The sequence below is a fragment of the Paenibacillus sp. NPDC058898 genome, from assembly GCF_049316025.1.
Taxonomy (GTDB): Bacteria; Bacillota; Bacilli; order Paenibacillales; family Paenibacillaceae; genus Paenibacillus_AQ.
The window spans coordinates 576,087-633,757 of record NZ_JBMOSM010000003.1; the positions used below are offsets into that span (position 1 = coordinate 576,087).

At 50.2% G+C, this 57,671-nt stretch carries 60 protein-coding genes and 1 pseudogene (2 of these 61 cut by a window edge); 14 read left to right on the forward strand and 47 right to left on the reverse strand.

Going from position 1 to position 57,671, the window contains the following annotated elements; all coding sequences use genetic code 11:
• On the reverse strand, window positions 1-421 hold the beginning of the coding sequence (locus ACOZB4_RS11055; protein WP_379404716.1) for an ABC transporter permease. It extends 497 nt beyond the left edge of the window; only the first 421 of its 918 coding nucleotides appear in the window; the start codon lies at window positions 419-421; its stop codon lies off the left edge, out of view.
• Between the two features lie 141 nt (window positions 422-562).
• Window positions 563-2,098: an extracellular solute-binding protein gene (locus ACOZB4_RS11060; protein WP_379404718.1), complete on the reverse strand. Its 1,536-nt coding sequence runs from the start codon at window positions 2,096-2,098 to the stop codon at window positions 563-565.
• A 374-nt stretch (window positions 2,099-2,472) separates the two neighbouring features.
• On the opposite strand from ACOZB4_RS11060, the gene ACOZB4_RS11065 reads away from it, so the two are divergent.
• Window positions 2,473-4,083 carry a YifB family Mg chelatase-like AAA ATPase gene (locus ACOZB4_RS11065; protein WP_379404719.1) on the forward strand — a complete coding sequence of 537 codons (1,611 nt, stop codon included), beginning with the start codon at window positions 2,473-2,475 and terminating at the stop codon, window positions 4,081-4,083.
• A gap of 152 nt (window positions 4,084-4,235) precedes the next feature.
• Here ACOZB4_RS11065 and ACOZB4_RS11070 read toward each other — a convergent pair whose 3' ends face one another.
• The 17 genes and pseudogenes from ACOZB4_RS11070 to wecB all read right to left on the reverse strand — a co-directional run bounded on the left by ACOZB4_RS11070 (window position 4,236) and on the right by wecB (window position 18,530).
• A complete protein-coding gene (locus tag ACOZB4_RS11070) occupies window positions 4,236-4,619 on the reverse strand; it encodes a YraN family protein (protein WP_076325009.1) in 384 nt (127 codons plus the stop codon).
• Complete coding sequence (locus tag ACOZB4_RS11075; RefSeq protein ID WP_076325010.1) at window positions 4,619-4,930, reverse strand: EscU/YscU/HrcU family type III secretion system export apparatus switch protein; 312 nt, start codon at window positions 4,928-4,930, stop codon at window positions 4,619-4,621. Before ACOZB4_RS11075 ends, ACOZB4_RS11070 begins: the two co-directional genes overlap by 1 nt.
• Window positions 4,927-6,903, reverse strand: coding sequence for a hypothetical protein (locus tag ACOZB4_RS11080; RefSeq protein ID WP_379404722.1), 1,977 nt, complete (start codon window positions 6,901-6,903; stop codon window positions 4,927-4,929). The genes ACOZB4_RS11075 and ACOZB4_RS11080 overlap by 4 nt, the downstream gene beginning before the upstream one ends.
• Window positions 6,904-6,983: 80 nt before the next feature.
• Complete coding sequence (locus ACOZB4_RS11085; RefSeq protein WP_076325012.1) at window positions 6,984-7,601, reverse strand: ribonuclease HII; 618 nt, start codon at window positions 7,599-7,601, stop codon at window positions 6,984-6,986.
• Between the two features lie 355 nt (window positions 7,602-7,956).
• The gene (ylqF, locus tag ACOZB4_RS11090; RefSeq protein ID WP_379404724.1) at window positions 7,957-8,823 is read right to left on the reverse strand and encodes a ribosome biogenesis GTPase YlqF; all 867 of its coding nucleotides are present in this window, start codon (window positions 8,821-8,823) and stop codon (window positions 7,957-7,959) included.
• 55 nt (window positions 8,824-8,878) lie between these two features.
• Window positions 8,879-9,493 (reverse strand): signal peptidase I, encoded by a 615-nt coding sequence (lepB, locus tag ACOZB4_RS11095; RefSeq protein WP_076325014.1) that lies wholly within the window; start codon window positions 9,491-9,493, stop codon window positions 8,879-8,881.
• Between the two features lie 102 nt (window positions 9,494-9,595).
• The gene (gene rplS, locus ACOZB4_RS11100) at window positions 9,596-9,940 is read right to left on the reverse strand and encodes a 50S ribosomal protein L19 (protein WP_015736355.1); all 345 of its coding nucleotides are present in this window, start codon (window positions 9,938-9,940) and stop codon (window positions 9,596-9,598) included.
• A gap of 239 nt (window positions 9,941-10,179) precedes the next feature.
• Window positions 10,180-10,323 carry a hypothetical protein gene (locus ACOZB4_RS11105; RefSeq protein WP_179090702.1) on the reverse strand — a complete coding sequence of 48 codons (144 nt, stop codon included), beginning with the start codon at window positions 10,321-10,323 and terminating at the stop codon, window positions 10,180-10,182.
• Between the two features lie 111 nt (window positions 10,324-10,434).
• The gene (locus ACOZB4_RS11110; RefSeq protein ID WP_422759538.1) at window positions 10,435-12,627 is read right to left on the reverse strand and encodes a collagen-like repeat preface domain-containing protein; all 2,193 of its coding nucleotides are present in this window, start codon (window positions 12,625-12,627) and stop codon (window positions 10,435-10,437) included.
• Between the two features lie 188 nt (window positions 12,628-12,815).
• A complete protein-coding gene (gene trmD, locus ACOZB4_RS11115) occupies window positions 12,816-13,631 on the reverse strand; it encodes a tRNA (guanosine(37)-N1)-methyltransferase TrmD (RefSeq protein WP_379404729.1) in 816 nt (271 codons plus the stop codon).
• A 3-nt stretch (window positions 13,632-13,634) separates the two neighbouring features.
• Window positions 13,635-14,156 carry a ribosome maturation factor RimM gene (gene rimM, locus ACOZB4_RS11120; protein WP_076325016.1) on the reverse strand — a complete coding sequence of 174 codons (522 nt, stop codon included), beginning with the start codon at window positions 14,154-14,156 and terminating at the stop codon, window positions 13,635-13,637.
• 112 nt (window positions 14,157-14,268) lie between these two features.
• Complete coding sequence (locus ACOZB4_RS11125; protein ID WP_006211360.1) at window positions 14,269-14,499, reverse strand: KH domain-containing protein; 231 nt, start codon at window positions 14,497-14,499, stop codon at window positions 14,269-14,271.
• A 21-nt stretch (window positions 14,500-14,520) separates the two neighbouring features.
• The gene (rpsP, locus tag ACOZB4_RS11130) at window positions 14,521-14,793 is read right to left on the reverse strand and encodes a 30S ribosomal protein S16 (RefSeq protein ID WP_006211361.1); all 273 of its coding nucleotides are present in this window, start codon (window positions 14,791-14,793) and stop codon (window positions 14,521-14,523) included.
• A gap of 48 nt (window positions 14,794-14,841) precedes the next feature.
• Complete coding sequence (gene ffh / locus ACOZB4_RS11135; protein ID WP_076325017.1) at window positions 14,842-16,224, reverse strand: signal recognition particle protein; 1,383 nt, start codon at window positions 16,222-16,224, stop codon at window positions 14,842-14,844.
• A 21-nt stretch (window positions 16,225-16,245) separates the two neighbouring features.
• The gene (locus ACOZB4_RS11140) at window positions 16,246-16,602 is read right to left on the reverse strand and encodes a putative DNA-binding protein (protein WP_076325018.1); all 357 of its coding nucleotides are present in this window, start codon (window positions 16,600-16,602) and stop codon (window positions 16,246-16,248) included.
• Window positions 16,603-16,740: 138 nt separating this feature from the next.
• On the reverse strand, window positions 16,741-17,388 hold the full coding sequence (gene trhA, locus ACOZB4_RS11145) for a PAQR family membrane homeostasis protein TrhA (protein WP_076325253.1): 648 nt from the start codon (window positions 17,386-17,388) through the stop codon (window positions 16,741-16,743).
• A 78-nt stretch (window positions 17,389-17,466) separates the two neighbouring features.
• Window positions 17,467-18,530, reverse strand: a pseudogene (gene wecB / locus ACOZB4_RS11150) (non-hydrolyzing UDP-N-acetylglucosamine 2-epimerase).
• A 259-nt stretch (window positions 18,531-18,789) separates the two neighbouring features.
• On the opposite strand from wecB, the gene ACOZB4_RS11155 reads away from it, so the two are divergent.
• From ACOZB4_RS11155 to ACOZB4_RS11175, 5 genes are all read left to right on the forward strand, one after another.
• Window positions 18,790-19,818 carry a glycosyltransferase gene (locus ACOZB4_RS11155; RefSeq protein ID WP_379404733.1) on the forward strand — a complete coding sequence of 343 codons (1,029 nt, stop codon included), beginning with the start codon at window positions 18,790-18,792 and terminating at the stop codon, window positions 19,816-19,818.
• Complete coding sequence (locus ACOZB4_RS11160) at window positions 19,815-20,987, forward strand: glycosyltransferase family 2 protein (protein ID WP_379404735.1); 1,173 nt, start codon at window positions 19,815-19,817, stop codon at window positions 20,985-20,987. The genes ACOZB4_RS11155 and ACOZB4_RS11160 overlap by 4 nt, the downstream gene beginning before the upstream one ends.
• Window positions 20,988-21,016: 29 nt before the next feature.
• Window positions 21,017-22,027: a polysaccharide pyruvyl transferase family protein gene (locus ACOZB4_RS11165; RefSeq protein WP_379404737.1), complete on the forward strand. Its 1,011-nt coding sequence runs from the start codon at window positions 21,017-21,019 to the stop codon at window positions 22,025-22,027.
• A gap of 64 nt (window positions 22,028-22,091) precedes the next feature.
• The gene (locus ACOZB4_RS11170; RefSeq protein WP_379404739.1) at window positions 22,092-22,367 is read left to right on the forward strand and encodes a hypothetical protein; all 276 of its coding nucleotides are present in this window, start codon (window positions 22,092-22,094) and stop codon (window positions 22,365-22,367) included.
• Between the two features lie 63 nt (window positions 22,368-22,430).
• Window positions 22,431-22,634, forward strand: coding sequence for a hypothetical protein (locus ACOZB4_RS11175; RefSeq protein WP_379404741.1), 204 nt, complete (start codon window positions 22,431-22,433; stop codon window positions 22,632-22,634).
• Between the two features lie 92 nt (window positions 22,635-22,726).
• Here the strand turns inward: ACOZB4_RS11175 and ftsY are convergent, their stop codons facing one another.
• From ftsY to ACOZB4_RS11235, 12 genes are all read right to left on the reverse strand, one after another.
• On the reverse strand, window positions 22,727-23,728 hold the full coding sequence (gene ftsY, locus ACOZB4_RS11180; RefSeq protein WP_098747111.1) for a signal recognition particle-docking protein FtsY: 1,002 nt from the start codon (window positions 23,726-23,728) through the stop codon (window positions 22,727-22,729).
• A gap of 27 nt (window positions 23,729-23,755) precedes the next feature.
• Window positions 23,756-27,325 (reverse strand): chromosome segregation protein SMC, encoded by a 3,570-nt coding sequence (gene smc / locus ACOZB4_RS11185; RefSeq protein ID WP_098747114.1) that lies wholly within the window; start codon window positions 27,323-27,325, stop codon window positions 23,756-23,758.
• A gap of 203 nt (window positions 27,326-27,528) precedes the next feature.
• Window positions 27,529-28,227 (reverse strand): ribonuclease III, encoded by a 699-nt coding sequence (rnc, locus tag ACOZB4_RS11190; RefSeq protein ID WP_071220044.1) that lies wholly within the window; start codon window positions 28,225-28,227, stop codon window positions 27,529-27,531.
• A gap of 12 nt (window positions 28,228-28,239) precedes the next feature.
• Window positions 28,240-29,478, reverse strand: a complete 1,239-nt coding sequence (gene fabF, locus ACOZB4_RS11195) for a beta-ketoacyl-ACP synthase II (protein WP_076325026.1) — start codon at window positions 29,476-29,478, stop codon at window positions 28,240-28,242.
• Window positions 29,479-29,639: 161 nt separating this feature from the next.
• Window positions 29,640-29,873 (reverse strand): acyl carrier protein, encoded by a 234-nt coding sequence (gene acpP, locus ACOZB4_RS11200; RefSeq protein WP_006211375.1) that lies wholly within the window; start codon window positions 29,871-29,873, stop codon window positions 29,640-29,642.
• A gap of 109 nt (window positions 29,874-29,982) precedes the next feature.
• Entirely contained in the window at window positions 29,983-30,732 is a 750-nt protein-coding gene (gene fabG / locus ACOZB4_RS11205; protein ID WP_379404745.1) for a 3-oxoacyl-[acyl-carrier-protein] reductase, read from the reverse strand.
• Between the two features lie 46 nt (window positions 30,733-30,778).
• Window positions 30,779-31,711: an ACP S-malonyltransferase gene (gene fabD, locus ACOZB4_RS11210; RefSeq protein ID WP_339266273.1), complete on the reverse strand. Its 933-nt coding sequence runs from the start codon at window positions 31,709-31,711 to the stop codon at window positions 30,779-30,781.
• A gap of 49 nt (window positions 31,712-31,760) precedes the next feature.
• Window positions 31,761-32,750 carry a beta-ketoacyl-ACP synthase III gene (locus tag ACOZB4_RS11215; RefSeq protein ID WP_339266275.1) on the reverse strand — a complete coding sequence of 330 codons (990 nt, stop codon included), beginning with the start codon at window positions 32,748-32,750 and terminating at the stop codon, window positions 31,761-31,763.
• 8 nt (window positions 32,751-32,758) lie between these two features.
• Window positions 32,759-33,745: a phosphate acyltransferase PlsX gene (gene plsX, locus ACOZB4_RS11220; RefSeq protein WP_215156350.1), complete on the reverse strand. Its 987-nt coding sequence runs from the start codon at window positions 33,743-33,745 to the stop codon at window positions 32,759-32,761.
• Window positions 33,746-33,769: 24 nt separating this feature from the next.
• Window positions 33,770-34,381: a transcription factor FapR gene (fapR, locus tag ACOZB4_RS11225; RefSeq protein WP_179090709.1), complete on the reverse strand. Its 612-nt coding sequence runs from the start codon at window positions 34,379-34,381 to the stop codon at window positions 33,770-33,772.
• A gap of 142 nt (window positions 34,382-34,523) precedes the next feature.
• Window positions 34,524-34,697, reverse strand: a complete 174-nt coding sequence (gene rpmF, locus ACOZB4_RS11230) for a 50S ribosomal protein L32 (RefSeq protein ID WP_006211382.1) — start codon at window positions 34,695-34,697, stop codon at window positions 34,524-34,526.
• Window positions 34,698-34,750: 53 nt separating this feature from the next.
• Entirely contained in the window at window positions 34,751-35,260 is a 510-nt protein-coding gene (locus tag ACOZB4_RS11235; protein ID WP_379404750.1) for a YceD family protein, read from the reverse strand.
• A gap of 198 nt (window positions 35,261-35,458) precedes the next feature.
• Between ACOZB4_RS11235 and ACOZB4_RS11240 the strand changes: the two genes are divergently transcribed.
• Entirely contained in the window at window positions 35,459-36,694 is a 1,236-nt protein-coding gene (locus ACOZB4_RS11240; protein ID WP_379404752.1) for a nucleotidyltransferase, read from the forward strand.
• Here ACOZB4_RS11240 and ACOZB4_RS11245 read toward each other — a convergent pair.
• Complete coding sequence (locus ACOZB4_RS11245; RefSeq protein ID WP_076325033.1) at window positions 36,684-37,724, reverse strand: SepM family pheromone-processing serine protease; 1,041 nt, start codon at window positions 37,722-37,724, stop codon at window positions 36,684-36,686. The genes ACOZB4_RS11240 and ACOZB4_RS11245 overlap by 11 nt on opposite strands.
• Before the next feature lie 113 nt (window positions 37,725-37,837).
• Here ACOZB4_RS11245 and ACOZB4_RS11250 point away from each other — a divergent pair, with 113 nt between their 5' ends.
• Entirely contained in the window at window positions 37,838-39,070 is a 1,233-nt protein-coding gene (locus ACOZB4_RS11250; protein WP_379404755.1) for a nucleoside recognition domain-containing protein, read from the forward strand.
• Here ACOZB4_RS11250 and coaD read toward each other — a convergent pair.
• Together coaD and rsmD are read right to left on the reverse strand one after the other, a co-directional pair.
• Window positions 39,048-39,563: a pantetheine-phosphate adenylyltransferase gene (gene coaD / locus ACOZB4_RS11255; RefSeq protein ID WP_076325035.1), complete on the reverse strand. Its 516-nt coding sequence runs from the start codon at window positions 39,561-39,563 to the stop codon at window positions 39,048-39,050. The two genes, ACOZB4_RS11250 and coaD, sit on opposite strands and share 23 nt — an antisense overlap.
• Entirely contained in the window at window positions 39,553-40,158 is a 606-nt protein-coding gene (rsmD, locus tag ACOZB4_RS11260) for a 16S rRNA (guanine(966)-N(2))-methyltransferase RsmD (RefSeq protein WP_076325254.1), read from the reverse strand. The genes coaD and rsmD overlap by 11 nt, the downstream gene beginning before the upstream one ends.
• 454 nt (window positions 40,159-40,612) lie before the next feature.
• Here rsmD and ACOZB4_RS11265 point away from each other — a divergent pair, with 454 nt between their 5' ends.
• The gene (locus tag ACOZB4_RS11265) at window positions 40,613-40,819 is read left to right on the forward strand and encodes a DUF5316 family protein (protein WP_379404758.1); all 207 of its coding nucleotides are present in this window, start codon (window positions 40,613-40,615) and stop codon (window positions 40,817-40,819) included.
• Window positions 40,820-41,212: 393 nt separating this feature from the next.
• A complete protein-coding gene (locus ACOZB4_RS11270) occupies window positions 41,213-43,186 on the forward strand; it encodes a stalk domain-containing protein (protein WP_379404760.1) in 1,974 nt (657 codons plus the stop codon).
• A gap of 276 nt (window positions 43,187-43,462) precedes the next feature.
• Here the strand turns inward: ACOZB4_RS11270 and ACOZB4_RS11275 are convergent, their stop codons facing one another.
• Window positions 43,463-43,570 carry a YjcZ family sporulation protein gene (locus tag ACOZB4_RS11275; protein ID WP_006211394.1) on the reverse strand — a complete coding sequence of 36 codons (108 nt, stop codon included), beginning with the start codon at window positions 43,568-43,570 and terminating at the stop codon, window positions 43,463-43,465.
• Between the two features lie 205 nt (window positions 43,571-43,775).
• Window positions 43,776-44,030 (reverse strand): helix-turn-helix domain-containing protein, encoded by a 255-nt coding sequence (locus ACOZB4_RS11280; protein ID WP_076325039.1) that lies wholly within the window; start codon window positions 44,028-44,030, stop codon window positions 43,776-43,778.
• Between the two features lie 178 nt (window positions 44,031-44,208).
• On the opposite strand from ACOZB4_RS11280, the gene ACOZB4_RS11285 reads away from it, so the two are divergent.
• Window positions 44,209-44,880: a tetratricopeptide repeat protein gene (locus tag ACOZB4_RS11285; protein WP_379404763.1), complete on the forward strand. Its 672-nt coding sequence runs from the start codon at window positions 44,209-44,211 to the stop codon at window positions 44,878-44,880.
• Between the two features lie 83 nt (window positions 44,881-44,963).
• Here ACOZB4_RS11285 and ACOZB4_RS11290 read toward each other — a convergent pair whose 3' ends face one another.
• The 7 genes from ACOZB4_RS11290 to ACOZB4_RS11320 all read right to left on the reverse strand — a co-directional run bounded on the left by ACOZB4_RS11290 (window position 44,964) and on the right by ACOZB4_RS11320 (window position 49,561).
• On the reverse strand, window positions 44,964-45,599 hold the full coding sequence (locus ACOZB4_RS11290) for a GDSL-type esterase/lipase family protein (protein ID WP_076325041.1): 636 nt from the start codon (window positions 45,597-45,599) through the stop codon (window positions 44,964-44,966).
• A gap of 128 nt (window positions 45,600-45,727) precedes the next feature.
• A complete protein-coding gene (locus tag ACOZB4_RS11295) occupies window positions 45,728-46,159 on the reverse strand; it encodes a GNAT family N-acetyltransferase (RefSeq protein ID WP_339266296.1) in 432 nt (143 codons plus the stop codon).
• 30 nt (window positions 46,160-46,189) lie between these two features.
• Window positions 46,190-46,639, reverse strand: a complete 450-nt coding sequence (locus tag ACOZB4_RS11300; protein ID WP_076325043.1) for a MarR family winged helix-turn-helix transcriptional regulator — start codon at window positions 46,637-46,639, stop codon at window positions 46,190-46,192.
• 49 nt (window positions 46,640-46,688) lie between these two features.
• Window positions 46,689-47,405, reverse strand: a complete 717-nt coding sequence (gene rpiA, locus ACOZB4_RS11305) for a ribose-5-phosphate isomerase RpiA (RefSeq protein WP_379404767.1) — start codon at window positions 47,403-47,405, stop codon at window positions 46,689-46,691.
• Between the two features lie 399 nt (window positions 47,406-47,804).
• On the reverse strand, window positions 47,805-48,380 hold the full coding sequence (locus ACOZB4_RS11310) for a macro domain-containing protein (protein ID WP_076325045.1): 576 nt from the start codon (window positions 48,378-48,380) through the stop codon (window positions 47,805-47,807).
• 69 nt (window positions 48,381-48,449) lie between these two features.
• The gene (locus tag ACOZB4_RS11315) at window positions 48,450-48,881 is read right to left on the reverse strand and encodes a hypothetical protein (RefSeq protein ID WP_379404772.1); all 432 of its coding nucleotides are present in this window, start codon (window positions 48,879-48,881) and stop codon (window positions 48,450-48,452) included.
• Window positions 48,882-48,937: 56 nt separating this feature from the next.
• A complete protein-coding gene (locus ACOZB4_RS11320; RefSeq protein ID WP_379404774.1) occupies window positions 48,938-49,561 on the reverse strand; it encodes a TraX family protein in 624 nt (207 codons plus the stop codon).
• Between the two features lie 219 nt (window positions 49,562-49,780).
• Here ACOZB4_RS11320 and ACOZB4_RS11325 point away from each other — a divergent pair, with 219 nt between their 5' ends.
• Window positions 49,781-49,954, forward strand: coding sequence for a hypothetical protein (locus ACOZB4_RS11325; RefSeq protein ID WP_379404775.1), 174 nt, complete (start codon window positions 49,781-49,783; stop codon window positions 49,952-49,954).
• Window positions 49,955-50,025: 71 nt separating this feature from the next.
• On the opposite strand, the gene ACOZB4_RS11330 is transcribed toward ACOZB4_RS11325, so the two are convergent.
• From ACOZB4_RS11330 to ACOZB4_RS11345, 4 genes are all read right to left on the reverse strand, one after another.
• The gene (locus ACOZB4_RS11330) at window positions 50,026-53,250 is read right to left on the reverse strand and encodes a cellobiose phosphorylase (RefSeq protein ID WP_379404777.1); all 3,225 of its coding nucleotides are present in this window, start codon (window positions 53,248-53,250) and stop codon (window positions 50,026-50,028) included.
• Between the two features lie 106 nt (window positions 53,251-53,356).
• The gene (locus ACOZB4_RS11335) at window positions 53,357-54,367 is read right to left on the reverse strand and encodes a LacI family DNA-binding transcriptional regulator (RefSeq protein WP_076325049.1); all 1,011 of its coding nucleotides are present in this window, start codon (window positions 54,365-54,367) and stop codon (window positions 53,357-53,359) included.
• A gap of 153 nt (window positions 54,368-54,520) precedes the next feature.
• Window positions 54,521-55,729, reverse strand: coding sequence for an SLC45 family MFS transporter (locus ACOZB4_RS11340; protein WP_379404779.1), 1,209 nt, complete (start codon window positions 55,727-55,729; stop codon window positions 54,521-54,523).
• Between the two features lie 4 nt (window positions 55,730-55,733).
• Window positions 55,734-56,471, reverse strand: a complete 738-nt coding sequence (locus ACOZB4_RS11345) for a glycerophosphodiester phosphodiesterase (protein ID WP_379404781.1) — start codon at window positions 56,469-56,471, stop codon at window positions 55,734-55,736.
• Between the two features lie 224 nt (window positions 56,472-56,695).
• Between ACOZB4_RS11345 and ACOZB4_RS11350 the strand changes: the two genes are divergently transcribed.
• The gene (locus ACOZB4_RS11350) at window positions 56,696-57,160 is read left to right on the forward strand and encodes a MarR family winged helix-turn-helix transcriptional regulator (RefSeq protein WP_379404783.1); all 465 of its coding nucleotides are present in this window, start codon (window positions 56,696-56,698) and stop codon (window positions 57,158-57,160) included.
• Window positions 57,153-57,671, forward strand: the 5' portion of a protein-coding gene (locus ACOZB4_RS11355) for an MFS transporter (RefSeq protein WP_379404785.1). It continues 720 nt past the right edge of the window; only the first 519 of its 1,239 coding nucleotides appear in the window; it begins with the start codon at window positions 57,153-57,155; the stop codon falls past the right edge of the window. Before ACOZB4_RS11350 ends, ACOZB4_RS11355 begins: the two co-directional genes overlap by 8 nt.

Genomic DNA, 57,671 nt, shown 5'->3' on the forward strand with positions numbered 1-57,671 from the left:
CTGTCGGGGACAGAAACATGACCGCGATTCCTGCTACAATCACGTTGGATATGAAATGCGGAAGATAACTGACCGTCTGGACAAACCGCTTCAAAAAGGATTTGCTCACCTCATTGATGAGTAACGCAAGAATAATAGGAGCCGGAAAACCGAAAATCAGCTTATATAACCCCAATAGAAATGTATTTCTGAAAACAGGCCAGAAGTCAGGCGTATTAAAAAACATGCTGAAATATTTGAACCCCACCCAGTCGCTCTCCGTGATCCCCTTAAATAAGTTGTAGTCCATAAAGGCGATCGAAATGCCGAATATGGGAACATACTTAAAAATGATGTAATACAGAGCACAGGGAAGAAGAAGCAGCAGCAGGTATTTGTCCCGCTTCACTTTCGTCAAGAAACTCGAATTCTGTGCTTGCAAAAAACGTACCCTCCTTAGCGAAATCAAAACTGACCTACAGGCCCCTTCCCATAAGGACCGGGACCAGCCTATACTTCCGAAAGCCGGTCCGGGAAAGGAAAGCAGTGCGCTCATCTGGCAACATCCGTGCAGGTATAATTTTTACTTGGCTTCGTTTAGGAACTTTTGCGTCCGCTCATAAGCGCCCCTATGAACATCCAGCACCTGCTGCACGCCAAGCTTGTTCACTTCGTTCACGTAAGCATCCCAATCATCCATCGGTTTCTGTCCTAGAATGAACTTGGCAATCTGCTCCTCATGGAACTTTTTCACGGTTTCGCCGACCATGCTCAGCACTTCATTTTCTTCATTTGTATAGGCGAGCCTTGGCTGCGGCTTCGTTTCATGGTCAGGCGCGATTTTCATCGCTTCCCGCATTTTTGGAGAATACATGGACTCATAAGCCGTCATATCCAATACCGTATGTGCCCCGATTGTTGCGATGCCCGTCTTGGTTCTCAAGCCGCCGAACTCTTTGTAATCCACGTTGAATTTGCGAGCCCCGTTCTCGGTTGTGAATGTCTCCCCTTCCCTACCCCAAGTTGCCAATTCAATTCCTTCGGGGGAGAACAAGAAATCGAGGTACTGAAGAAGCCGATCCCGCTCCTTGGAATTTGCCGCCACCGCAAAGCCGTCGGACTGCAATCCGGCGAATACATTGTGGGACTTGCCATCCGGAGTTCCAACAGGAGGAACCATATAATCGAGACTGAACTCGGATGCCTTATCCCCAAGCATTAACGGAAGTTCATCCATGATGCCGATATAGTCGCTGGCGATAAACGATTTGTTCTGAAGCAGCAGATCGTTAAATTGCTTGCGTTTATGCGCCATAAAGTCAGGTGCTACCAATCCTTCCGCATAAAACTTATTCATGTACTCAACCATTTTCTTGTAATTGTCCTCTGTTGGGCCGTAGCGCCATTCGTCCTTCTCATCATCGTAATAATAGCTGCTATTGGTGTTAAACGCCGGTGCCATATTAACCAGAGGACTCAAACCGTTAAACACGGCAATCGGAAAGCTGTCCGGATATATTTCCTTCAATCTTTTCGCAACCGTGTACAATTCGTTGTAGGTGGTCGGCGGCGTCAGATTGTGTTTCTCGAATACGTCGTCCCGGTAAAGCCATGACCGCCTGGATTGCTGCTCAAGTCCATACAACGGCATAAAATAGTTCTTCCCCTCGGGAGACAGAATAGCTGCCTTTACTTCCGGATGGTCCTCGAGAAACTTCCTGTAGTTCGGCATCTGATCCAAGTGCTCGAAATAGTCGACAAACGCTCCGCTTGCCCCGTGCGTGTTGGCGGCATTCAGGCTGTTGACCATCATAAGATCCGGTATCTCGCCCGAGGATATCGCCAGGTTCATCGTTGTGGTGTAGTCACTCATCACAGGTTGTACCTTGAAGGAGATGCCGGTTTCTTCTTTCAAGTACTTATAAATCGGCCAATTTTCCTTATACGGCCAGTTCGTATGAGAAAAAGTCATCATCTCTAGTGTGACTTCCTTACCTAAGGCGACGTTTTCATGATTCTCCTCCTTTACCGCGTTTTCTTTTGAGCATCCGCTCAATAACGTGCCGGTTATAATGGCAGCTAATGCCAGCAACCCGAGCTTTCGGTTCCAAATTTTCACGCGAGCCCTCTCCCTTATGTATGATGATGTAACGCCAGCCGCTCTTAAGGCAGCATGTCGTTTATGATTTTGATTCTACTTGCGAACCCGTGCGTTGACTATTGACATTCCTTCCCGTTATTGCCTGTAGCTACGATTCTGAAAAAGTGGCAACTTTCTGAACTACGGTACATTCACCGCTCAGATCCCGCACCACGGATGGGCCCTTGCCTATTGAATGGAGTTTCTTGCATAGTGCGAATTGACAGTCGGGAAGGAAAATTTTACAATACGGACTAGAGTCACACAGCGAAAATGAGGAAGCACCCTTTTCGAATCTTGGATGTTCTATTGCGATTCAATCCACTGATATCAGAAATGAGGTGCTTTCATTTATGTACGGAAAACTTCATAGCGCTTGCTTGCACGGCATTGACGGCGTTGTCATCCAGGTGGAGGTGGACCTGGCGAACGGGCTGCCCCAAACTTCTATCATCGGTCTGCCTGATTCCTCCATTCGCGAATCTATTGAGCGGGTTCGGGCATCGATTAAAAACTGCGGTTTTACCTATCCCTTAAAACGGATAACCGTCAATCTTGCACCGGCAGATCTGCGCAAAGAGGGCTCTTCCTTCGATCTGGCGATCGCCGTCGGCATATTGCTAACAAGCGAGCAATGGACCTTTTCGAATGCCGGGCAAATGTTGATCCTGGGCGAACTTGCACTGGATGGTACACTTAGGCCCATCACAGGGGTATTGCCGATGGTAGAGCAAGCGAAAAAGGAAGGGTATGCCGGGGTTATTCTCCCGCGCGAAAATGCTCCGGAAGCTGCATTGATCGGGGGGATCGAGGTCTATGGGCTCCAGCATTTAAAGGAGCTTATCCAGGAAGAGCCCGATGAGAACATCCTTGATAGTGAAACTGGGGGAACTACAAGCTTTACCGTTTCGCTGTCAAAGCTCAGATATGATCGGTCGACGCATACAAGCAGAACCCATGTGAACGGCCTGCAGGACAAGCAGCTGGAAGACTATCGAGATGTGATCGGTCAGCAGCATATCAAACGTGCCCTGACCATTGCTGCCGCAGGCATGCACAATATTCTGCTCATTGGGCCCCCGGGTACTGGAAAAACGATGCTCATGAAACGCCTCCCCACCATACTGCCGCCGCTGGCGGACCAAGAAGCGTTGACTACAACGAAAATCTTCAGCGCTGCCGGAAAGCTAAAGCCATCCGACGGGTTGATGACAAGACGCCCCTTTCGGTCCCCTCACCATACCATCTCGGCTGGCGGGCTCATCGGAGGCGGCACCATTCCGAAGCCGGGGGAAGTCAGTCTGGCCCATAAAGGCATTCTCTTCCTGGATGAGCTTCCCGAGTTCTCGAGGCATGTGCTGGAGGTGCTGCGACAGCCCCTGGAGGATCGCGAAGTAACCATCAGCCGGGCACGAGCGGTATTTACCTTCCCTGCGCACTTCATGCTCGCTTGTTCGATGAATCCCTGTCCGTGCGGTTATTACGGCAGTGATCACCCCCATCAACGCTGCACGTGCAGCGTTACCCGAATCGCTACATACCGCGCTAGAATATCGGGGCCCTTGATGGATCGGATCGACCTTCAAGTAGACGTGCCTCGGCCTAAGGAATGGCCGGGAAGCACAATACCTATATCATCCGAGCAAATGCGGGATCAAGTCTATGCGGCACAAACGATTCAATTGGAACGCTATAAACAGCTCCCGTTCAGCTGGAACAGCGAACTGTTCGGCAGCTTCCTGAGGAAACATGCGGTGCTGGACAAGGACTCGGCAGAGCTCCTGCAAGCGACAATCGATACGCTGGGCCTGAGCATGCGCGCTTATGACCGAATCCTGAAGCTAGCCAGAACCATTGCCGATCTGGAGGCATCCGATGCAATCCAAAGCCAACATATCGCTGAAGCGATTCAATACCGTCAGCTGGATCGACAATATATCACTGCCGAAGAAACAACTCGTTGATGAAAGACAATAGCCCATGGTCATCAGGCCGATGACTCATGAAGACTGGAAGTTTGCTCCTATTGCATAAAATAAACCTGTCATACGCAAAGAAGGTGATGGAGCTCAGCTCCTATCACCTTCTTTGTTATGGCTGCTTCGGCTCGTACCCATCAAAATGCATTCTCGATATGATCCATCGAGACAGACGTCAGATCCGCGCGAAGCATAACGGAGATAACATCAAAACGGATTGGCCGGTCATAATAACGCTTATGATGAACGTACTGCTGGGCCGTGTTTCGGACCTGCATCACTTTGCGAGCATTCACGGACTCGGCAGGCGTGCCGAAGCTATTCGTTCCGCTTCGGCTTCTGACCTCAATTACCACAAGGGTCTCCCCTGTTTCAGCGACGATGTCCAGTTCTCCAAAGCGGCAGCGCCAATTGCGGTCCAAAATCCGGTATCCTTTTTCAATCAGGGAAGCGGCCGCCAGCTCTTCGGCAGCGGCTCCTTTTTGCTTGCGGCTGTCCTTTTTACCGGATGGCGAGTTCATTAGGGCATCATCCCTCCATCCTTCGCTTCACGATCCGCACGATAAACATATGTTAACACTTCCGCTACAAGCTGGTATAGCACCTCTGGAATCTGCTGATCCAGATCCAGCTTAGAGAGAATCTCCACCAAAGCTGCATCTTCTTGGACAGGGACGCCATGCTCTTTGGCTTTGTCTAATATAGACTCCGCCAATTTCCCTTGCCCTTTGGCAACCACAATCGGTGCTTCACTCTCGCCAGGCGTATATTTAAGGGCGACCGCCTTTTTCATGGCCGTTATTTGTCCTTGCTCTTTCTCTTCCTTGCTCATATCCGCATATCCACCCCTTTATAGGTTTGCGGGGTGTATTCTGCCGCCGTTCCCTGCACGGACGCGTCTGAAGTAAGCGGTGCAACTAAGGGTAGCGGTTCTGTTTTTACGCTAAGCAATTGATAGCCGATAGACGAAACAGCCTGAGCCAACTCTTGCTTTTTCCCCTCAAACAGCTCCGCGGCGTAACTCTGATCATTCCGAAAGCTGAGGCTGACAATCCGGTCAACGACCTGCACATCGATCAAGGTCGGGCCTAGAAATTTCATGTCCAAGTCGAACAACAGCCTGCAGTTGGTTGCATCCAGCTCGCCTTTTCGGCCTCTGCGGGATTGAATATGTACGGATGCCGTCTGTTCCCCGTCGACCCCATGCAGAGGTATGAACATGGTAACCTGTGCGAAAGGTGCTGTTCGATCGGTGTTTAGCAAGAGCTGCTGGCCCGTTAAATGCTGAACGACTTGCTGTGCCGCTTCCTTTAGCGCAGGCGGCGCATCCTGGCTGGACAACACCTGGAGCAACACTCCCTTCAGTGTGTCTTGCAGGGCAAGCGCCGATTCACCCGATGGCGTTGAGGCCATAACGGCTTGCTGTACGCCTTGGGCGATATTCTGCTGCCCGGATGTCACAACTGGCTGCGTCGAGCCCTGTTGATTCACAGCGCCGGCCTGAGCATTCGCAGCAGCTTGCTGGCTCGCATTCGCCGCATTCCCTGGCATGCCAAGAGCCCCAGGTGTAATCGCTGCTGCGCCACTGCTGCTAGGGGCCGGTGCTGATGGCTGGGAAGCTGCTTGTCCGCCTGCTTGGCCTGCCGCGGCAGCGCTTGGCTCAGCTGCGGCGGGCAGCGGTGCAGCAGCACTCGCAGCTGGAGCAGGAGTGTGTGCTGGCACGGCCGCATTCGCTCCTGGAGCCGCGCCCGCGGCCGTGTTGCTGCCGGGCTGCGCGGCTGCCTGCTGCCCGGCAGGTGGTGCGGCGCTACCCGTGCGCGCCGCTTCGCCCGCGGGGCCCGTACCGGCCCCGCGCAGGGCTTGCTGCTCGTGCTCCGCACCGAGCAGCTTCAAGAGCCGCCCCACCCACGGCTCCGCGCTGGGGGTGGGCGGCTTTGGCGAAGGGCCTGCGGCACCTTCGCCTGGAGCTGCCGCCGGGCCCATGGCCACGGTGGCGGGTTGACCGGCGGCAGGCGTTGCCGTGCCGCCGCTGGCCCATGGCTGCGCGAGCTCGCCGCGCAGCTGCTGCAGCAGGCCTTGCAGCTTGGTCAGCAGCGCTTGCTGACCTGAGCCGGCCTGCGTGACACTGCCAGCGGAAGCCTCACCGCCAACCGTGGGAGGTGCTCCGGATGCTGCTTGTTTCCCCGCATCCACCAAACCTCCACTACCTGCGCTTAAAGCAGACGCCAGCTGCTGCTCCAACGACTGCAGTAGTTGATGCAGTTGGGGCCCGAATACCGCTTGATGCAGTCCCTTCACGCTTTCGGGGGTAATCGGCAGTCCGCGGTGAAACGCAATCGCAGCCGACTCCGCCCATTCCGCCGCGGGAATCTGCGGAGGCTTCACGGTCAATGCCTCGCGGAACATGGCGATATTGTCCTTCGTTAGCGGAACTCCCGCGTTCTGCATACCCCGGATCATTTCGCGGTTTTCCTTCGTATCCGGAAGACCGGCAAAATCCAGCACCTCAGCCATGGAAGACGGGGACAGCGGTTGTCCCGGCGTTTGACTAAGCGGCTTGAGAACGGCCGTCCCTCCCTCTCCCGGCGGCTGAACTTGCAGAAGGGCAGTTTCCCCGGCTCGAAGCGGCGTTTCCAGCTTCGCCTTCACTTGAACGCCCTGGATCTGCACCACGGCTTCTTGTCCGTCTTCCGATACGTTCATAACAACACCGCGAACGACCTGACCCGGTTTTAATTCCAACATCTTGGCGTCTCCCGGCTTTTGCTCTCCCAGGAGGCCACGAATCAACGATCCGATGTTCACGATAGTTCCTCCCACACCTTCTGTTTACCTTATATATCGGCAGCAGCCCGCCTTTTGACGAGGGCGGGCTGCATTGAAATCTAGAATAAGGACAATTGCTCAATCTCCATATTTTTCAGAAAGCTTCTTCTATGCATAGCGGTAGGTCCGTGCAGCTGCAGCTGTTCACGGTGAAACTTGGTAGCGTAGCCTTTATGTACGGCGATTCCGTATTCCGGATAACGCGTCTCCCATTCCCCTTCGCACAATCTGTCGCGAGTGACCTTGGCAATAATGGAGGCGGCAGCAATGGACTGGCTGTTAGCGTCGCCTTTAATGATGGCACGCTGGGGAATATCGCAATCCACCTTCTCGGCATCAACAAGCAGAAACTGGGGAGTAACAGCCAATTGCTCCATAGCCATCTTCATGGCAAGCCTTGCGGCTTGTTTGATGTTAATTCGGTCAATCGTTTCCGCATCCACCAAACCAACGCCAACCGCCAGCGCCTGTTCCATAATGAGATCATAGAGGGTTTCCCGCTTCTTGGCACTGAGTTTCTTCGAATCATTGATCCCTTCAATCACTAACCCCTCCGGCAAAACAACCGCCGCAGCGACCACATCGCCGAACAAACAGCCGCGGCCTACTTCGTCAATACCTGCAATATGTATATAACGGCTCCAGTACTCACGCTCGTACATTAATAAATCTGTCATAGGTTTAACCCCTTTGGTCCCGAATTACCGCTTGTTTGATGTCTGTACATACGGTGTTTCAAACACGTTCTATCAATCTAGTAACTCTTCTAGATTATCACACTCGCCACAGAGCGTCACCCTTTAACCTCCCTTTCCTGCTGGAGCTGATGCGAAAATGCCGGTCCAAACAAGTCACGCACATCCAAACGAAGTCGATCTTCAGAGTATCTACCGAGTTAAACTAGATAGAATCAATGCAGTCTAATCTCCTCCTGATCTGATCCATAAAAAATAACCATTCCGCCGTTAACCGGCAGAATGGTTATTTTTTGGTTTAAACTAGTGGAGGATAGCTCTCGTTCACCCTATTGAATCAATAAGGGGATTCCATCGAATAACGCCCAAGCTTGCCTGCGCGTAGTTCACGTAGGAAAATGCTCGAGGCTTTTTCCAGATCGACTCTTCCTCCGCTGACGATGCAGCCTCGTTTTCTTCCGATCGCTTCCATTATCGCCACAATTTCATCCGGGTTATCCAGATCTATTGGGCGCTCCTTAAGATCAAAACGTTCGCTCATCGATTCCCAATAATAGTTGGAGAAATATTTGATCGCAAAAAAGGCAATATCCTCTACGTTCAATATTTCCTCTTTGATGGCGCCGGTTACCGCAAGACGATACCCTACATTCTGATCTTCGAATTTTGGCCACAGGATGCCGGGTGTATCCAGCAATTCCATCTCACCACCAGCAACCTTAATCCACTGCTGTCCTTTCGTGACACCCGGACGGTCTCCCGTCTCCGCAATGTTACGACCAGCAAGACGGTTAATCAGCGTGGATTTGCCTACATTCGGTATACCTACAATCAACACACGCATAGCTCGCGGGTTCATGCCCTTGGCTATTTGTTTATCGATCTTCTCTTTCAGCAGCAGCTTAATCTGGTTCGGAATATCCTTAACACCTGTCCCTGTGGATGCATCTACAGGAAAGGCGGTTAGGCCATTTTCCTTGAAGTGGGCTTGCCATTGCCTTGTGACCTCAGGATCTGCCAAATCGGCTTTATTCATAATAATGAGCCGCGGCTTGCCCTGCAAAATCTCGTCAATCATCGGATTTCGGCTTGAGAGCGGAAGCCTCGCATCGGTCAGTTCAATTACAGCATCGATCAGCTTCAGCTTCTCCTGAATTTGGCGGCGCGCTTTGGTCATATGTCCGGGAAACCATTGTATTGTCAAACGTCGTCACCTCTACTTTGCACTGCAAACTTTCATCGTTTCTTTAGCGCCTTGGCTAATGGTTGATGAGCCCTATGTCTTTAATCGGCCAGAAGATCAAGTCTGCTCGCCCGATAATATCCCCCAAAGGAACATATCCTATCATACGGCTGTCCGTGCTGTTGGAGCGGTTATCTCCCATCACAAACACATGACCATCTGGCACAACACCATCCTGAACGAACGAGTTCGGGAAATCTGTGTTATTGTATAATCTGTTTTCAGCATGGGCTTGATCAATCGCTTCCTGTATGTAGGTTTCATTCACAGGCTCCCCATTGACAAGCACTTTATCGCCTTCAACTTTAACCGTATCACCAGCAACTGCGATCACGCGTTTAATGAAATCCCTGCCCTCATCAGGAACATGGAATACGATAACTTCTCCACGCTCGGGTTTACGGATATCATATAAAATCTCATTGACGATCAGCTTCTGATTGGATACAAAGTTAGGTTCCATGGATGGACCCTGCACAATAAACGGTTTAAAGAGAAGCCAGCGAATGAGAACGACGAGAACCAGAGCAATGAGAAGAGCCTTCAGCCATTCTACAAGCTCGTTCTTAGCCTTTTTGGCCGGTTTCCCCACGTTGGTTTCAATTGCCTCCTGGTGTTGATCTTTCTCCATAACCCACCGTCCTTCTCTATAGATCGCTTTCGCATTATAGCGATTTTTGGATATACAAAAGGGGCTTGTATATACGCACAAGCCCCTTTTACCGCCTTGTAATTAACGACGAATTTCTTTAATTCTCGCTGCTTTACCGCGCAGTTCACGAAGATAATAAAGCTTCGCACGACGCACTTTACCACGGCGAGCCACTTCGATTTTATCGATTTTAGGCGAGTTGATTGGGAAAGTTCTTTCCACACCAACACCGTAAGAAATTTTACGAACGGTAAAAGTCTCACTGATTCCGCCACCGCGACGTTTAATTACTACACCTTCAAACAACTGGATACGCTCACGAGTTCCCTCGATAACCTTAACGTGTACTTTTAAAGTATCACCAGGACGAAAGCTCGGAATATCTTTACGAAGTTGTTCTTGAGTAATCGCTTGAACGATATTCATCTATGACTCCCTCCTCTCACACAGGTGTTCTTGCATCTTCCGGAAACTCTATGTATTTCCTTCATTATCCGCAGCGGACCACCGTATTCACAACAAAAGAAATGATAACATATTTTGTAGACCGAATCAAGTGTTTTATCTTTACACCCTCATGCAGAAACCAGCTTTTCCTCCTAGCTCTGGTCCATAAAAAACCACTTCCAGCATGAAAAATCATGCCGAAAGCGGTTAGCCTCACCTTAATTTACGGTTTCTTTCGAGTCGTGCATGCCCTTATGACGCTTGCCATAGTATTCAAGGATGTCATCTACCGTTTGAAATTGAACTTCTGTATTTGTTGTTTCTTCTATTTTCGCTTCATGTTGTTGTCGATGTTCTGCCATGACAAGATGCCTCCCAGTTCTCAAGTGATTCTCCAGTTACATATTACCCATCAACGCAGGAGTTGTATCAGCAATATTAAAAAATATGACACTGAAGTATACAAATCTGGGCTAAGAGCCAATTCTAAAGATAGAAATCCTTGCGCCAGTTTGAGGAGCATTAATCGCTTTGCTGACTGGCGATAAATTATAGAGCCCTACGGTGTTACCGGCACTTAAATTGATGACCGCAGATCCTGATACCTCGGCAGTGGTTGAATTCGAGTTCATGTTCGCCGTACTGGTTATACTCCCATTCACGACGATTCCGAACGTGTTGGGAGCGGTTTGGCCATTTTCGAGCCATATCTGCCAATCTAAATAGTAAAAACCCGCTGTCACAATGGTCAACGTCGTTGTACCATTATATGTTACACCTTGAAGTGTGCTCGTCGAGAATGTTACAGGTGAATTAGTAGCCACATTTTGAGTGACTCCATTACTGGCATACAACACGCTGCCGCCGATAAGCGTATTCGCCTCCGTCGGACCGGTTGGACCTGCTGGACCTGTGGCTCTTGTGACTCCCGTTAACCCAGTACCACCAGTTGCTCCAGTTGCCCCAGTGACTCCAATCGGGCCTGTTACACCGGTTGCTCCAGTAGCACCAGTCGAACCTGTTATTCCGGTTACTCCTGTAATTCCTGTTGCACCAATTTCTCCGGTTGCTCCTGTCGGACCTGTTACACCTGTTGGTCCTGCAGTTCCCGTTGGCCCAGTAGCGCCAGTTGCTCCCGTAGTACCTGTCGGACCTGTTAATCCAGTCACTCCCGTTGTTCCTGTTACTCCTGTAACTCCTGTGGCACCTACTTCTCCCGTCCCTCCAGTTGGGCCTGTTACACCGGTTGCTCCCGTAGCTCCTGTTGGACCCGTAGCTCCCGTTGGCCCGGTAACGCCTGTTGCTCCTGTAGCACCTACTTCTCCGGTTGCTCCAGTCGGGCCTGTTACACCTGTTGGTCCTGCAGTTCCCGTTGGCCCTGTAGCGCCAGTTGCACCCGTAGCACCGGTCATGCCTGTTAATCCAGTCACTCCCGTTGCTCCTGTGACTCCTGTTGCACCAATTTCTCCAGTCGCTCCTGTCGGACCCGTAGCTCCCGTTGGCCCGGTAACGCCTGTTGCTCCTGTAGCACCTACTTCACCCGTCCCTCCAGTTGCGCCTGTTATTCCAGTGGCTCCCGTTGCCCCGGTCTCGCCTACTGCTCCAGTCGCACCGGTTTCACCAGTCGGTCCGGTCGCTCCTGTTATCCCGCCAGGTGCCCCTGGCGGTCCTTCCGGACCTGTTGGACCTGTAGCACCCACCGCACCCGTCGGGCCAGTTGCTCCCTGCACGCCGTCCAATCCGTGCCATCCTGCAGCACCTGCAATGCCTGTCGGGCCAGTCACACCCGTGGCTCCTGTCGCTCCAATCACGCCAGGCTGATCGTTACCTGGCACGCCTTCCAACGTTTCCTGGATCGTGAGACCTTGAACACTTTCAGCGCTCGTCCTTGCAACAGCTGGCAGAGATTGCAGAGCAGCATCTTGGACAGCCACCGGAATGCTTAATGTCGCTATCGTTCCTGAAAGAGCATTCGTATAGTTGATCAACTGTTCATTCAAATGTTCAGGCGACGCCCCATTCTGCAACGATGCATTAATTCCATCCGTTGCTTGTTGCAGCCTGCCCAGCTGTTGTCCGGAACTCCCTAATCTCGCAGCCTGCTGGTTAATTCCCTGAAGTACTTCAGTAAGCTGCTGACGAGACCCGGCCCCTGGATTCGTCGTTGCATTCATAATGTAAAAAGGCAGATTGTTCATTAAATTGATTAGAGGGACAGCATCCGCACTCGGAAACGCATTATCCAGCCTTGATTGAATACCATTTTGCAAAGCAGCGATATCCGGACCTATCTCGCCGCCGACCCCGATTCGTTCTCCATACATTTGAAACAACGTCATGACTTCATTCAATCTTGTTAAAATCCCTTCCAGATTGTCCGAATTGGAAATCCTTGCAATTTGCTGTACAACCTGCCTAAGACCCCGCCGTTCCCGCAGCGAGAACCTCATTTCCGAGACCAGATCGTTAAGGCTCTGCAATTGTATTTTGATAAGTGTGAAATCCTCGTTAACCGGCTGTTCCACAAATGCGTGTAACAGTGATGTTAATTGACGGATCAATGTAACGAATGGAGTGGCTTGGTTCCTTCCGACACGGATTCGTTCGGGTGTAAGTCCCTGAATTACAACCTTGCTGTTCCTACGTTTCCTTCTTTCTTGCCTCAATCGATTTCACCCCTTACGATTAATGCATCCGCAAACGCCTATTTATCACACTATTCAATTCATACGAATTTTGTTCTCAGGTGCAAACATGAAACGTGCAAATTACTACATACTAGCCACATTCAAGAAATAAAAAAAACGAACAGACCTGTGCTTACAGATCTGTTCGTGAGATTAAACAAAAAAGCTTATGAGGATCCCGCTTCTCGCTGAAGCTTGTCTAAATATGCCCGATCCTGCTTGGACAACTCCAGCTTGTCTAACAACTCAGGGCGACGCTCCCATGTCCGCTTAAGCGCCTGTTCCCGACGCCACACGTCAATATTTGCATGATGACCGCTTAACAAAATATCCGGCACTTTCCAGCCGCGAAACTCAGCCGGACGGGTATAGTGCGGATATTCCAGCAGGCCAGTACTGAATGAATCCGTCACCGCTGACGTTTCATTGCCTAGTACACCCGGCAGCAATCGGACCACTGAATCAATGGCAACCATCGCTGGCAGCTCTCCACCGGTAAGCACGTAATCCCCGATGGATAACTCATCGGTAACAAGAAACTCGCGAATCCGTTCATCATAACCTTCGTAATGACCGCATATAAACACCAGATGGTCTTCCTGAGACAACTCTTCGGCCTTTTTCTGCGTAAAGGTCTCTCCTTGCGGACACATCAGAATGACTCGCGGAGGCTTGGCTGTTCCGGAAATTTCCACTGGAATCTTTCCGACAGGATTAGCCCCATCCTCATGATTCGAAATTTCATCCGTATCCGAAGCAAGGATATCCTCTACCGCAGCAAAAATCGGGTCCGGCTTTAACACCATCCCCCCACCGCCGCCATATGGAGTATCATCGACCTGACTGTGCTTATTTCCGGCATACTGGCGGAAGTTGATGGCATTCAAGTTCACAATTTGTTTTTCGGCTGCTTTACCCAGAATACTCGAATGAAACACACCATCGAACATCTCGGGGAACAGCGTCAGCACATCGATCCGCATCGACTATAACAACCCTTCCATGAGATGCACCCGAACAAGCTTCGATTCCTTGTCTACATCAAGTACGACATCCGGTATGGCCGGAAGGAGAACTTCTTTTCCCTCAGGTGTCTTGACAACCCACACATCATTCGCGCCTGGGGTCAAAATTTCGGTGATCAAGCCAAGCTCCTCGGCAGGGTCTTCGTCGGTCATCACCTTGCAGCCAATGATCTCATGGAAATAGTACTCGTTCTCCGGAAGCTCTTCCTGAAGATCCGCTGTGATCTTCAGCAGCGAGCCCTTATATTTTTCAGCATCATTGATGCCATGCAGCTCCTTGAATTTAACGATATACATGTTTTTATGAAAACGAGATGTATCCACCGTTACTTCAATCTTGCTCCCCTTGTCCGGGACAATATACAACTGGCTCTTTGGAGCAAATCGCTGGTCGGCAAAATCCGTATGCGGCATGACTTTAACTTCCCCGCGGATGCCGTGCGTATTCACGATTTTCCCTACAGTTAACAACTTTTCAGACATGGTCTTCCTCCTGCATCACTTAATAAACGTTCTAAGCTGGTTTGACCGGCTGATTTCTTCAGCATGTACGAAAAAGGGCTAGGACATGCATCCTAACCCCCTTTCGTATATTTTAAGAAATGATATCAACGGTCACCCGTTTATCCATTTTAACCGCCGCCGATGTTACGACTGTACGCAATGATTTGGCGATACGCCCTTGTTTGCCTATGACCTTCCCGACATCGTCAGGATGCACGTACAGCTCATATACAATCAAGTGCTCCTTCTCAACGGTTTTCACAGTCACATCTTCTGGATGATCCACTAAAGCCTTAGCAATAACGCGAACTAATTCTTCCATAGATAACCCTCGCGATCAGTCTTATTTCTGATGCTTCAGCTCATGAAACTTCTTCATTACGCCCGCTTTGCTAAGCAAGTTGCGAACCGTGTCAGATGCTTGCGCACCATTTTGAAGCCAGTTCAGTGCTTTCTCTTCATCGATTTTAACTTCAGCCGGTTGAGCAACCGGATTGTAATAACCGATTTCCTCGATAAAACGGCCATCACGTGGGGAACGGGAATCAGAAACCACCACGCGGTAGAAAGGAGCCTTGTGAGCACCCATGCGTTTCAGACGAATACGTACTGCCATTTGAAAATTCACCTCCTTCAAAAAATGTCCATTCGATATGACCGAGACTTAACGGAATGGAAACTTCATGCCTTTCCCACCGGTCAAGCCTTTTAGCTGTTTCATCGCTTTGTTCTTGCCGCCTTTAGGACCCATCATATCCGAGAACTGCTTCATCACGCGGCGCATTTCATCAAACTGCTTGATGAGCCGGTTCACTTCAGCTAGCGAGGTTCCGCTGCCTGCCGCAATCCGTTTACGACGGTTGTGATTGATGATATCAGGCTGCTGCTTCTCCGCTGTTGTCATGGAGTGGACAATTGCCTCGATGCGTCCCATCTGCTTCTCGTCAACCTTGAGATCCTTGGCTTGCTTCATCTTGCCCATGCCCGGAATCATATCCATCAGCTGATCCAGAGGACCGAGCTTCTTGACCTGATCCATCTGCTCCAGGAAATCCTCGAACGTAAATTCGGCATTACGCATTTTACGTTCCATTTCCTTGGCCTTGTCTGCATCAATGTTCGATTGTGCTTTCTCGATAAGAGACAGCATATCACCCATTCCGAGAATCCGCGATGCCATCCGTTCTGGATGGAACGGCTCCAGCGCATCAATCTTCTCGCCAAGCGCCGCGAATTTGATCGGACATCCGGTAACAGCCTTAACCGAGAGGGCGGCACCGCCTCGGGTATCCCCGTCCAGCTTCGTGAGTACGACACCTGTCAGCGTCAATTGCTGATTGAAGCTTTCCGCGACGTTCACCGCATCCTGACCCGTCATTGCGTCAACGACAAGCAGAACTTCGTCAGGATTTACGACGCTGTGAATCTGCTTCAATTCTTCCATCAGCTCTTCATCGACATGAAGGCGACCGGCAGTATCGATAATGACATAATCGTGACCATTATCTTTGGCATGCTGGAGGCCTTGCTTCGCGATTTCCACTGGGCTTGTCTTATCTCCCAGGGAGAACACTGGCACGTTGATCTGATCACCGAGTACTTCGAGCTGCTTGATCGCAGCAGGACGATAGATATCGCCGGCAACAAGCAGCGGTCGGCTGTTCTGCTTCTGAAGCAGCTTGGCCAGCTTGCCCGAAGTCGTTGTCTTACCGGCACCTTGCAAACCGGCCATCATAATGACCGTTGGCGGCTTATTGCTCTTCGCCAGTTTGGCTTGGCTTCCTCCCATCAACTCCGTCAGCTCTTTATTAACGATGTCAATGATCACCATGCCGGGCGTAAAGCTGTCCATCACTTCCTTGCCGATGGCCTTCTCTTTTACTTTGGATACGAAATCCTTAACCACTTTGAAGTTAACGTCGGCTTCGAGAAGCGCGAGCCTTACTTCACGCATGGCGGCTGTTACATCTTCTTCGGACACCTTGCCTTTACCACGAAGCTTGCTGAACACATTCTGTAGTCTGCTGGTCAATCCTTCAAACGCCATATCCGCCACCTCCGTTCATACTTAATCCCATACTTTTAATCGTTCAACCATATCGGTCATTACATTCTTATCATGTTCACCCAGGTCGCTACTCTCCACCATTTCCCGAAACTTATCCAGCTCCCGGATGCGCGTCTCATGCTTGCTCAGGAGCCCCAACTTCTCTTCATAGGACTCGAGCACCTGCTCTGCACGCTTGATATGTTCATAGACGGCCTGACGACTAATCTCAAATTCACCTGCGATTTCTCCAAGGGAAAAATCATCATGGAAATAATATTTCAAAAAGGTCTGCTGTTTCTCTGTCAGCAGCTGCTCATAGAAATCGAACAGCAAATTGATCCGGTTCGTTTTCTCGAGCCGATTCTCCTGACTCATTTAAGGGCACCCCCCTCGTCAAGGAAAAACACTTTACAGTTCGCTTAACGAACCTTATCATACAAAAAACAAAGAAGGATGTCAAGCCATTTCCCTTGTCATCCTTCTTCATGTTTAGGAAGCCTTCATCCTGCCCGTTCAACCGATAGGAAGAAGGTAGATCAGTATCGCAAAAAAGTGGAGAATCGAACCCGCCAGCACAAACAAATGCCAGATGGCATGATGGTAAGGAAAACCCCGCCATACATAGAATATAGTGCCCAGTGTGTACAGCACGCCCCCAATGGCAAGCAAATTCATACCTTGCGGCGCTACAACCGCCGTTAACGGATTCCAGGCAATGACGATCAACCAGCCCATCGCAATGTAAAATACCGTGGAGAGGAACAGAAACTTCTTGACGAAGAATGCTTTAAATACGACACCAAACAGCGCAACGCCCCATACGATCCCGAAGAGACTCCAGCCCAGCGTTCCCCGTATGGCAACCAGCAGGAAAGGCGTATACGTCCCTGCGATAAACAAGTAAATGGAGGAGTGGTCCATAAACTCAAAGAAATCCTTAGCTTTCCCGTCTCTCAAGCCGTGTACGAGCGTTGAGCTCAAATACAGCAGGAGCATCGTCGATCCGTAGATCGTAAAGCTAACCACATGCCAGGCAGTGCCCTTCAAACTTGAAAAAACAATCAGGAGCACCAGTGCTGCAACGCTTAGTGCCGCTCCTATGCCATGTGTTATTGCATTCGCTATCTCTTCTCTGCGTGGATATGTGTAAGTATTGGCCATAACAGGTATCCTTTCGCTTGAAATCTTATACTTCATTATACGCGCTGCGGGCATGCAAAATCAAAACCGCCCACTATATCAGCCGCCCCGCGATTGGAAGAATTGCTGGATGGCGCTGACGATTTGGCGGGACGCAGTGCCGTCGCCAAACGGATTATGGGCTTTTGACATGCTGCGGTACGCTTCCTTATCCGTCAGCAGCTGCTCTATTCCTGCCTGAACTACTTCACACTTCGTGCCGACGCATTTTAGGGTACCGGCCGTCAATCCTTCCGGGCGTTCGGTTTTATCCCTCAGTACCAGAACCGGCTTCCCTAGTGACGGCGCTTCCTCCTGTATGCCGCCGGAATCCGTCAAGACCAGATAGGAACGCTGCATGATATGATGCAGATCTACCACATCGAGCGGTTCGGTCAAGTGGATTCGCTCGTGCCCCTCAAGCTCTTGCGCGACCGCCTCCTGCAGCACAGGGTTCGGATGGACCGGATATATCACTTCAATGTCAGGGTGCTTCTGGATCACCCGCTTCACCGCCTCAAACACCCCTTTCATCGGTTCTCCCCAATTCTCCCTGCGATGCATGGTCATCAGTATGAGTCGGCTATTTTTCCGTAACTTGCGCTGTATCGGATGCTCAAAAGGAGCCTGAAGCGTCCACTTCATCGCATCGATTCCCGTGTTTCCCGTTACATATACGTGAGCCGAACGGTTCTCAGCTTTGAGATTTGATGCGGACAGTGCCGTCGGGGCAAAATGCATATCCGCCACTCTGCCGATCCACTCGCGGTTCATCTCCTCTGGAAACGGCGCGTATTTATCATACGTCCGCAGCCCTGCTTCCACATGTCCCACCGGAATCTTCGCGTAATAAGCTGCTAAAGCACCGATAAATGCTGTCGTTGTATCCCCGTGGACCAGCACAAGATCATATTTTCTCGCTTGGAATACCTTCTCCATCCCTTTTAGCAGATCAGCGCTCAGACTGTATAAGGATTGCCCTTCCTTCATGATATTCAGATCCGTTTGCGTCTGGATTTCAAAAAACGAAGCACCTGATCCAGCATCGCCCGGTGCTGGGCGGTTACGCTTACGATTGGAGTTAATCCCGGGGCTGACTCCAATTCCTTAACCAAAGGTGCCATTTTGATCGCTTCCGGCCGCGTTCCGAATATAACAAGAACATTTTTCTGATTCACGAACCTTCACTCCCCCTCATTTTATATGAAAAGATAGATCTGAACCTCATATTTTAAGCATTATATGGAAAATTGATAGATTCGTTCCGGTCATGAATATGCTTGTAGAAATCAACCATTTTTTTGGTCATTCGGCTCATTCGTCCAATTCTATGAAGCTAGCAATGCATATATTATCCCGAGTACAAAGAAAGGAGGAAACCTCTTGGCTGTTATCATTTATCCGAGAACGATGAACTGGTCGTATATGAAACAGAGACCGCAGCAGCTAATGGCTCAATTGGGCGCGCTTGGTCATCAGGTTTTCTTCGAAAACCTGGCACCGCTGGATAAGGAGTTCAAAGAAATTGAACCAAATGTGTTCCTATTCACAGATACCAAAACATTTCTGCACAAAAAACTGCCTGCCCTTCGCAAAGAACATCCGATTGTCGTCTGGACGACCTGGTCTAAACTCCGTACGCGCATTTCTACACTTTTCAAACCCGACATCACAATTTACGACTGCTGTGATGAATTTCCGCATTGGGCAAAATATGAACCTAAAATGATTGATGAAGCGGACCATGTCGTATGTACCGCAGAGGTGATTCACACCCGGTTGTCCCTGGCTTATCCGGATAAACCGCTTACCCTGATCCCGAATGGCGCTGACTTCTCATTTTTTCATATTCCATTCAGTGAAAGGCCCGCCGATCTCCCTCCGGGTCCTGTTGTCGCTTATATCGGCGCCTGGGCGTATTGGGTAGATCATGAGCTGTTTGCTAAGGCGGCCCTTCGTTTTCCAAACGTCCAATTCGTTTCCATTGGAGCTCCTTACGGCAGCTCCGGCGATTATTCGAAGCTTCCCAATGTGCATATACTCGGTGAAAAGCCGCACCAGGAGCTCAAACGTTATCTGACTCATATTGACGTTGCTTTGATCCCCTTCCAATACCATCCGATTACGCTGGCTACCAATCCAATCAAGGCGTACGAGTATATGGCATCCGGTGTTCGCGTACTATCAACAGCTCTGCCGGAATGCATTGCCATGGAGCCGCATGTTACCACAGCGACAACCCATGATGATTTCTTGGGCAAGCTGTCCTCCATGCTGCATCACCCGGATACAGCAGAGCATAAGCTGGCACGCATTGCCTACGCCAGAGAGAATCGCTGGGTTGAACGCGGATTGAAAGCCGATCAAGTGATTCGGCAGGCCATCCTGGACAAAGGCATGAGCTCCCATTGAAACCCTATGCCAAACTATGTACGCAGCCATTCGGCTACAGAGCCACCGATACGTTTACCTATCGTGAACAAATTATTCAGGAAATCTCACAAATAGACCGTGAGTGGATTCTATGGGGCGGTAGCTTGTCCTTTTCCAATAAGAGCGCACAGACTTCCATTCCGATGCCAACCCCAATTCCAGATCATATTGTCTGTATATGCATGAACGGTGCCCCGCTGTATTGGAGAAAATCCTGGCTACTTGCTGCTCTTACCTACTGGAATAACAGGCTTCCGGCTGCCAAATTTCTGCCTTACGATCTGCTGCCTGAAGACTCAAGCCTTACGATGCATCTGGACCCAACGCAAAATCCCCCGTATCAAAAGGATCTGGAGTATATTCTCCCTATTCTGTCCGCAACAAGGATGCGAGATAACACCACCAGCTCCAAAGGGTCTTTATCCCCTGAAATTCCCCCGCAGCCTGTCGTCTCCATTCTTATGAGCATTCACAATATGAAGAACACTTTAGGCTGGAGCATCCGTTCCGTGTTGGCACAATCAAGCGATAACTGGGAGCTGCTAATAGGTGATGATGGCTCTGAAGACGATAGTCTGGAGGAAGCCTGTGCTTATCTTGACAGCAGAATTCGGGTTCTGTCTCAATCGTGTAACCGCGGAAAGGCGATCATGATGAATCGGCTGCTTTTCGAAGCAGAGGGTCAATATATTCTGGAATTGGATGGCGATGACTGGCTGGCTCCCGATGCGGCCGCACTCCTGTCCAAAGCGCTTGACAACAATCCGGACAGCATGATGGCCACGGGCCGGTATGGATGCTGGGAACGCACCCGGCAGCTCGGTCCTCTATGGAGAAGAAACGTTGATTCGGGCAAGCTTTATTCGGCGTGGTCTACTTCCTTAAATCAAACGAATCTACACGGCCACCCGCTCGTCCCCCGTATGTATCGAAAGTCATCCCTAATCGACATTGGCGGCTGGTGGGATCGGGAGGATCGCTTCGGACGCATCTTCGAAGATATCGATGTCATTACCAGGCTTCTTAAGCACAGCTCACCGATTCAGGTCGATGCCGTATTGTATCATCGCGTCATTTATGGCAGCAGTACCAGCCAACGTAACCGCGGCCTCTTCGAAGCCTGGTGTCAGCAAGCACACAAGAGTTAGACAGCGCTTGAAAAGGAGGTGATACGTACATGCATATTGCCGCTTCTGGGTACTATGGAATGGGAAACTTCGGTGATGATTTATTTCTTCACACCCTTCGCCAAGTATTCCATGATCATCACGTCTATCCCTGGAACTCCCGATTGGATCCCCGTCAGACGGATGCCTTCATCATCGGTGGCGGAGATTTAATTACACCCTACTCGTTCAGTCCCTATTACTTCCCCCCTCAGCTCGTAGGACAGCCCACTTGGGTCTATGGCGTCGGCATTGTGGATGCCTACCCCGAACACACCTGGCCTGAAGAGCAGGTATCCGCCTATCGGGATATCATCTCCAAGGCCAACCACGCGGTGTTCCGGGATGAACGATCGTCGGCCATCGCCAAACGGGCAGGCTTCCACCGGAATGTCGAAACAGCCCCTGACATGGTATTCGGTTATCGTCAGCCCGATATCCCGGTGAAACGTTTCTCTAAACGTCCAACGATTGGCGTCGTTGTGTTTTCCTATGAATCATTTCCGATGGACAACATGACCAAACTGCTGGCACATCTTATCGCCAAAGGCTATCATGCCGTCCTTATCCCGGTCATTCATCATCCGGGCAACGCGTACTCCGATTACAACACATGTCTGCAATTGCAGCAAAAGGTAAAGGAGTCCACACCTGGCGCTTTCATTGAGACGCTGCCGTTTCTTATGGACATTGAGCTCACTTACCGTTTCATTCAATCTGTCGACTATTTGATATCTTTCAAGCTTCACCCGTCGCTAGCCGCTTTACGTGGCGGCAAGCCTGTACTGGCGCTTAGCACCATGAGCAAAGTGCATAGCCTGCTGAGCTCTTTTCACCTCGGTCAGTACTTTACGGATTATCGTCAACCACTGGATGTTCTGATCGATAAAACCGAAACCTTCCTTAAATACGGCCCTGGTCATGTACAGCAGATTATGCCCATGATCCGCGCGGCGGAGGAAGAAAGCACTGCTTCGCTTCTGGATTTAAAGAAGCATATCGAAGAGCACAACCGTTGGTAATACAGAAAGGAGAATGACTATGTGTTGCTTCCTGTTCTGCAGAAGACTTGCAAGGCGAGTCAAGATGTTAACACGGCAGGTCGAACTTCTATGCCAGGAAACCAGCCAATTAACCGAACGGGTAGAATCATTGGAAAGTCAGGTCCTCACGGGTTTAACGATTAATCCGGAGCTGACTCAATTTTTCGAAGTCCGTACCGGCCAACAAGTCCGGGTCAGCACAACGTTTGTCACGTTGGAAGGGGTCGTTTTGGCTACTGCTGAAGATGGTGTTCAGCTCCGTGAGGCATCTGGTGACCTTGTGCTGATTCCATTCGCCAATATTACTTCCGTTCAGTAATTCCTTCGAATGATGCTGGATCCTCAGCTTCAAACTTTCATTACGGCAAGGAGGTTAACCGATATGCGCTACGTGGATTGGCTGCAGGGATTTATCGGCTCGGAAACTGAAGTAACGGTGTCCGGAGATGTGATCATTGGCACGCTTACCAGAGTGGGCGAAGGAACCATCACCTTAAAAGTACCGCCAATTATCTATGGTCCTCCTACAGATACGGCCATCATCCCGCTTCGTTCAATTGAATTTGTTCGGATCGTCTCTTCATAAAAAGCATGTGCCCGCAGATCGAGCCGAACATGAAGAAGGACCGAAAGTATATCTTTCGGTCCTTCTATATACATATTCGATTAGACCAGTGTCTAGTCTTGTTGTTCTACAGCATTCTCTTCTTCTTTAATCAAACCCGCGAAGAGGGCATGAACGAACTGCTCGGAGTCAAAGGTCTGGAGGTCGCCCATTTTCTCTCCCAAGCCTACCAGTTTCACCGGAAGATTCAACTCTTGACGAATCGCGATCACGATGCCGCCCTTAGCCGTGCCATCCAGCTTGGTTAATACGAGGCCGGTCACGCCGCTCTTCTCCCCAAACAGCTTCGCTTGGCTCAGCGCATTCTGTCCTGTCGTCGCATCAAGGACCATCAGTACCTCATGCGGAGCACTCGGAATTTCACGCTGAATGACGCGGAAGATTTTATTCAACTCTTCCATCAGATTCGTTTTGTTCTGAAGGCGTCCCGCCGTATCACAGAGCAGAACATCCGCTTGCCGCTGCTTGGCCGCTTGAACCGCATCGAACATAACAGCTGCCGGGTCTGAGCCGGGCTGCTGTTTAATGACTTCAACGCCAACCCGTTCTCCCCAGACTTCCAGCTGTTCAATCGCACCTGCACGGAACGTGTCGCCCGCTGCGAGCAAAACCTTCTTGCCCTCCTGCTTGTAACGATGCGCCAGCTTGCCAATCGTAGTTGTTTTACCGACTCCGTTAACGCCGACAAACAGAATGACCGTAATGCCATCCGGATTCTCCCGCAGCTCATTGCTGCTGTCATCACGAAGGAGTCCCATCAGCTTCTCTGACAATACTGGCTGCAGATCGGCAGCGTCTTCAATCCGCCGTTTCTTCACTTCGGCACGAAGATCGTCCATCAGATCCATCACGGTATTCACGCCGACATCAGCACCAATCAGAATCTCTTCCAATTCCTCGTAGAATTCTTCATCAATTTTTTTTCGGCGAATCACCAGGTCCGACACTTTCTCGATAAAACCCTTCCGAGTTTTCTCGAGTCCGTCGCGGAACTGTTTTGTTACGTTTTCCGTTTTGCTGGAAATGCTCTCTTTTAACTTCTTAAAAAAGCTCATACGTACCCTCCATGTCGTTATGTTAAATTAGGCAATCTCCGCTTCCTCATTCTCAAGTTTGACAGACACCAGCTTCGACACGCCGCCTTCTTCCATTGTGACGCCGTACAGCACATCCGCCTCTTCCATCGTCCCTTTGCGGTGGGTGACCACAATAAACTGCGTTTGTTCAGAGAACTCCCGCAAATATTGGGCAAATCGGACCACGTTCGCTTCATCCAGCGCCGCTTCGACCTCATCCAGTACGCAGAACGGAACCGGCTTCACCTGCAAAATGGCAAATAGCAGCGCCATAGCGGTTAATGCACGCTCTCCGCCGGAGAGCAGCTGCAGATTTTGCAGCTTCTTGCCAGGGGGCTGTGCGACGATATCGATCCCCGTCTCAAGCAATCGATCCGGATCGATCAGGACCAGGTCGGCTCTTCCGCCTCCGAACAACTTCGTAAATACCGTGCCGAACTCGCGCCGGATCGCATCGAACGTCAGCTTGAAGCGCTTGGACATTTCATCGTCCATTTCCTTAATGACCTGGTACAGCGTTGTCTTCGCTTCAACCAGATCCGCCTTTTGCTCACTCAAGAACAGATATCTCTCATTGACACGCTGATACTCTTCAATGGCCCCAAGATTCACATCTCCGAGGGAAGTTATCGACCTCTTCAAATCACGCACTTCGTTCTGAGCGGCAGTGATGTCTTCCGGAATCGGATACCGCTGCTTGGCAAGCTCATAACTCAGCTCATAGTCCTCGCTTAATTTCTTCAATATATTCTCAAGCTCAACATCGAGCCGGTTTACCCCAATCTCGGTCTGGCGAAGCTGATCATCCACGGACCGCAGCTGCGTGCGCTGTTCCTTGGTTTCGCTCTCTTCCAGCTCCAGCTTCCGGCTTAGCGCGGTGCGTGCAGCCCGTTTGAATTCAAGCTGCTGCGTCGCCTCTTCCTTCTTCAGCTTGTACTGGTTCAGATCCTCGATCTGCTTCACGCTTTCGCTTTCGTTCTGATTCAGATCGGCTTGAACGGAGGCCAGCATCGTGCGGTTCTGCTTCTGCTCCTTCTCATGGTTGTCGACATCCGACTGAAGGCGCTTGAGCTGTTCCTCCAGTGAGAAGGTTTCCTGATCCAGCTTTCCTTCGCGAACCTTGAGGTTCGTCAACTGACTCTGAAGCTCTTCCTTCGCCGATTCATTTGCTTTCCGGGCAAACTCTGCAGCTTGGATGGCCAGATGGGTTGATTTCTCTTCTTCCTCCAGCTCGGACAACAGCTTCTGCGCGCGTTCACGGCTTGCCTGAATCTCTTTGGCTTCCTTCTCTTGACTGCTCTTCTCTTCCCCTGCCAGCTCGGCTTGTTCGAGGACGTGGCGCAGCTCATGCTCAAGCTGCTTGCGGTCCCCTGCAGCCTGCTGTTCCTCAATCCGCTTATCGTCTCCGGCTTTACGGAGCTCGTCCAGCTTATCCTGAGATTCAATCATTTGATTCCGGACGCTTTCAATGCCCTGCTGCAGCTTCTCCAGCTGCTTCTCGGTTTCCGAAATTTCCTGATCCAGCTGCTCCAACTGACGCTTGCGTCCCAGCAGACTGTTCGTTTTCTTGTGCTGACTACCGCCTGTCATGGATCCGCCTGCATTGACCACGTCTCCCTCGAGCGTGACTACACGGAAGCGATAGGAGAATCTGGCGGCAATTTTGTTCGCTTGCTCCAAGGTCTCGGCGATGACGACATTGCCTAAAAGGCTGCCGACGATGTTGCTATATCTGGAATCATACTTCACCAACTCGGAGCCAAAACCTACAAACCCGGCTTCCCCTTCTGCCAAATGCCGGTCGGATGCGGATACATTCCGCGGACGAATGACGTCCAGAGGCAGAAAGGTCGCCCGACCTAACTGGCGCTGCTTCAGGAAGGCAATCGCCTGCCTGGATACGGATTCATTCTCCATGACGATATGCTGAACCGATGCGCCAAGGGCGGTCTCCATCGCAAGCTCAAGCTTTTCCGGTACACGAATAAGCTCGGCCACAGCACCATGGACGCCATGGAGCACGGATTTGCGGGATGCCTTCAGCACTTCCTTAACACCTAGCATAAATCCGTCAAAATCGTCCTGAAGCTCTTTCATGGTATCGCGGCGGGAAATTTGCGCTTCTCGCTTCTGCTCCCATTTCCGAAGGGCTCCCTGCGTCTCTTCCTGTAATTTCTGCAGGGATTGATATCGCTCGCTCTCGCTGATATAACCGCTGCGAAGGTCGGCAATCTCTTTACCGAAGCGTTCAATGCTTCGATCGATACTCTCTTTGCGGCGGAGCAAATCCTCTTTCAGGGCTTCCCACTTACCTGACTCTTCTTGTGCTCGATTCATCCGCCGGTCCAGCGCCTCCTGCTGTTGGTCCGCATACCGGATTTCATTCCGCGCTTGAGCCATTTGGTTCATAAGCTCCAGCAAATTCCCCTTCAAGCTCTCTTCCTGCTGCTGACTGATTCCGCCGGTTACGCCCACCAGCTTCGCTTCTTCCGCTGACAGCTGATCCCGCACCTGGGTTAATTCCTGCTGGAGCTCTTGCAGCTTGCTCTTCATGCTCGCAAGCTCGCTTACGCGCTCTCCCAAACGATGATCGCCTGATTGCAAACTTTCTTCCAGCTGCTCGCGCGTACGTTCCAGGTTACGGCGGCGCTCCTTAAGCACCTCGCCATAGCCTTCGCTCTTCTCAAACAGCTCGCTGAATTGGAGCAGCTGGCTCTGCAGATCCTCAACTTCCTGCTCCAGTTGGCGCAGTGCCGATCTGTCACTCTCCAGCTTGGCATCATGCGCGGATACAACGGTGGACAGAGCAAGCTGCTCTTCCTTCAGCTGCTCCAGCTTGGCATTGGCCTCGCTCCATGAGGTATGTATCTGTTCGATCTGATACACATACAGAGAGATTTCCTTGTGCTTCAGCTCTTCCCGAAGTTCCTTGTAGCGAATAGCCTTCTCGGACTGCTCTTTCAGCGGTCCGATCTGATCCTCAAGCTCTGTGACCAAGTCGTGGATACGAAGCAGGTTTTGCTCCGTTTCATCCAGCTTGCGTACAGACTCTTTTTTACGAGATTTATATTTAACGATCCCGGATGCTTCCTCAAAAATCCCCCGGCGATCTTCTGAACGTGTACTCAGAATTTCCTCAATGCGACCTTGTCCAATGATGGAATAGGCTTCTTTACCGATTCCGGTATCCATGAACAGCTCCGTAATATCCTTGAGTCGGCACGATTGCCGATTAATGAAATACTCGCTGTCCCCGCTGCGGTGCACCCGTCTGGTTACGGTTACCTCATTAAAATCCAGCGGCAGCACATGGTCCTCGTTGTCCAGCGTAAGGGAGACCTCTCCATAATTAACCGCTTTGCGCGCATCACTCCCGGCAAAGATAATATCCTCCATCTTGCCGCCGCGAAGCGATTTGGCACTTTGCTCGCCGAGAACCCAGCGGATCCCATCTGAAATGTTGCTCTTACCGCTGCCATTCGGACCTACAACGGCTGTAATTCCCCGGACAAATTCCATCTCCGTCTTGTCGGCAAACGATTTAAATCCTGCTAACTCGATCCGTTTCAAAAACATATTCGATCTATCACCTCTCCTGCTATTGTACCACAAGTAGAATCGGCTTCACCGCCGTCTTTGGACGAGGTCCATTAACGTAATAAGCAGCGTCCCTTTATAAAGACAGACAACGAAAAGAGCAAAAAACAGTCATCCTATCCGGGTCCGGTTATCCGCTTGACTGCTCTTTGCTCTTTGTTTGTCATCACATCAGCGAAGCTTTAGGCATCCGCACGTTTCAGCTGCTTTAGGGCTACTGCCGCTGCCTGCTGCTCGGCTTCTTTCTTGGATCTGCCGCTTCCACGTCCAAGACATTCGCTTCCCATGTAAACCTCCGAGACAAACTCCCGCTCATGTGCCGGTCCTCGCTCTTCTACGATACGATATTCCAGTGCGCCCATGCCGTGATGCTGGGTCAGTTCCTGAAGCTCGGTCTTATAATCGCTCATCTGCGGACGACCGTTGACGGTCACCGTGGGAAAGACATGGTCGCTTAAAAACCGGCGAACCGCTTCCAATCCCTGATCCAGATAAAGCGCCCCCACAAATGACTCAAATACGTCTGCCAGAAGAGCCGGGCGGGTTCGACCGCCCGTCATTTCCTCTCCTTTGCCTAGCAGAACGTAACGTCCAAAATCCAGACCTACAGCGAATTGAACCAAGGAAGGCTCGCATACGATAGCGGCCCGCAGCTTGGTTAACTCACCTTCCGGACGGTCCGGAAATAGGTTGTATAAGAATTCGCTCACCGTCAGCTCCAGAACAGCATCCCCGAGAAATTCAAGACGCTCGTTGTCCTGGCTCTGACTGAAGCGATGTTCGTTTACATAAGATGCGTGGGTAAAGGCCTGCTTCAGCAGCATTGCATTGCGAAACTGGATTTGAAGTTTATGCTGTAACTGCTTCAGATCTCCACTCAACACACTGTCCCCTTACTCGGCGTATTTTTTCAGGATAATCGTAGCATTATGCCCGCCAAATCCAAACGAATTGGACATGACGATATCCAAATCGGCTTTACGCGGGTGATTCGGTACATAGTCAAGATCACACTCCGGATCTTGATCCTCCAGGTTAATCGTTGGTGCAATGATTTGGTTCTTCAAGCTCAGTCCGCAGATAACGGCCTCAACGCCGCCAGCAGCCCCAAGCAAATGACCTGTCATCGACTTGGTTGAACTAACGGCCACTTTATAGGCATGGTCACCGAGAGCCATCTTAACGGCCTTCGTTTCCGAGCGGTCACCCACCGGCGTTGAAGTCCCGTGAGCATTAATGTAATCCACTTCCTCTGGCGCAATGCCTGCGTCACGAATCGCCATCTTCATGCAGCGGGCTGCTCCATCCGGATCCGGCTCGGTAATATGATGGGCATCGGCACTAAGGCCATAGCCAACCACCTCGGCATAAATGTTGGCACCGCGTTTCAACGCATGCTCCAGGGATTCGATCACAAGTACGCCAGCGCCTTCACCCATTACAAAACCGTCGCGGCCCGTATCGAATGGCCGGCTGGCTTTCTCCGGCTCGTCATTGCGGGTTGACATTGCACGCATAGCGCAGAAACCAGCCATCCCTGTTGGACGAATGGTTGCCTCCGCCCCGCCGCAGATCATGACATCCGCATCACCACGCTGAATCAGACGATATGAATCGCCGATCGAATGTGTTCCGGTAGCACAAGCCGTAACCTGTGTGGTGTTCGGACCCTTGGCTCCCAGATTGATCGACATCTGGCCTGAGGCCATGTTTGCGATCATCATCGGAATAAAGAATGGGCTTACACGTTTCGGGCCCTTCTCGAGCAGGATATTATGCTGATCCTCCCAAGTTCCCAAACCGCCGATACCCGATCCGATCGATACGCCAACACGCTCTGCATCGGCATTCACTCCAATTTCAAGACCACTGTCCTCAAGCGCCTTCGAACCGGCTGCCACCGCAAGCTGTACAAATCGGTCCATCCTGCGGGCTTCTTTGCGATCCATGTAATCCTCAGGATTAAAATCCTTCATGGATGCTGCGATTTGCGTTGTGTAATCACTCACATCAAATGCTTCGATGCGGGATACGCCAGACTTGCCTTCCATCAAACTGTTCCAGAATGTATCCAGGTCTTGACCAATCGAGGTCATGACTCCCATTCCTGTTACAACGACTCTATGTTTCAAACAGACTCACCTCTATGTGGACTGCCCGTCCATCTATGAAGCCGCACACGCAGACTCATGATAACGAAGGCAGTAATAATCTATCACTTGTTCGTGCTAAAGCTTGGATTGAATGTGGAGAAGTCCCGTCTTGCTAAAGAACGGGACTTAACTGTAATGACTTAGGTATGAGATTGTATGTAATTTACAACTTCACCTACGGTCGTAATTTTCTCCGCATCTTCATCAGAGATCTCCATATCAAACTCATCTTCCAACTCCATCACCAATTCAACTACATCGAGAGAATCAGCTCCAAGGTCGTCTTTGAAAGATGCTTCTAATGTTACGTCGGCTTCGTCAACACCCAGGCGGTCGATAACGATGCGTTTCACGCGTTCCAATACATCGGACATCCGGCTCACCTCCTCTTGGTAATTATACGAGATATGACTTCAAATTGCCATAGAAGGCATTTGAAAACGATTTAATGCCCGGCGGCCAGCGCCGGAACAGTAGCGGCGTCTACATATACATGCCGCCATCCACATGCAGCACTTGTCCAGTCATATAGGATGCACTGGAAGATGCTAGAAAAGCAACCACGCCGGCAATCTCCTCCGGCTGACCCAGTCGGGCGAGCGGAATTCCGCCAAGCAGGCCTTCCCGCATGTCCTCAGGAAGTTCCCGTGTCATATCGGTATCGATAAAACCAGGAGCCACAGCATTCACCGTAATCCCGCGGGAAGCCAATTCCCGCGCGGCTGATTTGGTCAGACCGATGACTCCGGCTTTGGCCGCAACATAGTTGGCTTGCCCCGGATTACCAAGCGCTCCGACAACGGAGGATATATTGATAATGCGTCCATAACGTTGTTTCATCATGGGACGCGTCACCGCCTTAAGACAATTGAATACCCCTTTAAGATTCGTTTCGATCACCTGATCGAACTCCTCTTCCTTCATCCGCATGATTAGATTATCTCTAGTAATCCCTGCATTATTCACCAGGATATCAATTCGACCAAAAGTCTCCATCACCTGCTTTACCATGGCATCGGCTTCTTCAGTCCGTCCAACGTTGGATTTAACCGCGATGGCCGATACGCCCTTTGCGCGAATCGCCTCCACAACCTCGGCTGCGGCCGCTTCGCTTCCTGCATAATTGACAGCAACGTTAGCGCCCAGATCAGCAAGTCCAAGAGCAATGCTCCGGCCAATGCCGCGGGAAGCACCCGTAACAAGCGCAGTCTGTCCTTTTAGAGCTTCACTCATACCTATTCCTCCTTTCCAGAGTGATCTGGTTTTTATCAACCGTTATTTATACTACGGTCTCCAAACTGCTGACGCTGTCCAGACTATTTACATTAATGACTTTGACGGATTTGTCAATCTTCTTGATCAAACCGCTGAGTACACTGCCAGGACCAATCTCGACGAAGGTATCCACGCCTTGAGCGATCATCCATTCCACGCTGTCATGCCATAACACAGGGGAGTATACCTGTTCCACCAGCAAACCGCGGATGGCAGCGGCATCTTCCACCGAACGCGCCGTCACATTGGCAACTACCGGCACGGAAGGGGTATTAAACGCAGCCTGCTCCAGTTTACCAGCCAGCCGGTCAGCCGCCTCCTTCATCAAGGTCGAATGGAAGGGTCCGCTAACCTCCAGGGGGATAGCCCGCTTGCCGCCAGCTTCCTTCACTCTTTCTGCAGCAGCTGCGACGCCTTGAGCTGAACCCGAGATGACGATTTGCCCCGGACAGTTCATGTTCGCAAGTTCTACAACATGTCCCTCTGCCGAAATGCGCTTGCACAGCTCGGACAAAGCCTCACGGTCTGCGCCAAGCACGGCTGCCATTGCGCCTTGACCTCCGGGAACGGCTGCCTCCATGTATTCTCCGCGGGCTCTAACGATCGACACAGCTTCTTCGAACGAAAGCACGCCTGCACATACAAGTGCACTGTATTCGCCGAGGGAATGGCCCGCAACGTAATCCGGTTCGATCCCCTTTCCGCGAATGGCTTCCAGGTAAGCCATGCTGGTTGCGAGTAGAGCTGGCTGAGTGTTTACCGTTTGTTTCAAATCTTCATCAGGACCATTAAAAATAATGGAGCTGAGCGGAAATCCAAGCTGATCATCCGCGGCTAGAAAAAGATCCCTTGCGGCAGGAACCGCATCATAGGCATCCTTACCCATTCCGACGGACTGAGCGCCTTGACCAGGAAATATAAATGCTGTTTTACCCAAAATCGTGAGCTCCCTTCTCTTATTTCACTAGGCCTAAAAGCTGTTATGTTTACCAGATAAGTACGGAGGAACCCCATGTTAATCCGCCACCAAACCCAACCATCAACACCTTGTCTCCTTCTTTCAGGCGGCCGGACTCCTGTGCTTCGACAAGAGCTAACGGCACGGAAGCGGCTGAGGTATTGGCGTATTTATCAACATTGATCATGACTTTCTCTTCCGGAAGCTCCAATCGCTCCATGGCAGATTTAATAATCCGGATGTTGGCTTGATGAGGAATGAATAAGTCGATATCCTTTTTGTCGATGCCTGCTTTGGATAATACAGCTTCCGTGGCAGATCCCATTACCCGTACCGCAAATTTGAACACTTCGCGGCCGTTCATATAAATAAAGTGTTTATTCGTGTTAATTGTTTCAGCAGAAGCCGGCAATCTCGAACCGCCTGCCTCAATGTACAGATGCGCTCCACCTGCACCTTCCGCACCAAGATCAAAGGCTTGGAACCCGCGGCCTTCCGGCACTTCGCCGACAATCGCCGCTCCGGCACCGTCGCCAAATAGAACGCAGGTATTACGGTCGGTATAGTCCGTAATGCGGGACAAGCAGTCCACTCCGATCACCAAAGCATTGTTGTACATGCCCGTCTTCACGAAATTTGTAGCTGTAGCCAGGCCGTATACAAATCCCGAGCAAGCAGCCGACAGGTCAAATGCCGCCGCCTTTTTGGCTCCAAGCCGATCCTGAAGCAAACATGCGGTCGATGGAAAGAACATATCCGGCGTAATGGTAGCCACAATAATCAAGTCCAGATCCTCGGCGTTCATTCCGGCTGATTTCAACGCGTTCACAGCAGCGTGGTAAGCCAAATCCGACGTCGCTTCATTTGGAGCGGCAATATGCCGTTCCCGGATTCCCGTCATCGAGACAATCCATTCATCGCTTGTATCTACCATTTTCTCTAAATCATGATTTGACAATATTTTTTCAGGTACGTATTTGCCTGTGCCAATAATACCGACTGGACGCAAATTGTTCATTTCCTCACTCACTTCCCGCTGATTTCATTCGAAATACTCTCTACCAATCGGTTCTGCAGCGCCGTCCGCGCTTGGCGAACTCCATTCTTGATGGCGTTCGCATCCGATGAACCATGGCTCTTAACGACCAGACCGCCCAGACCAAGCAGAGGCGCTCCGCCATGCTCCTTATAATCAAGCGTCGATTTCAGGCTGCGAAGCTCTGGCATCATCAAGGCGGCAGCCATCTTGGTCTTAAGAGACTTGCTGAACTGCTCCTTCAACAGCGAAAAGAGTGCGCCAGCTGTTCCTTCAATCGATTTCAACAAAATATTGCCCGAGAACCCGTCACATACGAGTACATCACAAACACCGTTCATGACATCGCGGGACTCAACATTGCCAACAAAATGAATGGGCAGCTCCTCCAGCAACGGATAAGCATGCTTCGTCAGTTCATTGCCCTTGCCCGGCTCGGTACCGACATTTAACAGCCCGACCCGAGGTTTGGTGATTCCATGCACCTTCTCGCGATACAGGCTGCCCATTAATGCGTACTGCTGCAGATGCTCAGGCTTCGAATCCATATTCGCTCCAAGATCCAAGGCGAGCATCCCCTTGCCATCGAGAGTAGGAATCATTGGCGCAAGCGCAGGCCGCTCAATCCCCTTCATCCTGCCCACGACGAGTAGTCCGGTCGTCATGAGGGCCCCCGTATTGCCTGCCGAGATCATGGCATCGGCTTCACCTTCGCGAATCATGCGCCCCGCCACAACCATTGAAGCATCCTTCTTCCGGCGGACAGCCTTTACCGGCTCATCCTCCGCTTCTATGACTTCACTTGCATGAACCACCTTCAGATTGGACGGTTTGTCCTTCAACAGTGCTCCAATCTGCGCTTCATCCCCTACGAGAATGATCTCGGTATCGCTCCATTCCTGTGCAGCAATGAGCGCGCCTTCGACGTTACTCTGGGGAGCGTTGTCGCCGCCCATCGCATCAATCGCAATTCTCATGCCAAACTTCCTCCTTTACTTATGTCATTCTCCTGCAGATCGGTAGATTACGAAATTCCCCTGAAACACCATTTCATCAGCGACATAAGTAAACACTTCCACCTTGGCCTTTCCCTTCTGGCCGGCAATGGACCTAACGTAGGCTTTGGCAATGCATTTCTCGCCGAGACGCACCTGTCTCAAAAACCGTATATCCGCTGAAGACGTCAACGCGATTTCTTCATTGATTACGGCAATGGCAAGTGAATTGGCTTGAGCGAACACGTAATGCCCGCGGGCAATTCGCGTTTTGCTGAATACATGTTCCTCACGGATTTCAAATATCGATATTCCGCTCTTGTCCAACTGCAAGTCAACGACATCCCCGATCACCTCTTCGAGTGACAAGGAACGAACCTGGTCATAAGAATGCTCCGCCATCTGCTTCATTCGCTCACGAAGCTCCGGGATGCCAAGTTCCATACGGTCAAGGCGTATCGTCTGAATGCTCACTTTAAGCTGGCGAGTCAACTCGCGGTCTGTAACAAAGGGATTCTCGTCGATCAGCTGAATCAGCCGCTGGTGACGGTCTTTCTTGGATAAACGATCGATGACGAAACAACTCCTTCTGCCGCTATGAAAGCCGCCATTCTTCAAACATACATATATGTAAATTAGTCGCAAATATTAGAACCTGGTACTAATGTTAAGTATAAATCATGTCACGTTAAAAAGAAAGGGGGACTTCAGACAAAAAAAATAGCACCTCACCAAAGATGAAGTACTACTTATTTAAAAATTATTGTTTGATGATCTCTCTTGCCTTATACGTTCCGCATACTTTACATACGCGATGAGCAAGTTTCAATTCTCCGCATTGCTCGCATTTCACCATGCCTGGCACAGCCAGCTTAAAATGTGTACGACGCTTGTCACGACGTGTTTTGGACGTTCTACGTTGAGGTACTGCCATGTTCCCACCTCCTTATCAATTCAACCCGCTGAACACGGGTGCCAAATCCATCATCATTTAAAGAAGTCCTTCAGTCCGGCTAGCCTAGGATCGATCACTTCCGTATCGCAGTTGCACGTGCTTTCATTCAGGTCCTTGCCGCAATTCGGGCAGAGTCCCTTGCAGTCGGCTTTGCACACCGGAGCTAGCGGCAGGTGGAGCAAAAATGCTTCTTCTACATAGGGAGTGAGATCCACACTCTCACCTTGCACGTATGTAGTGTCATCATTCTCATCCTGAATCGATTCAGGATCTACCACCGGCTGGAATACTTCATGAAAAGGGATGTGCACATGTTCGCTGATCGGCTTCAGACAGCGGGAGCAATTCATCTCCAGCTCGCCTTGCAACCTTCCATGAACATCCACCGCACCAGAAATCGATGAGGCTGCTGTCAAATCCACGTCTAATGGCTGAACAGCAATAATGTCCTTCCGATCCTTAACGGCATTGCTTACATCCACGGTTTGATGGAACTGTAACGGTTGATCGCTGGTTGTCAATTTACGAAATTGAATTAGCATATCCATCACTCCAAACAAACAAAGATTATTATACCGATTCCCAAAGACTTTTGTCAACAGGATAACCCTAAAGAACCATGATTGTTTCCCCGATATTTCTCACGCTACAACGAGATTATCACCCATATATGGCGATGAGCTTATTGTTGCAGGAACGTCCTGTAATTATGTTATATTCTTATCAAGGAGTTGAAACTAATGAAGACGGTTGGCATTGTCGTTGAATATAATCCCTTACATAACGGTCATGTTTTGCATTATCGTAAATCCAAAGAAGTAACAGGGGCGGATGCCGTTGTTGCAGTGATGAGCGGTCCTTTTCTCCAACGCGGCGAACCTGCTATTGCAGGCAAACGCGCACGCGCCGAAATGGCCCTTGCCATGGGAGTGGATCTGTGCATCGAGCTGCCGGTAACCTATGCCGTGCAGCCTGCAGAATGGTTTGCATACGGTGCGATAGCTATTCTGGAAGCTACCGGGGTGGTGGACTGTCTTTCCTTCGGATCGGAGAGCGGTACGCTGGAGCAGCTTCTACCGCTGTCCCGTTCGCTTGCCAGCGAATCCGGCGAGCTCCAATCCGAAATTGAAAGGCATCTCCGGGAAGGCATGAACTTCCCGTCCGCTTACGGTGCTGCCGCTGCAGCCCTATTCGGCGAGTCCGGACCAGCACTTGCCCATTTGCAAGAGCTGCTCACGCAGCCGAACAATTCCTTGGGCCTGCACTATCTGATTGCCCTCCACCGCCTGGGCAGCCGCATTACACCCTACACCATTCCAAGAGAAAACGCGCACTACCACGATCCCTTGCCGAGAGACTCGTCCATTGCCAGTGCAACCGCCATCCGTAACATTATTCTTTCACAGGGCTTGGAAGCAGCCAGACCCTACATCCCCGAATTCACGCACAACATCATGGAGCGGGAAATGAAAAGCGGACTAGCTCCCGTCCACTGGGAACAGTTTCGTCAGCCGCTGTTTCAATCCCTGCTCACGCATACACCCGCGCAGCTTGAAGGCTTCCTTGAAGTTACCGAAGGCTTGGAATATCGTGTTCAGCGCATGCTTGCGCAGTTGAAGCAGCCTACGGTTGGGTCCCTCCTCGAAGCGTTGAAGACCAAACGCTATACCCGCACCAAACTTCAGCGTATGCTCCTGCACATCATGCTCAATCATGACAAGGCATCTATGAATCGCGAGGAGCTGGCCAAAGGTCCGGGATATATCAGGGTCCTTGGCTTCAGCGACACAGGGCGTTCCTTGCTGAAACGAATGAAGCAGAGCGCCTCGCTACCTGTTATCCAGAAGCCGACAACGCTGGAGCATCCTCAGCTCGAGAGGGACCTGATGGCAGCCGCCGTATACGCCAACGGACACCCTAAGCCGGATATCCGCCATTACTACAGCGATTACCTGCTGCCGCCACTCACCCCTTAGGCGGCAGCTGCTCCAGATAATCTACTGCATCCTGCAGATCGTCAACCGGGACCAACTTCATATCTGTTTTGATTCGGTCCGCCCGCTTCTTGGCTTCATCGTAATTTTTTTGCGGCACAAAAAAGATATCGGCTTCCTTCCGGTCAGCCGCCACGATCTTGTGTTTCACGCCGCCAATGGGACCTACGGCGCCTGATTTGTCAATGGTACCCGTTCCCGCTACCCGATAACCTCTGCTTAAATCACCTTCGGTGAGCTGGTTATAAATTTCAAGGGTAAAAATCAGTCCGGCTGAAGGTCCACCGATATTGGTATCCGCAAAATGAATCGTGTGATCGGGATTCGCCGGCTCTACGCTTTGCATCGTCGCAATCATGACGCCAAGACCCGGACGCTCCGCCCCGGTCTTCTCATCCTTAATGCTAACAAGCTGAACCTGTTCTTTAACGGTTTTCCCCTTGCGTTCAAGCTCCACGGACACCACTTCCCCGATCGTTTTCTCGCTTAACAGGCTGGCAATTTTCTCATTATCCTCTGCCGGCTGCCCATCAATCTTGATCAATTTATCGCCAGGCCGGAAATGCTCGGCATTAGCAGATTTTTCGGAGATCGACATCACGAATACATAAGCAGGCTCGATACTGTAGTCAATACCAGCTTCTTGATAAGCGGCTTCCATTGCAGCGGACTGGGAAGAATTCATGTAATACACTTGTGTGGCTGCATACTCGTCCTTACTCTGATCTCCCATTTTCTCGGCCTTTTTCACAACCTCCGAATTGGGATTAAACGCAGACATCATTAACAAAACCATATTGGCATAGCTTGCCGACACGGTTGTCATCATAAATGTGCCCTCTTCCGCCGGATCGCTCTTCTCGACATTGATCATGGGGCGAACCTCCTCGGCGCTCCCCGGCTGGTATACAAGATAAGGGGTCGGCATATAAACGACAACGTACAGCATGACCCCAACCATTAATAAATACAGCGCAATTTTTAAGCCATTCGGTTTTACAGACTTCTTCATGTAGTTTCCTTCCCTCCGCCTTATATATCCAGCCTTCCACCAAGTTTGGTCTGACGGTTGTCTCCTTTGCATAAAGTTGTACTAGCCATGTTTACGCTGAAAGGAGATTCCTTATGAATAAAGACAACGCCGTCAAGTCATCAAACGGGCTGTGGAACACCATCCTGCTGGGTGCTGCCGCTTTCCTGCTTGTACTGGCTGTCGTCAGCGCGCCCGAACCTGCCTTCCAAGCCACCCTGCAAGCACTTAAGCTATGGTGGAATATCGTATTTCCCGCTTTGCTGCCGTTTCTCGTTCTGGTGGAAATACTCATCGCCTATGGCTGGGCCCATGGAGTTGGCGTACTGCTGGACCCTTTGATGAAAAAAATATTCAAACTTCCCGGTGCTGGCGGCTGGGTTCTTATAACAGGAATGACAGCCGGGTTCCCGGCAGGAGCGCAGGCCGCCTCCGGAATGTATAGACAAGGCGAGCTTCGTGCCGATGAGGCCGGAAGGCTCGCCGCTTTATCCCACTTCTGCAATCCAATGACCATTCTCGTTGTCATCGGAACTGGTCTGCTTCATCAACCGGAAGCTGGTTATCTGCTGCTGATCGTTCATTGGATTTCCGGACTGCTGGCCGCTTGGATATTCGGGCTTTTCCATAAACCGGCTTCTTCAGAAGGAACACGGCAGTTTATAGCATCGTTAAATAAAGTCCGATCAAGCAAATTTGCCCAACGTCCCCTTTTAAAAAGGGCAGCGACTGCGGCTCTGAAGGCCCATCAGCGGGATGGACGGAGCTTTGGCAAGTTACTGGGCGACTCCGTTACCCGTTCGGTTCAAACCTTAATGATGACAGGCGGCTTTATCTTGTTCTTCGCCGTCCTGACAAGAGTATTGACCGGTCACCTGCTGCCGCAGCTTCCGCCCTATCTTGTATCTGGACTATTGGAGGCCCATCTGGCAGCCCAATCCATCAGCTCATCGACATTCCAAGCAGGCATATTGCAGCTGGCTGTACTGTCCTCCGCACTGGCATGGAGCGGAATCAGCGCTCAGCTGCAAAGCCTGTCGCTGATGCAGGAAACCGGTCTCTCTTGGCGTTACTTTATGGTGAAGCGAGCGTTGCATTCGGTGCTCGCCTTTGCGATTACACTGGCCATGTGGAAACCGTTCAGCGCCCTATCAGCAGGCATCGTACCAGCCTTCCGAACGGAACCGCTGGATCACGCCAACGCGGATCAGCACTTCAACTTTTGGAGCGGATTGCCTTCATTCTTGCAGGTTCAAGGCGTAATCTGCTTATTATTGATAGCGGCGTTCTGGCTGTGTTCCCGTCTTATTGACCGTTATCGCCACTAAATTTACGGCGCATCGCGGCATGGACCTCGGGGCTGACCAGATCCGTTGTATCTCCATTAAAATGCGCGATTTCCTTAACAAGACTTGAGCTCAGGAACGAATATTTCGGGTGCGTCATCATAAAGATCGTCTCCGCATCCGGATTCAACTTATGATTGGTGGATGCTAATTGAAGTTCATATTCAAAGTCGGTCACCGTGCGGATCCCCCGTACAATGACCTGGGCATTCTTCTGGCGGATATAATTCGCCAGAAGGTCACGGAAGCTGTCGATTTCCACATTCGGAAGATGTGCTGTTTCCTGTCTCAAGAGGTCCTTGCGCTCTTCAATCGTGAACAGCGGGTTCTTGCTTAGATTATTCAACACGGCCACAATCAGCAGATCAAACTGCTTGGAAGCGCGTGTGATAATATCCATATGTCCCATGGTGACCGGATCAAAACTTCCCGGGTATACGGCAACACGGTATGTACTAGTATTCTCATTTCTCATCCTGTAATTCCTCCTCATCAAGCTCTGACGCTTGATCTTGCGCTGTGTCGTAACGGTATATCGATATGGCGGCTTCTCCGTACTTCGCAGTTCGGAAACAACAAAAGTCACCAAATTTCTCAGGATAATTGTAGCTTGATTCGTATTCCAATACCACCACAGCTGAATCTTGCAGCAAACCTCGCTCTGCCATGTCCAGCATCAGCTCATCACCATTCTTAAACCTGTATGGCGGGTCCAAAAAGACCAGATCGAAACTGTAGCCGCGCTTTTCTAGCGCTTTAAGCGCTCGTGCCGCATCATTGCGGTACACCTCAGCGCCTTCTTCAAGCCTGGTTGCCTTCAAATTATCCTTGATCGTACTGATGCTCTTCGGCTCCACATCAATAAAAACAGCACGTTCCATCCCCCGGCTTAACGCCTCAATGCCAAGGCCTCCTGTGCCTGCGAACAGGTCAAGCAGGACGCCCCCCTCAAAGTAAGGACCGATCATACTGAATATGGATTCTTTCACTTTATCCGTCGTCGGACGGGTGCTTGTACCAGGCACACTTTTGAGCGGCCGGCCCTTTGCACTTCCGGATACTACTCTCACTGCTTCATTCACCCGTTTCATTATCTATAAATTCATTGCCAAGACAACGCCATTGACAGTAATTATCGTAACACAATCATCCCATATATGAAAAACGAAACATAACGTCTCTCCATTTTTTTTCAAAGTCAGGTATATTTCTACCGCAGCCGGGCATCCTTGAAATATCGACATCAATGAATGTCGTAGACAACCGCGGAGAAGACTTACGTTTCCCCATAAGCTCTTCGTCCGGTTTCTCCTCTCCCATGAGGGAATCTCTTCGGAGGTTCCCGAACTAAATCCCTGTAACGGCAATGTCTATTACAGGGATTTAGTTCTTTTTTTATGCCTTTTTTTTCACATCAAAATTCCCCTTCTAGTCTGGCGGTTCACCTAACCTTATATGAAAAGCATAACCAATCCCTCTCAGCCAACGTTCTAACGATAAAGGGCATGATGGGAGGAACACGTGATGAACCTGTTTTTATATGCAGGATTGGCTTGCTTGTTGATTGCAGCGCTTCTATCCGGAGTGTTTATTACGGGATACCAACAAAGAGCCAACTTCTATGCTGAATCCAAGGACGACCGCGCATCCAGAGAGAGAGTAGCCAACTGGTTCTTATTAGCCGGTTTCGTATTTCTTGCGGTCGCCGGCATTGTGTATTTGTTCCGCTAAGTTGGCACTGTGAACATTTGCTCGCTCCCCGCAGCGCAGAATAAAAGCACAGAAGCACCGTTCAGGAAATTCGCCAAAATCGAAACGATGAAGAATGATTTATACGAGGCTTTATTGTTATTGAGGGGGAACTGATATTACTTAATCAGGTTTCTGCTACCGATGATCCCCTTGGCAATCCCCTTAACTTAACACCGTTAGACCGACGCAGTTCATCATACAATCGCGAGCTTAACCGGCAAGACGCTCCCGGATATCCGGCGAGCGTTTTTTTGTTCCCCTCTTTAAGATCATAACGCCACGCAACCTTTGCAGGAATAACACCGATTTTGTCGAATCAATAAATCTGTTTGAAAAATATTCCTAATGTTACAGTGAAGAGAGGTCATGTAAGTGAGAAGAACGTTGTATGTTCTCGTATTGTTCAGCATGCTGGTGGGACTTGGCTTTGCGGGCACGACGCACGGGATCGCTGCTGCCGAAGAGTCCAGGCTCCAGATCAGCGATATTGCGGGAAGAAACACCTACCTGATGAGCGATGGCTCCATGTGGTCCCTGATTGACGGACGACATGCCATACGGACGCCGGGTAAAGTTGCAGCCATCAGCGGTTATGAATACGAAGGCATTGGTATGACGCAGGATGGGCGATTAGTGGAATGGGATATCGGCAAGGGACCCGAGGTCGTACCGGGAACAAGCGGCGTGAAGCAGATAGCGGGTTACTACTGGCTGAAGTCAGACGGTACCGTATGGGGCGGCTCGGAAAAAGCAAAAAACCTCAGCGGCATTTTGCTCATCGCCAATGCCGATCAAGAATTTGCCGCCTTGTCCTCCAACGGGGAGCTGTTACTGCAGGATAACTACAAAGATGGACAATTCAAGAAGCTCGGCATCGTGGAAAACCCTTCAGGGGTTAAATCCATGACGGTTCACAGCGGGCGCGTAGCCCTATTGCGTGACAACGGTGACGTGGTTGTATACGAAACGTCCAACTTTGACGATAACGGGCGCATCATACCAGTTACCGTCGCTCAGAATGCAGCTCATATCGTTTATGCTTCCAATGAGCCGACGGATCTTCTGATTGTGACGCTCCAAGACGGAACCGTATGGACAACCGGAGTGTATAAAGACCGCTGGAAGCTCAAGGAGCAGGTCTCCGGACTGAGCGGGATCGTAAAAACCTCCATTTACGGAAATGCAAAGGATCTATCGGAGGGATTCTATGCGCAGCGCTCTGACGGAAGCTGGATCCATCACCAGGATGGACAGAACAAATCGGTTGATGTGCCTGTCGTTAAGGCCGTATCGGTTTCGGTATCCGATGCCAAGCCTTATGTAGGGGATATCCTGGAAGTCAGTATCCAGGAGACTTACACGAACGGGGCCAAAATCAAAGTACCGATTAAAGATGCCCAGATCGATATAGAGAAGCCTTATTTGATGAACATGCAGAAGAATGGAACACTGAAGTCTGCGGGCGTTGGCAAGACACAGATTACGGTAACCTCGGGTGGTCTGTCCAAATCGATAACGGTATCGTCCAGCCTGCGCAACAATTTGAAATATGCAAAACAGATCAACGGGAATATCATGGTGCCGGCGAAATCCGTCATTCAGGCACTGGGCGGCGCCTACTCGACCAAAAACGGAGCCGTGGAGGCCAAGTTCGAAGAGACCGTGCTCTCGCTTACAGCAGGCAGCAACCAGGCCAAGCTGAATGATAGTCCGCTGCTCCTAAAAGCAGCACCGATCACCGACAAAGGCGAGCTGCTGATTCCGGCCGCCGTGTTATCCGATGTTCTGGGTGCGAAAATCAGCTGGGATACCAAGTGGAAACAAGCGAATATCTCCTTCGGAAGCGATGCAGAGATGACTATTGTCTCTAACGAAACGGCTGGCTTGATCAAAAAAGCCATGCAAGGCAGCTTGGTTAAATTCATCGGCAGAACGTATTGGGTGAATGATTTCGAAGACCTGGAACGCTTCTCGAAATTATCGGTAACCGACATTTTGCCGGACGACAAAGGCGAATTCAATGTAATCTTCAAAACGGCATCAGGAAAAACAGTGAAAAGCTATCCTATGCGCTCTTCGGAAGTGCTGCAGCTGTTTGCAGACCGTTCTTCTTTATTAAATTACGATCCTTATCAAAAATACAAATGGTCCGCATCGGTCTGGAAACAGATTAAAGCAGGCCAGGTTTCCCTCGGCATGACAAAAGAACAGGTGCAGCTTTCATGGGGGAACCCGGCAGCCAAGGACATTACCACTGGCGGCGGTAAAACCATTGAAACCTGGGGGTACTCGAATTTCGATATCGTATCTTTCGTAAACGGTAAAGTTATACTGATTATGATGTAACATGAGTAACAGGCCGGGGCCAGACCTCTGACCGGATAATATTCGTTCTCCCAAGAACAGACCACTCTTCTCGAGCGGTCTGTTTTTATTAGTGATGTTCTGATAGACGGTTAAAACGATGATTCATGACAAGTCATGAAAGCCGATTCTCGCTTCAAAAAAACAGTACCGCCCTAAGAAGAGGCCATTCCTCTTTTGGACGGTCTGTCGTTGTGACTGCTCATGGTGCTCGGTATCACTTATTGATTCAATTGGTTTGTTCACTCAAGAGATGGATTAGATAAATGCGCGAGTAATGATCACCAACAAGATGAATAATACCAAAATAGCACCTACAGAAGAGCCATATCCATAGCCACCATATCCTTCTACTACTCCGCTCACATGAATCCCTCCTTTTTTGAACATACCACATGTTATGTTGGTTCCGCTCAAATGAACTGGGCTGCCGCCTGTTCGGGTTAAGAATAATGAATCAGCCCATGCTTTGGAATCTGCCGGATTTGGATTGAACATTTCCTTTGATTCCGATATGAAAAAGGCGTGGTTTAACCGTCGTTCCACCACGCCTCATGCGATCACTAATTGTCTATACCTGCGAAAGTTGTTCTTTTTCATCCCGATCGGTCTCAGGATCTGAATATACAATTTTTCTGCGGCGATCGACCAAACCTTCCTCGCCCAACTCACGGTATTTGCGCATCCACACTTTCAGCCGTCCGATATCTGATATTTGTAAGGCGGATGCCACTTCTTTCTTAGTCATACCTTCCAGCCGCATGGCGACTGCCTTTTTCTTCGTTTCGAAACTGTAATGATGGAATGTCTGTCCCTTTTTCGCCATGATTATCACCTCTTTACTACCTTTATCGGCTATCATCGACCTTCTTTCAATACCTAGGGCCTATTCCGACATGCGCATGCCTTCAAGGTCTATAGAACCGATGGTATTTCCACCTAAATAAATCCATGTTATGGTATAATTTGTGTTACAACTTTACATAGAAATTGAGGGATCTCTTTTGTTTAAACTCATCATTTTTGGATTTCTGTTCTACATCTTCGGTAATCCGATTACGGCGATCCTGGTGCTGCTTCTCATCGTGTATGTGCTGGATCGCCGTTTTGTCGGGGTATTTCCCAGTTTGACAAAGCCAATCAAACGTGCACGGAATATTTCCAAGCTGCGCAGACAGATTGCAGTTAGCCCCAGCGACGTTTCATCAAGACACGAGCTTGCCAGATTACTCTTGGAGCGCCGTAAGTATGGGGAAGCCCTGAAGCTGCTGGAATCCATAGCATCCAGTCTAGAAGACTCCGCCGAATTCTGGGACGATATTGGAAATGCACGCCTGCATACTGGCAGCATCACACAAGGGGAAGCGAATATTATGCGGGCCCTGGAGATTAACCCCAGGGTCAAATATGGCCGGCCTTTTCTTCGGCTTGCTGATGCATTTCGGGATTCGGATCGGGAGAAGGCGCTCCATTATTTGGAACAGTTCCATTCCATTCACTCTTCCTCCAGCGAAGCCTTTTATTTGCTTGGTTATATGTATCAATCGCTTGGAAGGAATGAGGATGCCAAGAAGTCCTATCAGGAATCGCTGGATGTGTATCGGTCACTGCCGAAATACAAAAAACGGCAAGAACGTAAATGGGCGGTGCGAAGTTTTTTTAGGAAATTATTATAAATCATAAGTGATGATATATAAACCAAAGGGCGTCCACACGGTCAAGAGACCATGGGACACCCTTTTTTTGATCATTCGGTTTTCTATGCAAGTGGCTTGTACCCAAGTCGATTTAATTGTTCCGCGATCACCCGGTACCCTCGGCCATTCGGGTGTAAACCGTCCACCGACATCAGTTCTTTCTCTCGGCCAGAAAATTGTGTGTAAATATCAGCTACGCGAAAATAGCCGTCGCTTAACCCCATCAAATGCCGATTGAACCGAATCACGTATTCCGTCGCCTCCGTCCAGGCCGGATATGGATTATACAGACCGATAGCGCGAATATAATAAGGTTTGCTGACTGGTGACTTTATTTTTCGGATATGTTTGACGATATTAGCCACATGATTCTGACATCGATACAAGGCAGCGTCCAGCACCTCCCGATTCGGTCGACCTCCCGTGGACTTTACCGCACGTATCAAGTCATTGCCTCCGATCGATATCGTGATGATCTGGGCCTGCTGCAGATGATAGCGAAACGTAGGAAGCTGAACTACCCGATCGTATAACTCATCCGAGGTTAATCCGTTGACCCCGAGATTCTCATGGGCCACGAACTGGCGAAGCTTCTCCTCCGCCATCCGACGGTATAACGGAACAAAACCGCTGCCAGGCATCGCCCCAAACCCAAAGGTCAAGGAATCGCCGACAGCGGTATAATGGTACACCAACATGTTCACCCCCTGCCCCGCTCGTTACGACATTATATGAGGGATGCTGCCATTGCGAAACGGGTTTATTGTCTTGAATGGCAATTTTAATTACACTCCAAGACGGCAAACATGCTTTTAATCTGAATAGCTTATTCTTCGGACTCCTCCACCTCGTAGATGCAGCGGAATCTTTCAACGCCCGGATACTTCTCTCCCAAGCTGTATACCTCAAAGCCGATACTGCGATAGAAGTTTACGGCTTCTTCGTCCGTTTCCGCAATCACGCGGGCCGGTTTAGGCTGAACCTCAAGGAGCAGCTCCAAAATCAATCCGCGACCATATCCCTTTCCGCGATTCTCCGGAAGAACGGCAAGATGCCGAATGGTAAGCTCGTCCTGATCGATATCAAAACCGATGACTCCTAAGAGAAGCCCATCCTCTTCATATCCAAACAACCGGCTGCGGCCCGTCTGATAAGAAGCTGCAGCCTGATCCACCGCTTCCGGATCCGGAAATACCGAGTAACTGAGCAGTTCCTTTACTTCGGGTTGTATCGCTTGCACCGTTATATCTTTAAGCATACTTATCTCCAATCTAAAACTTGTATAGGTCTACAACATCTTCTCTGCACTGATTCCCAGCTTGCGCAGCAGCATCGCCGCCTGCGCTCGCTCGTCCTCCGACAAACCGCTAAGCACCTTAACCATCAATTCCTGATGCTGAGGAAAAATGGCTTCGAAGAATTCTTGTCCCTCTGCGGTAAGCTCAGCATAAATAACGCGGCGGTCCTCAGCGGAAGCCCGGCGAACCAGCAGGTTTTTCTTTTGAAGTTTATCCACCACGTATGTAATGTTACCGCTGGAGATGAGCACCTTCTCCCCAATTTTCTGCAGCGGCTGCGGTCCTTTGTGATAGAGTACGTCCAATACACCGAATTCGGTGGAGTTCAATCCGTGACTATTGATGCTGCGATTCGAATGTGTCATAACTGCGTTATAAGCTCTGGCAAGGACAACCAATAAATGTAACGGGGTATCCTCGTGTTCTTGAATATCCGACATATTTCACCCTCCGAGAGATATCATGTTATTAAGGTTAATGAACGCCGGATCAACTGTCAAATGTATTCTTTGCTTCTATGCTCCCGGAATGCAGTATCCGTATCGTTCCATCCTGGCAGCCTATGATCGCTTGGTCGGCCATACCGATAAACAGCCCATGTTCAACCACGCCCGGAATGACGCCTAGCCGGGAGCTCAATTCCTCTGGGTGGGCAATATGCTGAAACCGGCAATCAGCAATATAATTCCCGTTATCCGTAACATAAAACCTTTCATCTTGCTTACAACGGATTTGCACCTTACAGCCAAGCTGGGCCAGTGACCGAACTGTCCACTCATAAGCAAAAGGGACAATCTCAACCGGCAGCGGAAAAGCGCCGAGTTGAGCTACGGCTTTCGCTTCATCTGCCACAATCACGAGCCGTTCGCTGTGAAAAGCAGTGATCTTCTCGCGGAGAAGCGCTCCGCCCCCTCCCTTGATTAACCGCAGCTGGTCGTCCAGCTCATCAGCCCCGTCAATCGTCAGATCCAAGCGATCGATCTGATGTATGGGCGTCAGGGATATTCCTTGTTCCATCGCCAGCTTCTCCGAAGCTTCAGAGGTAGCCACGGCCTGGATCGAGAGGCCGGACCGGACCATCTCGCCGATTTTGAGAATGGCGTAATAAGCGGTTGAGCCTGTGCCCAGCCCGATCTTCATTCCATCCTGCACATACTTGGCGGCATGCTCTGCCGCCATTTTCTTCATATAATATTCACTCGTCATGTGAACCCCTCTTTCGTCTTAAGCTGCAGAAAAACCTGCAAACCCGCTTGGCCGCTCTCGAAGAGAACAGTCCGGAGCGAGCCTCCCTTCTCAATCAGGAAGCCCGCCTCGACGATATGATCATGATGCTGGAATGGGTACTGTTTGAGCCAAGCGGATCCTATCATATGTAAAGCCGACTGACAAACGTCAGGGGCGCTAACTGCGCCCCTGACTTTCATTAAGATTACAGAATTTATAATTGTTCAGCGGAGCTGAACAATTATATAATCGCAAAAACCTACCTTTGAATCGCGGTCGCTCATCCTTCATAAGGCCTCGATGGAGGTTTGTTTTGGGGGTCCCTGCAAAGTATTTGGAATAAGCATCGAAGCATAGGCTCCACTTTGTGGGGTTATTTTATATTTGCGCCTCCTTCTCCTGTGTGTACTGCTCAAGCCAATGGACATAGAGCTCTTCATTATCAGGAGAAAAACAAACGAAGTCAATCCGATCCAGGCGGTTATCCGGCAAATCTTCCTCAAGCAGCTTCGTAACCGCCTTTAACGCAACATCACATGCCGGAGCCTTAGGATACTCATAGATACCCGTGCTTATATTAGGAAAGGCGATGCTTCTGGCACCCACCTCGATTGCAAGCAAGAGACTGTTGCGGTAGCATTCCGCCAGCGTATGCTCCTCCCGCCGTCCACCGCCCTCCCATATCGGGCCGACCGTATGAATGATATGCTGGGCAGGCAGCCGACCTGCACCGGTAATCACGGCATTGCCTGGCGGGCAGCCGCCTTGCTGCTTGCGAATTTCCATGCACTGCTCCATGATCTCCGGGCCGCCGGCGCTGTGAATTGCGCCGTCCACGCCTTTTCCACCCAGCAGTCCCGAATTTGCAGCATTGACGATAATGTCGCCCGTCCATGTCGTAATATCGCCTATAAAGACGGAGACCGATGTCCTTCCGATTATAAATGTTTTCATTTCGGAAAATCTCCTTTCGGTCTTTTATTTCTCTATTACCCCGCAAGTGGGTGGATTGACCCTGTTTGCCTATTCTGTTCTGGGCTTTTTTTTCGCAGCTGCAGACAGTCGATCGGTCAAACTCTTCTCTTCCGCTCCTTGCAGCGCTTCCTCCACCGTACGGTAGAACATCAGCGTGCCGGTATCCCTGGCCTTCGTCAAATGATGAAGAAACACATTGCCGGCTTGCTCCAGCTTCAAATCCTCCGACTCATTCTTGACCCGGCAAAGATATACCTTCATCATGCCTTGTGGATCGCGAAATTCCATGACGCCGATGGGACTCATCGATCTTTTGTCCTCCTCCGTGAACTGAAGCGTCATATAAACGGTATATTCCGAAGCAGGCGGAGGAATGTATGCTTCCCGTTTTTTATCCGCAATTAATTTGGAATTCATGAATGCGATGTAACCCGCCGCCGCGAACAATAGAATGCAGGCAGCAATTGCGATATTGAACATGTATGTCTCTCCTTGTATATAATCATCCATCAGGCATTAACCTAAAGAGTTCTTCTCTATAAAAACACCCGTAATAACGCAATAATCAGTAAATGCAGAGGATAAAATGAACGCCATACCCAGCGACTCACCCGCATATACTCTAGTTTCTTCCATACATGCGGACCATAGGCTATCACAGCCGTCGGGATGACGCTCCACATCTGAAGCTCCCAGTTATTAAGGAACCAGAATAACAGGTTCAACACAATATGAAGCGGAACAAGCCAGCTGGCCTGGGCATATCGGAAAATCAAGATCAACAGCAGGCCGTAAGCTCCGTAATCAAACGGAAATTCGCTCATTAGCGCACAGGCGGCAACAACAATCATCCATGATAACAGCTGGGAATCCGATCGTTCCAGCACATACAAAACGATGGCTCCAGCTACCAGGGTAATGACTACATTCAACCCTTTAAGATCCAGCGCAAGCTGATAGGGAATTTGGGAGATTGCCGCAATGACGGCCAGCCGAATGATATACTTGGGTCTCGAAGAAGTGTAGCGGTGCCCCTGAACGAGAGCATAGACGTAGATTGGGAAAGCAATGCGGCCGATGATTCTCCAAATCTCCTGATGCGGAAAAAACACAAGTCCTACATGATCAATCAGCATCGTCAGCATGGCGATCCACTGCATGATAACCCCCTCCTCGCACTCGAAGATGTTGAATCTATATGTACTTGAAATCGATATATCTATTATGGGTTGCAACACTGGGACTTGCAAGCGAAGAAACATGAAAGAACTGGATATCCGGCATCCATGTCCAATATCCTCTATAATAAGCACAACAGCAACTTGAGAAGGAAAAGCGCTTGTTTGGATCAACATAATACAGATGGAGGTGACGGCCGTATGGAAAAGAAAAAGAACAACATGGCCCTTGGGATAAGCATGGGGATCGGCGTTGGCGTAGCCCTTGGCGTTGCCATGGATAATATCGCTATCGGCATAACGATCGGTGCCGCCATCGGCCTTTCGTTTGGCTCAACCATGTCAAGCGATAACAAGAAGCCCCCTAATGAATAAACAGAACTTCAAATAACAGTAAATAGACCACCCGATTCTTGCCGGGTGGCCTGTTTGGCGTTCGTTTCCCTCTATTTCAATACAGCATGAATTTCTCGGATGTTCCCGTTCCGAACTTCATGAGCCAACGCTCCTGTAAGGAGGGGTCCATCCACCTTGATCGAATCCCCTCCCACCGTGATGAGAGTTAATCGCTGAATCGTAACGCCGTCCTGGCCATACGTATTTGCTGCGCGCTCGCTGCGATACGTCACCTTGACGGAACCAAGGAAGGTGAACGACACTTCTTGATTCTCGTCAAACAGCCAAGCCGGAAGCAGTGGGTTCAGATGCAGCTGAAGCTGGCCGCCTTCGTAACGGAATACCTTCTTCCCTGCCATCATCGTAATCCACATGCTTAGGAATTCGGCCGTCGAACCGCTAAGCCTTGCCACAAAACCTCGTCCATGCACGTGAGGATCCGGATTGACGCTGCTGGCAATGAACGAGGAATTCTCGAGCGTGCTGCGTCCATAAACCGCCGGGTCCAGAAAAGGGACAAGGGATGTTTTGATTTCCGAGAAAAACTCGTCATACAATCCGGCTTTTAATAATGAAAGCAAGTATTTATAGGTCATATGCAAAAATACGGATTCCCGCTCTAGCCACCCGGCCGTAAATGCACGGATGCGTCCGATTTCATCGGTTTCGCCTGCCAGGCTGACGGACGTTTTATACATCCCCAGCGCGGGATCATACAGATCGGAAGCCTTGATCCGATCATACATCGTTCTCGCCTGGCCTTCATCAGCGAGCTTCATTCCGCGGGCCGGTGCCTCCAGAAAATGCGGGAGCGCATATGCCTTGAATTCAAGCACTTTTGCCGCGGGCAAACCATAGCGGGTGATCACTGGGTTCCCCGCTGCATCCCGAACCTCTTCAAAGCGTTCGGCTTCAAAGCGGAAATACGTTGGCACGATCCCGCCTCCCATCTGCTCGGCACGCTGAATCCCTTCTTCGATTTTGTCCAAGAATGCCGCGTATATGACCTTCACGTTTTTCACCGACAACTCAACCTCCAGACCGCTGATCCCGTACCGGACCGATGCACGATAGGATTCACGCCGCCCCGCTACCAAGTCCCAATAACCGAATGAATCCAATGAGCCGGACTGATATTGCTGTACGGCTTCGTATACACTACCTAAGTAAGACGCGATCTCCTCCGGTACCTGAATCACTTGATGGCCACACCGCTCGGCCGCATCCACGATAAATGCGACCAAACGCTTCAATTCCATCGTTTCGCTCATACCCGATCCAAACAGTCCCGGCAAGCCGTTCATTGCGTCATTCCAGCCCGGCTTGTTCGCCTCCATCTCTACCCCCATCCCGTAAGGATCGAGTGTCGCCATTTTATTGAGGGACAATGAGATCATTTTGACAAACAGATTCGTGCGGTACATGCCGCCTAATCCGCCATCTACCCGCAGCCATTCCGCCGCGTTCCGTTTTCTGCCGAGCTTATTCAGCTTCTCCTCGTCCTCCAGCAGAGCACCATATTGCCGAACCTTGCCTCCTTGACTGATCACAACCTTCTCACTCCGCGGAAGGACGTACACCGGGCTGTCAAAGAACGTATACGTATTCTCCTCAAACAATAGTTCCTCATAACGGTCGGGATAAATATTCAAGTAGGTATCAACTAAATCCATATTATACGTCCAATGATCCGACCAGAACCCTTCCCCGAACGAAGCTGCAAAATGCTGATCGGATATCGTCAACAGCCCGGATAAGAACTGTTCCTCGCTAATCTCCAACCTGATGGCTTGATCCGAAATCGCGTTGATGATTTTTCCTGGCGTATAGTCCCCGGCGCATGCCTTTGTCAGCTTCTCATAATCTTCCTCAGCCGCGGAAGCGCGCAGCAGCTCCTGCAGCTCCTCCTCCTTCCCTTCACTCACGCGAAATTTCGTCCCTTCTACGCTAAGCGGGTTATAACCGTCGGCTTGAATGAGACTGAAAAACATCCGGATATTGAACGTGCCCACCTTCGGGTTGAAAAACACGTCATTTCGTCGATTCTGATTCATATCCCGGAAATTGCCATTCCCTTGTGAATAGTACTCCGGCGCAAGAGAGAAGAAGTTATAATCCCGCTCCAGATCCCCATGCTTGCGGGAGTATAGATGGACAACGGCCCCTTCCTTCCCGTTATCGAATAGGAATGGATATCCGCCCCGCAGAAAATTGTCCAGATAGGACTGACGGCTATATTCGTCAAATAGGGGTAATCCCGTTTTGGTGGCCACATCCTCGGTTAATTTCCGGGTCAACGCCGAGGCCTCCTCGCGTTTACGGAGGATATAGGCAGGAGAACACAAATCTTTGGAACGTTTATTGATTTTACCGATATCGTTCACATGACCAACCAGTGTATAAACGGTCGCCGTCTCCCCGGGATTAAGCTGAGTCGATAATCCGCTGAATCCGCATGGTACTTTGTTCACGGCATAAGGCGTGGCGTTCATCAAAGCTTCCACCGAGCTCACAGCAAATCGATCAGGGTGGATCAAGGAAGTGTTTCCGCCAAAGATCAGCTCAAAGTCTACAAGGGGTTGGAGCAGCTTCCCATGCTGATTAAACGACAGATAGAAGTGACCGCTCGTAACTTCGCTGACTTCCGCCTCGTCGTGCGTACTGGAGCGAACTTTATAGAACGGGATCCCCTGATCCAAGTTCTCCACTTCCATCCAGCTCCGCAGCAGATTGCCGACCTCCTTGTACCCGCTATTCTCGACACCGTAAGGCAGAATCTCCGGCATGCCGTCCAGCAGTTCAAGCGATACAGGCCCGGCTCCGATATTCGTTACGCTGACCTCGCGAACAAGGGCGGCAAAATCCTCACCGGGCAGCTGAAAATACGACACCGAAGTGCGAAGTCCGTTACCGGCATGCTCCTCCTCAATGACCAGCTCATTCTGACGAATCAGCATCGTTCTCTTCGCTTTGGAATCCGGCTGAAAGGATTGGAACGGCTCATAAACGGGCGCTGTCCCCGCCATCTTGATAAACGTACGGAAACCGGTAGTCGAGACATTCTTATACGAGATATTCGCCGGGGAAAATTCCATGATTGGCGAGTTCTTATCGCGTATGCCGAAGCTGCATATTCCCTGACCCCGATTCACATAAAAGGTCCACATCGGAATTCCTTTCAAGCCTGCGATACCCGGCAGAAAGCTGGAAAACGGTTTGGCAAGATCATACTGCTCAATAACAAAGGCATCCTTCTCAAAACGATAATTTGACATGTTAGATCCTCCTTTAATGGGTCATAATCGACTCAACTCTAGAGTCCGATTATTTTCGAAACCGGTTTCGAAAAATGGTAAAAATGAGTCCTGCCTTATATTTCACCTAGGTGACCGGGTGGCAGGATTCCCGGATAATCAATTGAACTGGCAGCATAACCGACTTTACTGTTGCGTCTTGCTCTTCGATGGAAGAAAGAAGGAGCTCCGCCGCAACGGTGCCCAGTTGCTCCGTATCCTGGCGTATGGTCGTTAGCGCAGGGGTGATGTAACGGGACATTTCAATATCATCAAAACCAATGATGGACACATCTCCCGGTACATGCAGGCCATGTTCCTGAACGGCACGAATCGCTCCAAGTGCGAGTAGATCACCTGCCGCATAAACAGCAGTCGGCCTCTCTCTAAGCCCCAGCAGCTTCTTCATGGCTTCGTATCCGCTCTCGGTGGAGAAAAAATCGCTGCCGGTTATGTACTCTCCCCTTAGATCCAGGTCAAGCTCCCGAAGGGCTTGCTCATAGCCTTGTTGGCGCTGTTCGCCTGCAAACGTATTCAATCCGCCCGATATATGGGCAATTCTGCGATGTCCGAGCGAATGCAAATACCGAAGTGCCTGCATGCTCCCTCCGATATTGTCGGAGTAAACCGAATGCACATGTTCCGGTGACGAATCCAGAATGACGCACGGAATGCCGCTATCCAGCAGCTCCTGGAAATCGGGATCCTCGCTGCTCGACAGAATGACGACCACACCGTCGACGCCTCGGATTTTGCAATGCTCCACATAACTGCTTCTTCGGCCGCCGACATCCTTGGAGATGAACATCAGATCATACCCTTTGGATACGGCAATTTTCTTAAAGCTTTCGATAACAGCTCCAAAATAGGGGTGACGAATCCCTGCTCCAGTGGCTTCTACAAAAAGAATACCAATGGTCCAGGATCGCTTCGTTGTAAGCGATCTGGCGTTTGCGTTTGGAAGATAGCCCATTTCCTTCGCGGTTGCCAGGATCTTGGCTCTCGTCTTCTCCCGGACATCCGGATAGTTGTTGAAGACTTTGGACACCGTTGTAGGCGAATAGCCTGTTTTCTTGGCAATATCATAAATCGTAGTCAACCTTGGAATCAGCTCCTGCACCTTCGCCGGCATATTCTAATTCAAATCTATCTGATATTAGATTCTACCTGTCCTGGCAGGCTCTCGTCAATGTTATTCCGCACGGACGAACTAGCAGGAGCCGAACCTTCGGTTATCAAAAAAACTAATCTTCTAGGACAAGCTGGCAGATGCGGTCTGCGGTTTTCCAGGACTTGCCGTTTCCTGATGGCGAATCATCAGAACGCAGATCAGCGCGAGCATCATGCTGCCAGCGGCACAATAAAACAGAATCGAATATCCCATGCCATCAATGAGCTTGCCCAGCAGAGGCGGTGACGAGATCGCCGCCAGCGAGGATACCAAATAGTACATTCCTGTCCGCGTCCCAATGCTGTCCTCCGATCCGGTAGATACGATAAACGGATAGGAGTTAATATTGATGCAAGCCCAGAATAACCCGCCAACAGTCAGCAATACACGGAGCAACAGCATTGATTCAACCCATGGTACAAGCGCAAAGACAATCAACAGCCCGCTGACGCCGATCAGAATCATCCGTTTCTTGCCGAATTTACCGCCGAGCCATCCGCTTGGAATGGCGAACAGAACAAAGGCGAGTGAAAAAAACGTTAAGGAAAAGGAAGCCTGCGATTCCGTTAGCCCCATCTCGTTCTTCCCGTACAGAGTAAACAGCGTCTCAACTCCCTGATAAGCGACAAACCAGAAAAATATAGCCGCCAAAAGCAGCACCGTCGTCCGATTGAGCTGACTCTTAAAGGAAACTTTAGTTTTGGCTTCCGTCTGAGCCTGATAGCCTGGAGCGTCGCGCTTCTCCTGGATAAATGTTCTCAAAATGAACAACGACACCAGCGTTATGCCGGCCGCTGCAATAAAAGGTAGGGAGCGATGAGCGCTATACAGTACCGAGCCCACGCCAAAAGCCAGTATAGACCCTATGCCGCCCATAAAGTTAATGATGCCGTTGGCCCTCGTGCGTCGTTTCTCCTCCGTAATATCCGGCATTAGTGAAACGGTAGGCGAACGATACAGGCTCATAGCCAGATTCATGAGGACCATGAACAGTATCAATGTTGCCATCCCGGTGTGAAACGGAATGATTGCGGTAAACAGAGCGCCAAGCGGCATTCCGATGAGCAGGTAAGGCATTCTTCTGCCATACCGGGTATGAGTACGGTCGCTTCGACTTCCAATCCATGGCTGCAAGAACAAGGCAAAGTAATTGTCGATCGTCATAAAAAAACCGATCAGTGCGACACTGGATATGTAATCCTCCAGAAAATAGGGCACAAACGCATTGTAGAGCGCCCAGGTAATGCTAATGCTGAAAAAGCCAAAGCCCAGCAGCCATGTTTTTTTCACAAAGTCACGCTCCCTTGGTTTGTAGCAATCCCCCGAGTACATCCGGATAATCCGTAATAATGCCCGCCACGTCTGCATCGATCAAGGCTTTCATCTGTTCCTCGTCATTGACAGTCCACGGGTGATAGACAACACCATGCTGCTTCGCTTCCGCTACCCATTCCGGTAGAACTGCGCGATGGTATGCATGAAGCGCATCCGCTTTAGCCAATCTGGCATACTCCCACGGTTTGTATAACCCTTCTCCATACAGCAGGCCGGTACGGATTTCAGGATCAATATGTTTGCACTCCACCAGGGAATAATGATTGAAACTTGAGATGACGATTTGCTCTGACATTTTGTAGTGTCTTACGGTCTCGATCACGCGCTTTTCCAGCTCAGGATATTGAATCGACCCGTTCTTCAGCTCAATGTTCACGATCGTGCCACGGTTTTTCGTTAATTCCAGCAGTTCTTCCAGCAGCGGAATCCGTTCCCCTTGAAAAGCCGCTCCAAACCATGAGCCTGCGTCCAACTTGGCCAGTTCGTCGTATGTATAATCTTTGACTAGCCCCTCAGCCCCCGTGGTACGGGCAACACTCTCATCATGGATCAGAACCAGCCTTCCATCCTTCGTCATCTGAACATCGGTTTCAATCCCGGTAGCTCCCTGCTCCAAGCCTTTGGCAAAGGCAGCCATCGTATTCTCGGGGCATATAGCCGATGACCCGCGGTGTGCAAAATTAATCAACTGTGACATTTGTACTTCCTCCTGAGTGGTTAGAAATTGGTTTGTACTATAAATATAGCTCGCAATTGTTAGAGCTATGTTATCATTCCATTTTTCATATTCCACATCGTTTTACGAAACCCTGTCATGCAGACAATTAATTTTTTGAATGGTTTGACTGATTTGCATGTCAGACATATAATTGTTTAGACAACTATTTTTGAAAAATTGAAATGAAAGGTGTGACTTGTTTCTTGAAAGTACCTAAACGCAACCCCTCCATCGGTTTTCATCTGGGTTACACCTATCGCCGCGCATCCCATTTGTTTGCTAACGCCTTGAAGCCCTATGATATCACCCCTGAGCAATGGCTGGTGCTGTACCACATCGGAGAGCACGAAGGGTTAAATCAAAAGGAAGTTGCCGCCAAAGCGGACAAGGACCAACCGACCACTACCCGCATTTTGGATCTGCTCGAGAAAAAAGGATACACCCGCAAATCCGTTTCGGTAAACGACCGAAGAGCTTTCCAGCTCTATTTGACGGATACAGGCAAACAATTGATCGAGACAACCACAACGATCGAAAGTCAGTGCGGAAGCCAGTTAATCGAAGGCATTGACGATCATCAATTAGAGATGTTCTGGGACACACTCTCACGCATCAATACCAACATACACAACTTAGAGAATAACAGGAGTGATGTTTCACATGAATGAAATAAATTCGAAACAACGATTATGGACCAAAGAATTCATCACCTTGATGATCAGCAACCTGTTTCTGTTCCTGACCCTGCAGATGATGCTGACCACGCTGCCCGCATACGCCAAAGAGGCGTTTATGGCAAGCCCGCTTCAGGTCAGCCTTATAACCAGCCTGTTCGCCTTCAGTGCGATCGCTTCCCGCTTCGTGTCAAGCAAAGCGCTGGAAAAGGGAAAACTGCGCCTGCTTCTGTACGTCGGGCTGTTGATATCACTGGCAGCCACGCTCGGCTATTACTGGGCATCCGGCATCGCCTTTCTGCTGCTGATGCGCGTTTTGTTTGGCATCGGCTTTGGCATGACAAGCACCTCGTTTCCTACGATGGCTTCAGACGTCATTCCTATCAAACGACTGGGCGAGGGCATGGGGTATTTCGGATTATCCACTACACTCGCCATGTCGATCGGCCCGATGATCGGCTTGACGCTCCTGCAAGACGGGGGTTTTACACCGCTTGTGGTCATC

Bases quoted from the DNA above. Each gene is read 5' to 3' on its own strand.
- ACOZB4_RS11065 (WP_379404719.1), top strand. From the start codon at position 2,473: ATGTACGGAAAACTTCATAGCGCTTGCTTGCACGGCATTGACGGCGTT.
- ACOZB4_RS11070 (WP_076325009.1), bottom strand. From the start codon at position 4,619: ATGAACTCGCCATCCGGTAAAAAGGACAGCCGCAAGCAAAAAGGAGCC.
- ACOZB4_RS11075 (WP_076325010.1), bottom strand. From the start codon at position 4,930: ATGAGCAAGGAAGAGAAAGAGCAAGGACAAATAACGGCCATGAAAAAG.
- ACOZB4_RS11085 (WP_076325012.1), bottom strand. From the start codon at position 7,601: ATGACAGATTTATTAATGTACGAGCGTGAGTACTGGAGCCGTTATATA.
- lepB (WP_076325014.1), bottom strand. From the start codon at position 9,493: ATGGAGAAAGATCAACACCAGGAGGCAATTGAAACCAACGTGGGGAAA.
- rplS (WP_015736355.1), bottom strand. From the start codon at position 9,940: ATGAATATCGTTCAAGCGATTACTCAAGAACAACTTCGTAAAGATATT.
- ACOZB4_RS11105 (WP_179090702.1), bottom strand. From the start codon at position 10,323: ATGGCAGAACATCGACAACAACATGAAGCGAAAATAGAAGAAACAACA.
- trmD (WP_379404729.1), bottom strand. From the start codon at position 13,631: ATGCGGATCGATGTGCTGACGCTGTTCCCCGAGATGTTCGATGGTGTG.
- rimM (WP_076325016.1), bottom strand. From the start codon at position 14,156: ATGTCTGAAAAGTTGTTAACTGTAGGGAAAATCGTGAATACGCACGGC.
- ACOZB4_RS11125 (WP_006211360.1), bottom strand. From the start codon at position 14,499: ATGGAAGAATTAGTTCGCGTTATTGCTAAGGCTTTAGTGGATCATCCA.
- rpsP (WP_006211361.1), bottom strand. From the start codon at position 14,793: ATGGCAGTACGTATTCGTCTGAAACGCATGGGTGCTCACAAGGCTCCT.
- ffh (WP_076325017.1), bottom strand. From the start codon at position 16,224: ATGGCGTTTGAAGGATTGACCAGCAGACTACAGAATGTGTTCAGCAAG.
- ACOZB4_RS11140 (WP_076325018.1), bottom strand. From the start codon at position 16,602: ATGAGTCAGGAGAATCGGCTCGAGAAAACGAACCGGATCAATTTGCTG.
- trhA (WP_076325253.1), bottom strand. From the start codon at position 17,388: ATGGCCAATACTTACACATATCCACGCAGAGAAGAGATAGCGAATGCA.
- ACOZB4_RS11165 (WP_379404737.1), top strand. From the start codon at position 21,017: ATGCATATTGCCGCTTCTGGGTACTATGGAATGGGAAACTTCGGTGAT.
- ACOZB4_RS11170 (WP_379404739.1), top strand. From the start codon at position 22,092: ATGTTAACACGGCAGGTCGAACTTCTATGCCAGGAAACCAGCCAATTA.
- ACOZB4_RS11175 (WP_379404741.1), top strand. From the start codon at position 22,431: ATGCGCTACGTGGATTGGCTGCAGGGATTTATCGGCTCGGAAACTGAA.
- ftsY (WP_098747111.1), bottom strand. From the start codon at position 23,728: ATGAGCTTTTTTAAGAAGTTAAAAGAGAGCATTTCCAGCAAAACGGAA.
- smc (WP_098747114.1), bottom strand. From the start codon at position 27,325: ATGTTTTTGAAACGGATCGAGTTAGCAGGATTTAAATCGTTTGCCGAC.
- acpP (WP_006211375.1), bottom strand. From the start codon at position 29,873: ATGTCCGATGTATTGGAACGCGTGAAACGCATCGTTATCGACCGCCTG.
- fabG (WP_379404745.1), bottom strand. From the start codon at position 30,732: ATGAGTGAAGCTCTAAAAGGACAGACTGCGCTTGTTACGGGTGCTTCC.
- ACOZB4_RS11215 (WP_339266275.1), bottom strand. From the start codon at position 32,750: ATGAACAATTTGCGTCCAGTCGGTATTATTGGCACAGGCAAATACGTA.
- plsX (WP_215156350.1), bottom strand. From the start codon at position 33,745: ATGAGAATTGCGATTGATGCGATGGGCGGCGACAACGCTCCCCAGAGT.
- rpmF (WP_006211382.1), bottom strand. From the start codon at position 34,697: ATGGCAGTACCTCAACGTAGAACGTCCAAAACACGTCGTGACAAGCGT.
- ACOZB4_RS11235 (WP_379404750.1), bottom strand. From the start codon at position 35,260: ATGCTAATTCAATTTCGTAAATTGACAACCAGCGATCAACCGTTACAG.
- ACOZB4_RS11240 (WP_379404752.1), top strand. From the start codon at position 35,459: ATGAAGACGGTTGGCATTGTCGTTGAATATAATCCCTTACATAACGGT.
- ACOZB4_RS11245 (WP_076325033.1), bottom strand. From the start codon at position 37,724: ATGAAGAAGTCTGTAAAACCGAATGGCTTAAAAATTGCGCTGTATTTA.
- ACOZB4_RS11250 (WP_379404755.1), top strand. From the start codon at position 37,838: ATGAATAAAGACAACGCCGTCAAGTCATCAAACGGGCTGTGGAACACC.
- coaD (WP_076325035.1), bottom strand. From the start codon at position 39,563: ATGAGAAATGAGAATACTAGTACATACCGTGTTGCCGTATACCCGGGA.
- ACOZB4_RS11265 (WP_379404758.1), top strand. From the start codon at position 40,613: ATGAACCTGTTTTTATATGCAGGATTGGCTTGCTTGTTGATTGCAGCG.
- ACOZB4_RS11280 (WP_076325039.1), bottom strand. From the start codon at position 44,030: ATGGCGAAAAAGGGACAGACATTCCATCATTACAGTTTCGAAACGAAG.
- ACOZB4_RS11290 (WP_076325041.1), bottom strand. From the start codon at position 45,599: ATGTTGGTGTACCATTATACCGCTGTCGGCGATTCCTTGACCTTTGGG.
- ACOZB4_RS11295 (WP_339266296.1), bottom strand. From the start codon at position 46,159: ATGCTTAAAGATATAACGGTGCAAGCGATACAACCCGAAGTAAAGGAA.
- ACOZB4_RS11300 (WP_076325043.1), bottom strand. From the start codon at position 46,639: ATGTCGGATATTCAAGAACACGAGGATACCCCGTTACATTTATTGGTT.
- rpiA (WP_379404767.1), bottom strand. From the start codon at position 47,405: ATGACGAGTGAATATTATATGAAGAAAATGGCGGCAGAGCATGCCGCC.
- ACOZB4_RS11310 (WP_076325045.1), bottom strand. From the start codon at position 48,380: ATGAAAACATTTATAATCGGAAGGACATCGGTCTCCGTCTTTATAGGC.
- ACOZB4_RS11315 (WP_379404772.1), bottom strand. From the start codon at position 48,881: ATGTTCAATATCGCAATTGCTGCCTGCATTCTATTGTTCGCGGCGGCG.
- ACOZB4_RS11320 (WP_379404774.1), bottom strand. From the start codon at position 49,561: ATGCAGTGGATCGCCATGCTGACGATGCTGATTGATCATGTAGGACTT.
- ACOZB4_RS11325 (WP_379404775.1), top strand. From the start codon at position 49,781: ATGGAAAAGAAAAAGAACAACATGGCCCTTGGGATAAGCATGGGGATC.
- ACOZB4_RS11330 (WP_379404777.1), bottom strand. From the start codon at position 53,250: ATGTCAAATTATCGTTTTGAGAAGGATGCCTTTGTTATTGAGCAGTAT.
- ACOZB4_RS11345 (WP_379404781.1), bottom strand. From the start codon at position 56,471: ATGTCACAGTTGATTAATTTTGCACACCGCGGGTCATCGGCTATATGC.